The 55,749-nt window shown below is 70.5% G+C and carries 55 protein-coding genes and 1 riboswitch (1 of these 56 only partly in view); of the genes, 38 read left to right on the top strand and 17 right to left on the bottom strand.

All coding sequences use genetic code 11. The features are described from left to right. The 3 genes from AC5020_RS01320 to AC5020_RS01310 form a co-directional block, all read right to left on the bottom strand. Positions 1–2,461, bottom strand: partial view of an alpha-mannosidase gene (locus tag AC5020_RS01320; RefSeq protein ID WP_464986911.1) — the 5' portion only. 776 nt of this gene lie to the left of the window's left edge; the window shows 2,461 of its 3,237 coding nt (coding positions 1–2,461); its start codon is at positions 2,459–2,461; the stop codon falls past the left edge of the window. 303 nt (positions 2,462–2,764) lie between these two features. Beyond that, positions 2,765–3,790 carry a LacI family DNA-binding transcriptional regulator gene (locus AC5020_RS01315; protein ID WP_464986910.1) on the bottom strand — a complete coding sequence of 342 codons (1,026 nt, stop codon included), beginning with the start codon at positions 3,788–3,790 and terminating at the stop codon, positions 2,765–2,767. Positions 3,791–3,920: 130 nt separating this feature from the next. Then, positions 3,921–5,177: an ROK family transcriptional regulator gene (locus tag AC5020_RS01310; RefSeq protein WP_464986909.1), complete on the bottom strand. Its 1,257-nt coding sequence runs from the start codon at positions 5,175–5,177 to the stop codon at positions 3,921–3,923. Between the two features lie 149 nt (positions 5,178–5,326). Between AC5020_RS01310 and AC5020_RS01305 the strand changes: the two genes are divergently transcribed. The 7 genes from AC5020_RS01305 (at position 5,327) to AC5020_RS01275 (ending at position 13,222) form a co-directional block, all read left to right on the top strand. After that, positions 5,327–6,577, top strand: a complete 1,251-nt coding sequence (locus AC5020_RS01305) for an ABC transporter substrate-binding protein (RefSeq protein ID WP_464986908.1) — start codon at positions 5,327–5,329, stop codon at positions 6,575–6,577. Positions 6,578–6,580: 3 nt separating this feature from the next. Beyond that, positions 6,581–7,528, top strand: a complete 948-nt coding sequence (locus tag AC5020_RS01300; protein WP_464986907.1) for a carbohydrate ABC transporter permease — start codon at positions 6,581–6,583, stop codon at positions 7,526–7,528. Between the two features lie 92 nt (positions 7,529–7,620). Next, entirely contained in the window at positions 7,621–8,418 is a 798-nt protein-coding gene (locus tag AC5020_RS01295; RefSeq protein WP_464986906.1) for a carbohydrate ABC transporter permease, read from the top strand. Positions 8,419–8,420: 2 nt separating this feature from the next. Beyond that, positions 8,421–9,866, top strand: a complete 1,446-nt coding sequence (locus AC5020_RS01290) for a sulfatase-like hydrolase/transferase (RefSeq protein WP_464986905.1) — start codon at positions 8,421–8,423, stop codon at positions 9,864–9,866. Between the two features lie 106 nt (positions 9,867–9,972). Next, the gene (locus AC5020_RS01285; RefSeq protein ID WP_464986904.1) at positions 9,973–11,172 is read left to right on the top strand and encodes a type III polyketide synthase; all 1,200 of its coding nucleotides are present in this window, start codon (positions 9,973–9,975) and stop codon (positions 11,170–11,172) included. Between the two features lie 83 nt (positions 11,173–11,255). Further along, positions 11,256–11,954, top strand: a complete 699-nt coding sequence (locus AC5020_RS01280) for a class I SAM-dependent methyltransferase (protein WP_464986903.1) — start codon at positions 11,256–11,258, stop codon at positions 11,952–11,954. Then, the gene (locus tag AC5020_RS01275) at positions 11,951–13,222 is read left to right on the top strand and encodes an FAD-dependent oxidoreductase (RefSeq protein WP_464986902.1); all 1,272 of its coding nucleotides are present in this window, start codon (positions 11,951–11,953) and stop codon (positions 13,220–13,222) included. Before AC5020_RS01280 ends, AC5020_RS01275 begins: the two co-directional genes overlap by 4 nt. 323 nt (positions 13,223–13,545) lie before the next feature. Here the strand turns inward: AC5020_RS01275 and AC5020_RS01270 are convergent, their stop codons facing one another. After that, positions 13,546–14,469, bottom strand: coding sequence for an AraC family transcriptional regulator (locus AC5020_RS01270; protein ID WP_464986901.1), 924 nt, complete (start codon positions 14,467–14,469; stop codon positions 13,546–13,548). 73 nt (positions 14,470–14,542) lie between these two features. On the opposite strand from AC5020_RS01270, the gene AC5020_RS01265 reads away from it, so the two are divergent. Continuing rightward, positions 14,543–15,610 (top strand): SDR family NAD(P)-dependent oxidoreductase, encoded by a 1,068-nt coding sequence (locus AC5020_RS01265; RefSeq protein WP_464986900.1) that lies wholly within the window; start codon positions 14,543–14,545, stop codon positions 15,608–15,610. On the opposite strand, the gene AC5020_RS01260 is transcribed toward AC5020_RS01265, so the two are convergent. Together AC5020_RS01260 and AC5020_RS01255 are read right to left on the bottom strand one after the other, a co-directional pair. Continuing rightward, positions 15,597–16,166 (bottom strand): YdeI/OmpD-associated family protein, encoded by a 570-nt coding sequence (locus tag AC5020_RS01260; RefSeq protein ID WP_464986899.1) that lies wholly within the window; start codon positions 16,164–16,166, stop codon positions 15,597–15,599. The two genes, AC5020_RS01265 and AC5020_RS01260, sit on opposite strands and share 14 nt — an antisense overlap. Before the next feature lie 136 nt (positions 16,167–16,302). Next, on the bottom strand, positions 16,303–17,460 hold the full coding sequence (locus AC5020_RS01255; protein ID WP_377018936.1) for an FUSC family protein: 1,158 nt from the start codon (positions 17,458–17,460) through the stop codon (positions 16,303–16,305). A 396-nt stretch (positions 17,461–17,856) separates the two neighbouring features. Between AC5020_RS01255 and AC5020_RS01250 the strand changes: the two genes are divergently transcribed. From AC5020_RS01250 to AC5020_RS01200, 11 genes are all read left to right on the top strand, one after another. Continuing rightward, positions 17,857–18,450 carry a glycerol-3-phosphate responsive antiterminator gene (locus tag AC5020_RS01250; protein ID WP_464986898.1) on the top strand — a complete coding sequence of 198 codons (594 nt, stop codon included), beginning with the start codon at positions 17,857–17,859 and terminating at the stop codon, positions 18,448–18,450. A 375-nt stretch (positions 18,451–18,825) separates the two neighbouring features. Further along, positions 18,826–20,115, top strand: coding sequence for an MFS transporter (locus AC5020_RS01245; RefSeq protein WP_464986897.1), 1,290 nt, complete (start codon positions 18,826–18,828; stop codon positions 20,113–20,115). A gap of 44 nt (positions 20,116–20,159) precedes the next feature. Further along, positions 20,160–20,936, top strand: coding sequence for an SDR family oxidoreductase (locus AC5020_RS01240; protein ID WP_464986896.1), 777 nt, complete (start codon positions 20,160–20,162; stop codon positions 20,934–20,936). A 210-nt stretch (positions 20,937–21,146) separates the two neighbouring features. Next, positions 21,147–22,736, top strand: coding sequence for an FAD-binding oxidoreductase (locus AC5020_RS01235; RefSeq protein ID WP_464986895.1), 1,590 nt, complete (start codon positions 21,147–21,149; stop codon positions 22,734–22,736). Next, a complete protein-coding gene (locus AC5020_RS01230; RefSeq protein WP_464986894.1) occupies positions 22,736–24,163 on the top strand; it encodes an FGGY-family carbohydrate kinase in 1,428 nt (475 codons plus the stop codon). Before AC5020_RS01235 ends, AC5020_RS01230 begins: the two co-directional genes overlap by 1 nt. 403 nt (positions 24,164–24,566) lie before the next feature. Beyond that, on the top strand, positions 24,567–25,604 hold the full coding sequence (locus AC5020_RS01225) for a LacI family DNA-binding transcriptional regulator (protein WP_464986893.1): 1,038 nt from the start codon (positions 24,567–24,569) through the stop codon (positions 25,602–25,604). A 187-nt stretch (positions 25,605–25,791) separates the two neighbouring features. Continuing rightward, entirely contained in the window at positions 25,792–27,102 is a 1,311-nt protein-coding gene (locus tag AC5020_RS01220; RefSeq protein WP_377018929.1) for an ABC transporter substrate-binding protein, read from the top strand. A gap of 76 nt (positions 27,103–27,178) precedes the next feature. After that, the gene (locus tag AC5020_RS01215; protein ID WP_377792804.1) at positions 27,179–28,156 is read left to right on the top strand and encodes a carbohydrate ABC transporter permease; all 978 of its coding nucleotides are present in this window, start codon (positions 27,179–27,181) and stop codon (positions 28,154–28,156) included. Then, positions 28,149–28,988 carry a carbohydrate ABC transporter permease gene (locus AC5020_RS01210; protein WP_377792805.1) on the top strand — a complete coding sequence of 280 codons (840 nt, stop codon included), beginning with the start codon at positions 28,149–28,151 and terminating at the stop codon, positions 28,986–28,988. The genes AC5020_RS01215 and AC5020_RS01210 overlap by 8 nt, the downstream gene beginning before the upstream one ends. Positions 28,989–29,058: 70 nt before the next feature. Beyond that, complete coding sequence (locus AC5020_RS01205; RefSeq protein WP_464986892.1) at positions 29,059–29,790, top strand: sugar phosphate isomerase/epimerase family protein; 732 nt, start codon at positions 29,059–29,061, stop codon at positions 29,788–29,790. A gap of 46 nt (positions 29,791–29,836) precedes the next feature. Beyond that, positions 29,837–30,967, top strand: a complete 1,131-nt coding sequence (locus tag AC5020_RS01200) for a Gfo/Idh/MocA family protein (protein ID WP_377804091.1) — start codon at positions 29,837–29,839, stop codon at positions 30,965–30,967. A 160-nt stretch (positions 30,968–31,127) separates the two neighbouring features. Here the strand turns inward: AC5020_RS01200 and AC5020_RS01195 are convergent, their stop codons facing one another. Beyond that, positions 31,128–31,415 (bottom strand): glycosyltransferase, encoded by a 288-nt coding sequence (locus AC5020_RS01195; protein ID WP_494564376.1) that lies wholly within the window; start codon positions 31,413–31,415, stop codon positions 31,128–31,130. A 232-nt stretch (positions 31,416–31,647) separates the two neighbouring features. Here AC5020_RS01195 and AC5020_RS01190 point away from each other — a divergent pair, with 232 nt between their 5' ends. From AC5020_RS01190 to AC5020_RS01175, 4 genes are all read left to right on the top strand, one after another. Beyond that, on the top strand, positions 31,648–32,694 hold the full coding sequence (locus tag AC5020_RS01190) for a homocysteine S-methyltransferase family protein (protein WP_377792808.1): 1,047 nt from the start codon (positions 31,648–31,650) through the stop codon (positions 32,692–32,694). A gap of 207 nt (positions 32,695–32,901) precedes the next feature. Next, positions 32,902–33,174: an Rv3202a family protein gene (locus AC5020_RS01185; protein WP_377018921.1), complete on the top strand. Its 273-nt coding sequence runs from the start codon at positions 32,902–32,904 to the stop codon at positions 33,172–33,174. Positions 33,175–33,443: 269 nt separating this feature from the next. Next, positions 33,444–33,537: riboswitch (TPP riboswitch) on the top strand. Positions 33,538–33,633: 96 nt separating this feature from the next. Continuing rightward, positions 33,634–34,296: a TenA family protein gene (locus AC5020_RS01180; protein WP_464986889.1), complete on the top strand. Its 663-nt coding sequence runs from the start codon at positions 33,634–33,636 to the stop codon at positions 34,294–34,296. Beyond that, positions 34,293–34,955 carry a TenA family protein gene (locus AC5020_RS01175; protein ID WP_464986888.1) on the top strand — a complete coding sequence of 221 codons (663 nt, stop codon included), beginning with the start codon at positions 34,293–34,295 and terminating at the stop codon, positions 34,953–34,955. Before AC5020_RS01180 ends, AC5020_RS01175 begins: the two co-directional genes overlap by 4 nt. 79 nt (positions 34,956–35,034) lie before the next feature. Here the strand turns inward: AC5020_RS01175 and AC5020_RS01170 are convergent, their stop codons facing one another. Together AC5020_RS01170 and AC5020_RS01165 are read right to left on the bottom strand one after the other, a co-directional pair. Next, complete coding sequence (locus AC5020_RS01170; protein WP_464986887.1) at positions 35,035–36,435, bottom strand: NupC/NupG family nucleoside CNT transporter; 1,401 nt, start codon at positions 36,433–36,435, stop codon at positions 35,035–35,037. A gap of 153 nt (positions 36,436–36,588) precedes the next feature. After that, a complete protein-coding gene (locus tag AC5020_RS01165) occupies positions 36,589–37,311 on the bottom strand; it encodes a TSUP family transporter (RefSeq protein ID WP_464986886.1) in 723 nt (240 codons plus the stop codon). Between the two features lie 113 nt (positions 37,312–37,424). Between AC5020_RS01165 and AC5020_RS01160 the strand changes: the two genes are divergently transcribed. Continuing rightward, positions 37,425–37,772 carry a PadR family transcriptional regulator gene (locus tag AC5020_RS01160; protein WP_377803964.1) on the top strand — a complete coding sequence of 116 codons (348 nt, stop codon included), beginning with the start codon at positions 37,425–37,427 and terminating at the stop codon, positions 37,770–37,772. 1 nt (position 37,773) lies between these two features. Next, positions 37,774–38,736, top strand: coding sequence for a permease prefix domain 1-containing protein (locus AC5020_RS01155; protein WP_464986885.1), 963 nt, complete (start codon positions 37,774–37,776; stop codon positions 38,734–38,736). A 289-nt stretch (positions 38,737–39,025) separates the two neighbouring features. Here the strand turns inward: AC5020_RS01155 and AC5020_RS01150 are convergent, their stop codons facing one another. Continuing rightward, positions 39,026–39,973 carry an AraC family transcriptional regulator gene (locus tag AC5020_RS01150; protein ID WP_377803966.1) on the bottom strand — a complete coding sequence of 316 codons (948 nt, stop codon included), beginning with the start codon at positions 39,971–39,973 and terminating at the stop codon, positions 39,026–39,028. Positions 39,974–40,192: 219 nt separating this feature from the next. Here AC5020_RS01150 and AC5020_RS01145 point away from each other — a divergent pair, with 219 nt between their 5' ends. Both AC5020_RS01145 and AC5020_RS01140 read left to right on the top strand, forming a co-directional pair. Then, positions 40,193–41,020, top strand: a complete 828-nt coding sequence (locus tag AC5020_RS01145) for an NAD(P)H-dependent oxidoreductase (RefSeq protein ID WP_464986884.1) — start codon at positions 40,193–40,195, stop codon at positions 41,018–41,020. Between the two features lie 2 nt (positions 41,021–41,022). Further along, positions 41,023–42,003, top strand: a complete 981-nt coding sequence (locus tag AC5020_RS01140; protein ID WP_464986883.1) for a zinc-binding dehydrogenase — start codon at positions 41,023–41,025, stop codon at positions 42,001–42,003. A gap of 153 nt (positions 42,004–42,156) precedes the next feature. Here the strand turns inward: AC5020_RS01140 and AC5020_RS01135 are convergent, their stop codons facing one another. The 3 genes from AC5020_RS01135 to AC5020_RS01125 all read right to left on the bottom strand — a co-directional run bounded on the left by AC5020_RS01135 (position 42,157) and on the right by AC5020_RS01125 (position 45,147). Further along, positions 42,157–43,071, bottom strand: a complete 915-nt coding sequence (locus AC5020_RS01135) for a TolB family protein (protein WP_464986882.1) — start codon at positions 43,069–43,071, stop codon at positions 42,157–42,159. Positions 43,072–43,123: 52 nt separating this feature from the next. Beyond that, positions 43,124–43,609: a pyridoxamine 5'-phosphate oxidase family protein gene (locus AC5020_RS01130; protein WP_377018906.1), complete on the bottom strand. Its 486-nt coding sequence runs from the start codon at positions 43,607–43,609 to the stop codon at positions 43,124–43,126. A 161-nt stretch (positions 43,610–43,770) separates the two neighbouring features. Continuing rightward, positions 43,771–45,147: a cytochrome P450 gene (locus AC5020_RS01125; RefSeq protein WP_464986881.1), complete on the bottom strand. Its 1,377-nt coding sequence runs from the start codon at positions 45,145–45,147 to the stop codon at positions 43,771–43,773. 89 nt (positions 45,148–45,236) lie between these two features. Here AC5020_RS01125 and AC5020_RS01120 point away from each other — a divergent pair, with 89 nt between their 5' ends. The 4 genes from AC5020_RS01120 to AC5020_RS01105 all read left to right on the top strand — a co-directional run bounded on the left by AC5020_RS01120 (position 45,237) and on the right by AC5020_RS01105 (position 48,499). After that, positions 45,237–45,485 carry a DUF6480 family protein gene (locus AC5020_RS01120; protein WP_377018904.1) on the top strand — a complete coding sequence of 83 codons (249 nt, stop codon included), beginning with the start codon at positions 45,237–45,239 and terminating at the stop codon, positions 45,483–45,485. Positions 45,486–45,563: 78 nt separating this feature from the next. After that, entirely contained in the window at positions 45,564–45,710 is a 147-nt protein-coding gene (locus AC5020_RS01115; protein WP_377018903.1) for a hypothetical protein, read from the top strand. Positions 45,711–45,794: 84 nt separating this feature from the next. Then, a complete protein-coding gene (locus AC5020_RS01110) occupies positions 45,795–47,084 on the top strand; it encodes a prolyl oligopeptidase family serine peptidase (protein ID WP_464986880.1) in 1,290 nt (429 codons plus the stop codon). Between the two features lie 140 nt (positions 47,085–47,224). Then, on the top strand, positions 47,225–48,499 hold the full coding sequence (locus AC5020_RS01105) for an ATP-binding protein (RefSeq protein ID WP_464986879.1): 1,275 nt from the start codon (positions 47,225–47,227) through the stop codon (positions 48,497–48,499). Between the two features lie 10 nt (positions 48,500–48,509). Here AC5020_RS01105 and AC5020_RS01100 read toward each other — a convergent pair whose 3' ends face one another. Next, positions 48,510–49,403, bottom strand: coding sequence for a helix-turn-helix domain-containing protein (locus AC5020_RS01100; RefSeq protein ID WP_464986878.1), 894 nt, complete (start codon positions 49,401–49,403; stop codon positions 48,510–48,512). A gap of 151 nt (positions 49,404–49,554) precedes the next feature. Here AC5020_RS01100 and AC5020_RS01095 point away from each other — a divergent pair, with 151 nt between their 5' ends. Beyond that, a complete protein-coding gene (locus AC5020_RS01095; RefSeq protein WP_464986877.1) occupies positions 49,555–50,577 on the top strand; it encodes a zinc-dependent alcohol dehydrogenase family protein in 1,023 nt (340 codons plus the stop codon). Between the two features lie 4 nt (positions 50,578–50,581). Here AC5020_RS01095 and AC5020_RS01090 read toward each other — a convergent pair whose 3' ends face one another. Continuing rightward, positions 50,582–51,592, bottom strand: a complete 1,011-nt coding sequence (locus tag AC5020_RS01090) for an NAD(P)/FAD-dependent oxidoreductase (protein WP_464986876.1) — start codon at positions 51,590–51,592, stop codon at positions 50,582–50,584. Between the two features lie 89 nt (positions 51,593–51,681). On the opposite strand from AC5020_RS01090, the gene AC5020_RS01085 reads away from it, so the two are divergent. Next, a complete protein-coding gene (locus AC5020_RS01085) occupies positions 51,682–52,242 on the top strand; it encodes a helix-turn-helix domain-containing protein (protein WP_464986875.1) in 561 nt (186 codons plus the stop codon). A gap of 18 nt (positions 52,243–52,260) precedes the next feature. Here the strand turns inward: AC5020_RS01085 and AC5020_RS01080 are convergent, their stop codons facing one another. After that, positions 52,261–53,292: an aldo/keto reductase gene (locus AC5020_RS01080; RefSeq protein WP_464986874.1), complete on the bottom strand. Its 1,032-nt coding sequence runs from the start codon at positions 53,290–53,292 to the stop codon at positions 52,261–52,263. A gap of 129 nt (positions 53,293–53,421) precedes the next feature. Next, positions 53,422–54,579 (bottom strand): GTP-binding protein, encoded by a 1,158-nt coding sequence (locus AC5020_RS01075; RefSeq protein ID WP_464986873.1) that lies wholly within the window; start codon positions 54,577–54,579, stop codon positions 53,422–53,424. Between the two features lie 58 nt (positions 54,580–54,637). On the opposite strand from AC5020_RS01075, the gene rpmB reads away from it, so the two are divergent. Genes rpmB through ykgO form a run of 5 tightly spaced genes read left to right on the top strand, consistent with a single transcriptional unit; the run spans position 54,638 to position 55,736 of the window. Continuing rightward, positions 54,638–54,874 (top strand): 50S ribosomal protein L28, encoded by a 237-nt coding sequence (gene rpmB / locus AC5020_RS01070; protein WP_464986872.1) that lies wholly within the window; start codon positions 54,638–54,640, stop codon positions 54,872–54,874. 11 nt (positions 54,875–54,885) lie between these two features. Then, entirely contained in the window at positions 54,886–55,053 is a 168-nt protein-coding gene (gene rpmG / locus AC5020_RS01065; protein WP_377792285.1) for a 50S ribosomal protein L33, read from the top strand. After that, positions 55,053–55,358: a 30S ribosomal protein S14 gene (gene rpsN, locus AC5020_RS01060; RefSeq protein ID WP_464986871.1), complete on the top strand. Its 306-nt coding sequence runs from the start codon at positions 55,053–55,055 to the stop codon at positions 55,356–55,358. Before rpmG ends, rpsN begins: the two co-directional genes overlap by 1 nt. Positions 55,359–55,368: 10 nt before the next feature. Further along, a complete protein-coding gene (locus AC5020_RS01055) occupies positions 55,369–55,614 on the top strand; it encodes a type B 50S ribosomal protein L31 (RefSeq protein ID WP_464986870.1) in 246 nt (81 codons plus the stop codon). After that, positions 55,611–55,736, top strand: coding sequence for a type B 50S ribosomal protein L36 (ykgO, locus tag AC5020_RS01050; protein ID WP_377803988.1), 126 nt, complete (start codon positions 55,611–55,613; stop codon positions 55,734–55,736). The genes AC5020_RS01055 and ykgO overlap by 4 nt, the downstream gene beginning before the upstream one ends. Positions 55,737–55,749: the final 13 nt, after the last annotated feature.

The raw sequence follows: 55,749 nt of genomic DNA, 5'->3' as shown, positions 1-55,749 counted from the left end.
CGATGGTGGAGGCGCCACGGGTGCGACGCACGGAGACGGCCTGACCGGCCGCATCCGGCCCGTCGGCCGCGCCGGCCCCGTCGGCCAAGTCGGCTCCGCCGGTTCCGTCGGTTCCGTCGGCTGCGCAGGCGGAGTGAACCAGCACGAGGACCTCGGGATCGAAGTCGGCAGCCAGTTCGAGCACGTGGCGGTCCACGTCCCAGGCGTCCCAGCGCACCGGCTGGTCGCGCATGAGCTCCAAGACCCCTAGCGCGTGCCCGGCCGGCACCAATTCGCGGTCGGCCCGCAGGTCGCGCAGGGAGGTGATCGCTCCGCGGTGGTCGATGTCGGCGGCGAGGTACCCGTTCTCGAGACGGTGGGTCTGCCCCGCGGCCAGGGCCGTGCCGGCGACGGGCGCGACACCCTCGGCGGCGCCGCCCTCACCGTCTCCGCAGCCGTCAGCGCCGTTCGCCACGGCACCAGCGGGCGGAGTCGACGGTGCCGGAGTGCGCCTCCAGCTGCCGTCGGCGGCCGGTGCCAGCAGCGCGGGACCGGCGGCCCCGGACGCGGTTCCCCTCCCGGTCAGCTCGGCCGCGGCGCGACCGGCGAGGTCTCGCAAGCGCTGCTGGAGGTCGGCGTAGGTGGCACGCGCCTCCCGGTGGACCCAGGCGATCGAGGTGCCGGGCAGGATGTCGTGGAACTGGTGCAGCAGCACCGTCTCCCAGATCTCGGCGAGCTCGCGCTGCGGCACCTCGGCGCCGGTGCGCACAGCTGCAGCGGCCCACAGGTGCTCGACGGTGCGCAGCAACGCTTCGGTCCGACGGTTCCCCTGCTTCATGGCCAGCTGCGAGGTGAAGGTGCCCCGGTGCAGCTCGAGGTAGAGCTCTCCCGCCCACACGGCGGGGCCGCCGGCCTCTTGCAGCTCCTCGTCGGCGAGCTCGAAGAATCGCGACGGGTCCCGCAGCTCCACCCGCGGGGAGCCTTCGAGGTCGGCGGCGCGGTGGGCGCGGCCGAGCATCTCGCGGGTGGGACCGCCGCCCCCGTCGCCGTAGCCGAACAGCAGCAGCGAGTGGGAGGAGCGCATCTTGTCGCGGAAGGTGCGCTCGGCATGGTGCAGCTCGGCCTGGCTGACCTCGGCCGCGTACGTCTCCACCGGCGGGAAGTGCGTGAAGATCCGGGAGCCGTCGATCCCCTCCCAGTCGAAGCTGTGGTGAGGGAACGTGTTGGTGTCGTTCCAGGAGATCTTCTGGGTCAGGAACCAGTCGAACCCGGCGCGACGGGCCAGCTGGGGCAGCGCGCCGGAGTACCCGAAGCTGTCCGGCAGCCAGACGCCGTCGGGCTCGATCCCGAAGCGTTCGCACAGGTAGTTCGTGCCGTGGAGGAACTGGCGCACCAGCGACTCCCCCGTGGGCATCACCGCGTCGGATTCGACCCACATGCCGCCGACGGGCAGGAAGCGCCCCTCGGCGACGCGCTCACGGACCCGCTCGAACAGCTCGGGCTGGTCCTGCTCGAGCCAGGCGAACTGCTGGGCGGAGGACATCGCGTAGACGAATTCCGGGTCCTCTTCCATGAGAGCGAGGACGTTGGAGACGGTGCGGGCGACCTTGCGGCGGGTCTCCCGCAGCGGCCACAGCCAGGCGGAGTCGATGTGGGCGTGTCCCACGGCGCTGATCCGGTGGGCGGAGGCATGCGCCGGGGCGGCGAGCACCGGCGCCAGCTCCTCACGGGCGGCGAGCGCCGTGCGCGGATCGGCGTCGTCGAAGGCGTCCAGCGCCCTACTCACGGCGTCCAGCAGCCGCCAGTAGCGGGTGCCGTGGTCGGAGAGCTCGGTGAGCAGGCCGCGCGTGATCTCGAGATCGCGCAGCAGATCCCAGATCACCGGGTCGAAGGCGGAGACCGCCGCGGAGCGCAGCACGTAGGGGCGGAAACTGTCCGCGGTGTCCTTCTCGCCGACGTCCGTGACCACGAAGGGCGGCAAGCCCAGGACCAGCGGGTTCGCGGCGGCCTCGAGGTAGAGCGTGAACGAGCCGTCCTCGGCCAGCAGGTCGCGGGGCGCACCGGGCCCGCGCAGGCGCAGCCAGCCGTGCTGGGGGTGGAGGGCCTTGACGACGCTTCCGTCGGCCCGATGGACCAGTGCTTCGCCATGGCCGCCGACGGAGTGCGGCTCCCACCCCAGGTCGATGGTCAGCTCGACGATCTCCGGGGCATCGGCCGGGACCCTGCCCTGGACCCGGAACCACGTCGTGGACCAGGCCGGGCCCCAGGTGGACCCGATCTCGAACGTCTCGTAGCGCGGGCTTTCCCGGCCGGGCAGCGGCGCCACGCCGAGGGCGTGCTCCGCGGGGACCGGCTCGCCGTCGCCGTCGACCTGCCACGCCGAGAGCGTCACAGGGGCGATCGCCGTGTGCAGGGCAGGGGCGATCCGGTCGCGCATCACGCGCTCGATCCGCTCGAGGGTGAACTGCGGGTGGGTGTGCATGATCCTCCGTCGGATCGAGGCGATCGGGACCGGGCGACTCCCCGGGCACGGGCTGTGGGCCGGGCTCGCGGGCCTCCGCTGATCCATGTGTGGCCTGGGGAGACAGGGAACTAAATCCCTTTAGTTCGAGGAACATACAATGTCTGCCGGGGCGCGGTCAAACGGACCGATCTCAGGACACTGCGCTCGGACGTCTCATCACGGCTCGGTGACACCTGCCGCCTGCCCCTCGACGACGAGGTGCCCGGCGGGTCGCAGTTCGAGCCCGGGAGAGCCGGCGCAGCCTCCCCGGGCGACCAGGACTCAGTCGGCAGGCGCTGCCGTGCTGCCCCGCACGATGAGCTCCGGCACCCGCTGCTCGGCGCTGCGCGGCTCCTGGCCGCCGATGATGCTGAGCAGTCCACGCGCCACCTCCGCGCCGAACCTGGCCGTGTCACGGTGCAGAGCTGTCAGCGGCGGGCGCATCGCCTCGCACACCGGCCCGTCCTCACAGGAGACGATCGCGACATCGCCCGGGACATGGTGGCCCCGCGACCGCAGCGCGAGCTCGACGGAGACGGCGACCACCTCGTTCTCGCAGATGATCGCGGCGGGTCGCTCCGGGCCCTCCAGCAGCCGGACCGTCGCCCTCTCCGCCGCGGAGGCCGTGAGGTCGGTGGCCACGACCTCCCCGGTGAACCGACCGCCGCGTCGCGCGGCCGTGAAGGCCTCGATGCGTCGAGCGACATGCACCAACTCCGGCGGGCCGCAGAGGTAGGCCACCCGATGCAGGCCCTGCTGCTGCAGGTGGTCCAGGACCGCGGCCATCGCAGCACCGTCGTCGATGGAGACGGAGGGGATCCGCGCTTCGGGGTCCGGCCCGCCCGCCAGGATCGCCGGCATGCCCAGCTCGTCCAGGAGCACGGGACGGGCGTCCTCGGCGCGCAGATCCACCAGGACGACACCGTCGACCCGTCGCTCCCCGTCCCACTGGCGGTAGACCTCGAGCTCGTCGTCGGGGGTCTCGACCATGCGCATCAGCAGGCTGAGCTGCGCAGGGCCCAGCACCGACTGCAGCCCGACCATCAGCCGCATGAAGAAGACCTCGGAGTCGTCGGCCGGGGTCTCGCCGGAGTCGCCGTGGGACGCCGTGCGCAGGGGCAGCACGAGGCCGACGGTCCCGGACTTCGCACCGGACAGGGTCCGGGCGGCATGCGACGGGCGCCACCCCATCTCTTCGACCCTGTCGAGAATCTTCTTGCGGGTCGCTTCCGAGATGCCGGGCCTGCCGTTCAGGGCGAAAGACGCCGCGGTCTCCGAGACACCGACGGACTCAGCGATGTCACGCAATGTCGGCCGTCTGCCCGGCTTCCGCATTCTCCACACCCTGTCCTCGAGAGCCCCTGCCGACGGGTGCCGCTCGTCGGCCAGGTCACTGTACCGGGAAGGATCGCCGTCTCGATGTCAGCCGGCTTCCCGCTCACTGCAGGTGCAGCTGTCCCGTCGCGTCGAACATCGTCTCCTGCAGCACCAGCGCTGCGGCGCCGATCGCCCCGACCGGCCCGCCGACGGAGGTGCCTCGCACCTCGACGGAGCGGAACGAGCGAGCGATGAACGCTCGATTGACGAGCTCGGGCACGACCCGCAGGAAGGTCTCTTCCAACGCCGGCCATTGCGACCCTCCGAAAACGATCGCATCGAGGTCCAGCAGGTTCGCCAGCTGCACGGCGACCCGGGCGAAGCTGCCCGCCGCGCGCTCGAGGACCTGGGCTGCGGACGAATCCGGCACGTCCCGGCTCGCGCGCGCCAGCTCGGCCAGCGCCAGCTCGACAGCGTGCGGATCGCCGGTGTCCACGGGCTCCAGAGCACCCGCGGCCATGCCGTCGGCCACGATCGCGCCCGGCCAGGCCGAGACGTTGACGCACCCCCGCCCGCCGCAGGAGCAGTGCGGCCCGTCGGGGTCAGCAGCCATATGCGCGATATTCCCGAAGCTTGCCCCGGAGCCGCGCAGCACCTCGCCGTCCCGCACGATCCCGGCGGCCGCACCGGTTCCCAGATACAGGAAGGCGAAGCTCTCGCCGTCCCGGGGGGCTTTCCACACCTCGCCCATGGCGGCCGCGGTGTTGTCCTTCTCGAGCACCACGGGCATCTCCAACCGCGCCTGGAGATCGTCTCGCAGGGGGACGAGATCCCAGCCGGGCAGCTGGGGCGGGGCGACGACCACCCCGCGCGGAGCGTCGATCGGGCCGGGCGTGGCGACCCCTAGCCCGGCAACTCGATCCATCGGGATCTCGAGCTCTCTCAGTACAGCGCGTACGCCGCCGTCGATGGCGTCGAGAACGTGCGGCGGGTCCGAAGGATCCGGCACCGGCGATGTCCGCTCGGCGACCACCTTCCCGGCGAGGTCGAGCACGGCGAAGGTCAGCCGGGCAGGATCGATGTGCAGGCCGACGGCGTACCGCCCCTCGGGCTCGACCTCATAGACGATCCGCGGTGCCCCCATGCCCGAACGCACTCGGCCGGCTTCGCGGATCAGCCCGGCCTCCACCAGGCGACGGCAGATGTTCGAGAGTGTCTGCATCGTCAACCCTGTGCGCCGCACCAGGTCGCTGCGGCTGAGCCCGGGCGCGCGCCGGATCAGGTCGAGCACCAGGACCTGGTTGTATCCCGCGACTCGAGGAAGGTTCGTCCCGCGACGCACCGCGCCTGTCATAGCCGTCTCGCTCGCCCCGCTCATCTGCCCGATGCTACGGGCCGCCGTGCCGCGAAGCCCTCGCGGGCACCTATTGACTATGTCAAATTGATCATGTCTACTGGCGCGCACCGGATCCCAGGACATCCGGTGCGCGCCGGGTTCGCCCCGGCAGTACTCGACGGGGAGGCGCCATGAGGAGACGTACCGTGCTCGCTGCCGGATTGCTGGCGGCGCCGCTATCGGCATGCAGCGGCGGGGACACCGACGGGGACCGGGTCTTCCGCCAATTCGATCCCGCGGACCAAGCCGCTGGACTGGTCGAGGCGATCGACGCCTGGAACGCGGAGCATCCCGACTACCGCGTCACCATGGAGACCCTCTCCCCCAACAATCCCCAGCAGTTCGCCCGCGAGGCCAACGCCGGCTCCGGACCGGACATCGCCCAGCTCGCGTTCACCGACGTCTCCTTCATGGCCGAGCCCAGGATCCTCACACCGCTGGACGATCTGCTGACCGGCTCCCCGCCCCAGGGCGCCGACGAGCTGTTGGCCACGGATATGACCACCTATGACGGGTCGATGTGGGCCATCCCGTGGACGGCGGACACCATGGCTCTGGTCTACCGCCCCGATCTGCTCGAGCGCGCCGGGATCGACCGCACGCCCCAGGACTGGGAGGAACTCGCCGAGACTGCCGCACGGATCACCGAGGATTCCGACGGGGAGATCCACGGATTCGTCTTCCCCGCCGGGGCACAGTTCTCCAGCGCCCAGTGGTTCCCGATCAACTACCACCTATGGGCCCACGGCGCCCAGCTCATCGAGGCCGACGGTGACCTCTGGCGTGTGGGCGTCGACCCGGAGCAGCTGACCGCGACAATCGACTACTTCGCCGCCTTCTTCACCGAAGGCATCACTCCCACCGCGATGCAGGCCGTCACCGACTACGGCGATCCGAGCATCATCGGCGCGCTCGATGACGGCTCCTGCGCGATGACCTTCATGCCCCCGGCGGCCTTCCGCACGGCCCGGGACAGCGTCGAGGCGGAGCTGCTCACCGCGCCGATGCCCGCGGGCCTGAAGGACGGCGCGACCCATCTGGGAGGCCGGGCCCTGGGCATCAACGCGAACTGCCAGGAGCCGGAGGCGGCCTGGGAGTTCGTCACCCATCTGCTCAGCCCGGAGACTTTCCGGACCTACCCGCAGTACCCCGCGTCGGCCGGGACCCTCACCCAGGTCGACGTCGACCCCTCCGAGCAGGGATTCATCGACCAGCTTCCCCACGCACGATCCTTCGCGCGATACGCGGACGCTCCGATCACCATCGCCGCTCTGCAGGAACTCGTGAACCAGCAGTTCTCCGCCATCTACTCGGGCCAAGCGGAACCCGCCCAGGCGGCCGACCGGATCATCACCAGACTCGCCGACGAGCTGGAGGAGTAACGCATGGCACCGCCGTCCGCACCCCCGCAGAAGGACTCGCGCCCTCCCACGCGACGAGCTGCCCGACCGCTGCAGCCGTACCTGCTCAGCACGCCGGCGCTGGCCGTCATCGCCCTTCTGTTCCTCGTTCCCTCGGTCTACAACGTGGTCCTGGCCTTCCAGAGCCTCTCGCCGTACCAATCCCCCCGCGACGGCGAATGGGTGGGTGCGGAGAACTTCTCGGAGCTGTGGAGCAATGGCGACTTCGGCGGAGCCGCGGTCAACACCGTGGTCTGGCTGACGGCCATGACAGTGGTGCTGCGACTGCTGATAGGGCTCGCCCTGGCGCTCGCGCTGCAGTCCCCCGTCCTGCGGCGCTGGAAGCTGCGTGGGGTGTCCCGCACGATCATCCTCATCCCGTGGATGGTGCCGCAGGTGGTCGCCATCGCCGCCTGGCGATGGATCCTCGATGGCAGCTCGGGAGTTCTGAACCAGGCGCTGACCGGACTGGGCCTGGTCGAGAACGGGATCCCGTTCCTCGCACAGACCAGCACCGTGTGGTGGTCGATCGTGGCGATCATCGTCTGGCGTGAGCTGCCGTTCGTGGTGATGGTCCTGATGGCCGGACTGCAGTCGATTCCGTCCGAGCAGTACGAGGCTGCCTCGGTGGACGGTGCCGGTCGCTGGACCTCCTTCCGCAGCGTCACCCTGCCCGGCCTGCGACCGGTGATCACCATCGTGGTGCTGGTGACCGTGATCCAGACGTTCAACAACTTCGTCTACGTATGGCTGACCACCGGCGGCGGCCCCGGCCGATACACGGCGGTGCTGGCCACCGAGCTGTACAACGCCGCGTTCTTCGACAACGAGCTCGGCGCAGGCGCCGCGATCGGCCTGGTCATGACCGCGATCATGGCGGTCTTCGCTGTCGCCTACATGCGCCTGACCTCGGACCGGGAGGAGACGCGATGACACGGACGGCATCTACCAGAGCTTCCGCTGCTCGGCCGGTGCGACCGCGCCGCTCGAGTGACGCGCGCAGGCCTCGTGATCTGCTGTTCCTGGTGCCCTTCGCCGTGGTGCTGGCGGTGATCCTCTTCCCTGTGGCGTGGATGCTGTACAGCTCGCTGCGACCGGTCCAGGAGATCTCGCAGGGCGTAAACTGGTCGAACGCACTGTCCGACCTGAGCCTGGATTCCTACGCACGACTGTTCGAGGCCACGAACTTCGGCAGGTACCTGCCCAACAGCCTGCTGGTGTGCAGCGTCGGCACCGTGATCACGGTGGCCATCGCGACGCTGGCCGGCTTCGCGCTGTCACGATTCGCGTTCCGCGGCAGGCCAGCTGTGATGCTGGTGCTGGTGGCCACGCAATTGCTGCCGTTCGTCGTGCTCATCACGCCGGTGTACCTGGTCTTCGCGGAGCTGCGCCTGCTGAACTCGTACGGGGGGCTGATCATCGTCTACGTCGCGATGACCACGCCCCTGGCGGCGCTGCTCATGACCGGGTTCCTCAACTCCGTGCCACGCACCCTGGACGAGGCCGCACGGATCGACGGCGCCTCGACCCTCACCGTCATCACTCGGGTGATCGCGCCGCTGGTGTGGCCCGGCGTGGTCACCGTGGCCGTCACCGCGTTCATCGCCATGTGGGATGAGTTCCTCTTCGCCCAGGTGTTCCTCACCAGCGAATCCGTCAAGACCGTGCAGGTAGGCATCGCCGGCCTGTTCGGGGAGTACGGCACCGACTGGGGCGTGGTGATGGCTGCCTCCGTGGTCGCCGCACTTCCCACCATCGTGTTGTTCTCGCTGTTGCAGCGCCGACTCGTCGCCGGTATGACCGCCGGCGCTCTCAAGGAGTGATCATGACCGCCGACCGCCCTCAGGACGGCCAGCGCCCCGTCAACCCTCGTCCCGTCGATCCCCGCCCGAACGTCATCGTCCTCTACGCGGACGACCTGGGCTGGGGAGACCTCGGCTGCTTCGGCTCCGAGGACATCCCGAGCCCGCATCTGGATTCCCTGTGCGCCGACGGGGTGAAGCTGTCCCAGTGGTACGCGAATTCTCCCGTCTGCTCGCCTTCGCGGGCCTCGCTGCTGACCGGTAAGTACCCGGCGCACGCCGGGGTCGAGGAGATCCTGGGAGGCCGCCGGGACACCCCCGGCCTTCCTCCGCAGGAGACCATGGCCTCGCTCCTGCGTGATCGCGGCTACGCCACAGGCCTGTTCGGCAAGTGGCACCTGGGGGTCGACGCCGAGTATGCGCCGGGAAACTACGGTTTCGACGAGGTCTTCGGCATCAGGGCCGGCTGCGTGGACTACTACTCGCACATCTTCTACTGGGGCGATCACGATCCCGTCCACGATCTGTGGGACGGCGAGGACGAGGTCTGGCTCAACGGCGAGTACCTCACCACCGTCCTCGGTCGCCGCGCGGCGGAGTTCATCGCCCGCCAGGCGCCCCGGAATCCCTTCTTCTGCTACGTGCCCTTCAACGCTCCGCACTATCCGATGCACGCCCCGGCCGAGCACATGGCCCGCGTCGCCCACCTTCCTGAGGGCCGGCGCGAGATGGCCGCCATGATCGCGGCCCTCGACGATGCCGTGGGCGAGATCCTGGCAGCACTGGAGTCCGCCGGCGCCCGGGAGAACACGCTGGTGGTCTTCTCCTCCGACAACGGACCCTCGCGCGAGAGCCGAAACTGGCTGGGCGGTGAGGAGATCTCCTACACAGGAGGCTCCACGGGCGGGCTGCGCGGCTCCAAGGGCTCCGTGTTCGAGGGCGGCACCCGGGTCCCGAGCATCGCGGCCTGGCCCGCCCGATTGCCGGCCGGCACCGAGGTCAACCGCCCGGGCCTCATGATGGACCTGCTGCCGACGATCCTGCATGCGGTCGACGGTGCCGAGCCCGAGTTGGCGGACGTCGACGGGGTCTCCCAGCTGGAGACACTGCGCGGTGCGGACCGGGTGCACGACGCAGAAGGCCCGGGCCATGGCCGAGCGGAACCTGCCGCGACCGAGCCCGGCCCCGCGGAGACGACCGGGCCCGGCGACGAGGCATCCCAGGAGCGCACGGTGATGTGGACGTACGAGGACCAGTGGGCGGTGCGCCGCGGTCGATACAAGCTGGTCATCGATGCGCGGGAGGGTATGGATCCTCCGATCACGGTCTCCCGGGCGGTGTTCGACCTCGACCTCGATCCGGCAGAGACACGGGATATCTCCGCAGACGCGCCCACCCTCACCGCCGAGCTCGAGCACGCCCTATCGGGGTGGCAGCGGACTCATCATGCATGGGTGGCCGCCACCTGACCCGTGCCGGGCCGTTGTTCCGGCCAAGGCCTCTCACGAACCAGGGCCGGAGCGACCATCCGTTCAGACCATTGCCCCTCCCCCGCTCCCGGCCCGACAATGAACCATGACGGTCACTCTCCGGTCCCTGGAAGTCGCAGTCCCCTCCACCGAACTCGCCCAGGACGACGTCCGCGACGTCTTCGCCGCCCAGCCCGACCTGAGCCGCCTCGGCCAGCGCCTGGTGGCCACCTCGTTCAACTCCTCCGGGATCGAGCGCCGCTACAGCGCCATCTCCGAATGGGACGGCCCGTCGGCCGATGAGGAGCCCGTGTTCTTCGAGACCGGCACCGGCCGGTTCCTGAACCCCACCACCGGTACCCGCAACGAGATCTTCGCCCGCGAGGCCACCGAGCTGTACACCGGCGTCGCGGCCGCCGCCCTCGAGGCCGCCGAAGGCATCGAGCGGGCCGACGTCACCCACGTCATCACCGTCTCCTGCACCGGGTTCTTCGCGCCGGGGCCGGATTACCGCATCGTGCGCGCGCTCGGCCTGGAACCCTCCGTCCAGCGCTACCACCTGGGATTCATGGGCTGCTACGCCGCCCTGCCCGCGCTGCGCCAGGCCCAGACCATCTGCCGGGCCGATCCCGACGCCGTGGTCCTGGTCGCCACCGTCGAACTGTGCACGCTGCACGTGCGCACCTCGAACGATCCCGACACCATCGTCGGCTCCTCACTGTTCGGCGACGGCGCCGCCGCCGCGATCGTCACCGGCAAGGACCTCCCCCACAGCTCGCCGCTGCTGCAGCTGGACCACTTCGAGACCGTGCTGACGCCCGTCGGCGAAGAGGCCATGGCCTGGAACATCGGCGACAACGGATTCGAGATGGTGCTGGGCACCTACGTTCCCCACATCATCGACGAGCACATCACCGGCGCCCTGACCCCGCTGCTCGCCCACGACCCGTCCGTGGCGCAGCGGCCCTACCGGGAGATCCAGCACTGGGCCATCCATCCGGGCGGCCGCAGCATCCTGGACAAGGTCGAGGCCAAGCTCGAGCTGGACGAGAGCCAGCTGGTCCCCGCCCGCGAGACGCTGCGGGACTTCGGCAACATGTCCAGCGCCACCGTGATGTTCGTGCTGCGCCGGATCCTGGATGAGGCCGTCCCCGGCGCCGAGGAGCGCGTGTGCTCGATGGCGTTCGGTCCCGGGCTGACGGTCGAGACGGCCCTGCTGACCACGATCGGCGCCCCCGTTGCCGCCTCCGCGCCCGAGCCCGGGACCGGCGCCCTGGCCGACGCCGCACTGAACACCCGCCCGTGACGGCGCCGCGCGTGCCTGGTCGACCCCACGTCTCCGGTCGTTCTCGCGCGGCGCAGCACCCTCGCATGCCGGAGCGGCTTCGCGTGCCAGACCTGACCGAGCGCGACCGCCACGCCGCCGAGCGCATGGACGACCCGGACTGCGATCTGCGCCGGCTCGAGCGCACCTACGCCCAGTTCCGCGTCATCAACTCCCTGGTCACGGGCTGGCGCACGACCTACCGCCGGCACCTGCGCCCGCGACTGCACCGCGATAGCCCCACCACACTGCTGGACATCGGCAGCGGCGGCGGGGACCTCGCCCGGGCCCTGGCCCGGTGGGCGCGCCGCGACGGCTTCGACCTGCGCGTGACCGGCATCGATCCCGACCCGCGGGCGCACGCCTGGGCGATGCGTCAGCGGCCCGTCGAGGGCGTGCGGTTCCGGCGGGCCCTCTCCTCCGACCTGGTCACCGAGGGCGCGGAGTTCGACCTGGTGGTCTCCAACCACGTGCTCCACCACCTCGAGGATGCCGGGTTGCGGGACCTGCTGGCCGATTCCCGGCGACTGGCCCGCACCGCCGTGGTCCACAGCGACATCCAGCGCGATCGCCTCGCCTACGCCCTGTTCTCCGTGGGCACCTGGCCCTTCTTCCCCGGCTCCTTCATCCGGGAGGACGGGCTGATCTCGATCCGCCGCAGCTTCACCGCCGCCGAACTCCGCGACCTCGCGCCCAAGGATTGGGGCGTGAGCGAGCTGGGCCCATGGCGCCTGCTGCTGACCTGCGACATCCCGCAGCGATGACGGCGCCAGACAGTGCGGACAGCGCGGCGTCCGAGAGTGTCGATCCGGCCGGTCCGCAACCGCCGCTGAACTGCGACGTGCTGATCGTCGGCGGCGGGCCGACGGGCCTGTTCCTCGCCTGCCTCCTTGCGGCCCGCGACGTCAACGTGCTCGTGTTGGAGCGCCGAGCCGCCCTCAGCGCGCACTCCCGCGGCATCGGCCTGCATCCTCCGTCGCTGGCGGCGCTAGAGATGGTGGGTCTGGAGAGTGTCGCGATTGCCTCCGGTTCACGCATCAGGCGCGGCGTTGCGCGCAGCCGTGGCCTCGACCTCGGCCAGCTGCACTTCGCGCAGGCCTGGCCGAACCGGCCGTTCGTGCTCAGCGTGCCGCAGAGCCGCACCGAGAAGCTCCTGGAGAGCCGTCTGGCCGAACTCGCCCCCGAGGCGATGCGGCGCGGCTGGGAGGTGACGTCACTGCAGGAGACGACCAGCGGAGTCGAGGTGACCGCGCAGCCCCGCGACCAGTCAGTGCCCGTCGTGCTCCGTACCCGCGTCATCGTGGGGGCCGACGGAGCCCACGGCCGAGTACGGGATCTCCTCGGCATCGGCGCCACCGGCTCGCAGTACCCCGACGCCTATCTCATGGGCGACCTCGCTGATCCGGCCGGCGAGCGCGTCTGCCGCAATGCCTTCATCCACCTCGAACCGGGCGGCGTCGTCGAATCCTTCCCGCTGCCCGACGGACGTCGCCGCTGGGTCGTGCACATGGGGCCCGCTCCCCCATCGGCGGCCACAGCCGCCGCCCTGGTCGAGAAGGTCCGCGAACGCACCGGGGTGCAGCTGGACCCGGAGTCGGCGACGATGATCAGCGCATTCACGGTGCGCCGACGCACTGCGAGACGCCTGGTCAGCTGCAGCGGGGTGCTGATCGGGGACGCCGCCCACGAGATCAGCCCGATCGGCGGACAGGGCATCACACTCGGTTGGCTCGACGCCCTCGATGTCGCGCCGGTCCTGCTGCGAGCAACGACCGCGACAGACGGGCCGCTCCACAGCAGCGCCGCCGGGCAGGCGTTCGCGAGGCGCTGCCGGCGTCGTGCCCGCACCGCCGGGCTCCTCGCGTATGCCAATACGGCACTGGGGCGCCCGCTGCCCGTGCCGCTCGCGAGGACCCGGGACATCGCCGTACGGGCCGCTCTAGGCACTCCGCTGCGGCACATCCTCGCCTGGGCGTACTCGATGGGGTGGGCGTGGAGTTCACGGCAGCCCCCTCGGCGGATGGACGCTTGACGATCCGAGGCGACCGCGACGCTGAGCGTGGTCGGTGCATCCCATTGCTCTCGCCACGACTGACACGTCCTCTTCTTTGGGTAGCTTTATCTGTCATCCATAAACTCGACTAAGCTCCCAAAGGACCGGCGCACGGTTACGCCGCGTGCACGGTGCCGCACTTCGACAAGTTCATGCGCCGAGCATTACCCGAGCTCGCGATCCCTCCGGTGCGTCGTCGTCGACCTCGCCGCGACACGTAGCGCGCACGCTCCGCTCGTCCCGTCGCCGAAAGGCGCGCAGGGCCCCATCCCCGACCCGGGAGAGGAGCGGGGTCCCGATACTCATGCCACTCGTGGCGGAGTGAGCCCCTGCCGGAACGTCCGCGGCGCCATCCCCACCTCACGCTTGAAGGCGGCGCTGAAGGCGCTCTCGGAGGAGTAGCCGAGTTCGCGCGCGAGCTCGGAGATGCGGGTCCCGGTGTCGCGCAGTGCGTGCTGGGCCAGCAGCATGCGCCAGCGGCTGAGGTAGGCCAGCGGCGGCATGCCGGCGACCGCCCGGAACTGTTCGGCGAAGGTGGTGCGGGACATCGCCGCGGCGCGGGCGAGCTCGGCCAGGCCCCATGTCCGGCCGGGCTCGTCGTGCAGGAGGCTCACCGCCGGGCGCAGGCGTTCGTCGGTCAGCAGCCGCAGCCAGCCGGGCAGCAGTTCGTCCTGCTCGACATAGGCGCGCAGCATCTCGAGCAGCAGCAACTGGCCGTGCTGGCGCATCGCGAAGGCGGAGCCGATCCGGTCGCTCGCGGCCTCGAGGAACATCCGGTGCACGCTGCCGCGGAGGTTCGTGGCCGACGGGCCGGATCCGTGCACATGCGCCACCCGTGGGAGTGCGCTCGTCAGCAGCGTCCCGCCAGCCGGGCTCAGTTCGACGTGCCCGCCGACCAGCACGTCGTGGCGACCGCCGGCCGGGGTGAAGCGAGCCGTGGAGAAGCCCTCCTCCGGCACCATCTCGCGTCGGGGCCCGGTGTCCTCCCCGCCCCATGCCTCGAACCAGCGGCTCTCATTGAGCAGGAGGACATCCCCCGCGCCCACCTCGAGCGGCTCGGTCAGCCCGTCGGCCAGGACGTGAGCTCGTCCGCTGACGAGCGCGAAGAACTTCAGGCCCTCGATCGGCGCCCTGGAGACCCACGGTCCCTGCACCGCGAAGCCGCCCGAGAGGACGCCGCGCACGTCGACGACATCGAAGACCTGGGACAGATGATCAGGGCGCATGCCCGTACTCTCGCGCAAGAAATCCGGACTGACAAGTATTCAGAGTTCGCCGCCGTCGCCTCACAGTGGAGACATGACCACACAGATACCCGCCGCACAGACCACCGACATCCAGGTCCCCCAGTCCGTCCTCGATAAGCAGCGCCCCCTCGACAGCGGCTTCACCGCTGCGAACACGGCCGACGACATCCTCGCCGGCCGGGACCTCACCGGCACCCACGTCGTCGTCACCGGCGGCCATCACGGCATCGGCCGCGAGACCACCCGCGCCCTGAGCGCGGCCGGTGCCTTCGTCACCGTCGGCTCCCGCGATCCAGACGCGGCCGCAGCGAAGCTCGCGGGCATCGACCGGGTCGAGACCAGCCGGCTCGACCTCATGGATCCGGACTCGATCGACGCCTTCGCCGAGCGTTACCTCGCCACCGGCCGCCCCCTGCACGTCCTGCTGAACAACGCCGGGCTCATGGCCGGGCCTCTGGTGCGGGACGCGCGCGGCTACGAGTCCCAGTTCTCCACCAACCACCTCGGTCACTTCCAGCTCACCCTCGCCCTGCTGCCGGCACTGCGCGCGACCGGGGGTGCCCGCGTGGTCAACGTGACCTCCGGCGGGCACCGGCTCTCCGGCATCCGCTGGGAGGACCCCCACTTCGAGTCGGGCTACGACGATATGGGTCTGCTCGGTTACGGGCAGTCCAAGACCGCGAACGTGCTCTTCGCCGTCGAGCTGGACCGTCGCTGGGCGGCCGACGGGATCCGCGGCTATGCCGTCCACCCCGGCATCATCGTCACCACGAGCCTGGGCCCGGCCCGGGCTCCGGGGGCGACCGCCAGCGGCGGGATGGACTCCGAGGCGCTGCGCGCGCAGGGACTGATCGACGAGCACGGCCAGCAGATCATCGACCCCGAGCACGAGAAGAAGACGCTCCAACAGGGCGCCAGCACCAGCGTGTTCGCGGCGACCAGCCCGTTGCTCGCGGAGGTCGGGGGCGTCTACCTCAAGGACAACGACATCTCCGAGCTGGACCTGGATCCTCAGCCGATCGACATGACCGCCCCCGAGACCACCGTCGTGCCGCACGCGGTCGACCCGGCCTCGGCTCGCCGGCTCTGGGAGCTGAGCGAGACGCTCATCCGGAGGTGAGAGAGGCGATCAGCGCGGCGATCCTGCGCTCGCGGGTGCGCTCCGTGGGCGCGGTGAGGATCGGGCTCAGCGCGGAGAACCGGGCCGAGCGCGTGAGCTGCTCGAACGCTGCCTGAGCCTCGGGCGCCGCGGCCAGCGCGGCGAGGAGATCCGGCGGAGGTTCGGCCGTGGCGGGGCCGGCGTAGGCGCGTTCCCAGCGCCCGTCGGCCTTCGCCCGGTCGATCTCCGCCTGGCCGCGCTCGCGCATCCGGCCCTCGTCGGCCAGTCGCGCGACGATCGCGACGTTGCGCTGGGACCAGATCGACCGGGCCCGTCGCGGCGTGAATCGCTGCCGGAAGCTGCGCTCGTCGTAAGTGGTGCGCTGGCCATCGATCCAGCCGCTGCACAGTGCTTCGTCGAGGGCCTCCTGGTAGGTCAGCGTCGTCGGCGAGTCCCGCTCCTTCTTCGCCAGCAGCAGCCAGACGCCGTCACAGGTGTGCTCGTGGTGGTCCAGCCATCCGCGCCAGGCCGCGCGGTCGGCGATGACCAGCGGGTCCGGTGACCTGTTCTCATCCATGTCGTGCAGTATCCCCGACGGTGCGGACCGAAGCCGTCCGCCCGTCATGCCGCCGGCGCGATGTACTCCCGTCGGAGGTCGGTGACCGCGGCGAGGTGGTCGAAACCGTGATCAGCGGGCGGGGTGGCCGGGCGTCTCAGCCCGTCGGGGTCGTCCCCCGTTGTTCGCGCGCCGCACGCGCCGAGGCGACGTCGTCGACGATCAGGGCCAGGTGGCGCATGCCCGCCAGCAGCGACCCGTACAGCGGCCACGAGCGTCGCGGGAGCTCCGTGTGGTCGGCCAGGTCCGTGGTCAGCTCCTCGAGGCGGTCGGCGATCGGTTCCACCTCGATGTCGGGATCAGCGATGGCGCGGCCGGCGTCGCGGACGATCGCGACCCACCGCTCGCGGAAGTCGGCATCCCAGTCGCCGTCGGCGTAGTCGGCTTCACGCAGTGTCCGGGCCAGGTGGCGAAGGTGTGAAATCCCCTCGTCCACGCGGGTGAGGATCTCCTCGTAAGAGGCCTTCTCGGCCTCGCTCTGCGCAGAGGCGCCGGTCTTCCGTCCACTCTTCCGTGCACGTGCCCGCCGCAGCCCCCGGCGTGGGTTGGCCCGTTCGCTCTCGCGGGCGAAGCGGACCGCCTGCCAGGCCGTGGTGAGCTCGTCGCTCATCGCGTGCGTCTCGGCCACCCAGTTGTCGGCGTGAGCCGTCTGCCAGTCCTCCGAGAGCTCCTCGGCCATCTGACCGAGCAGCTCGCCCATCCGGCGATTGATGCTGTCGACGTAGCGGGCGGCCTGGCTCTCCCGCAGCGGCGGGATGAGCATGAGATTGACCAGCACCCCCACGGCCACACCGAGCCCCACCTCCAGGATCCGGTCGTTCAGCAACGGCTGCTGGGCTCCGAACCCGCTGCCGAGCACGAAGATCGCCGTGGTCGCGATCGCGATGCCCTCGTCGCGGATCCAGGTGGCACGAGCCCCGACCAGCCCGACCAGCAGGGCCAGGGCGAAGGTCCACACGCTCACGCCGAGCACAGCACCGATCGCGAAGGAGAGGCCGACGCCGATGGCAGAGGCGACGGTGGTCTGGGCTCCGCGAGACAGCGAGCGGTACACGGTGGCGTGCACTGTCAGCAGGGCGGTCCACGGGGCGAGGAAGGGGAGCTCGGAGCCCAGGACATTGGCGGAGATCCACCACGCGGCGGTGCCCGCGACCACTGCCTTGAGGATCTGCAGGCCGCTGGTGACCGACTCCGGTTCAGCCAGGTGAGCGAGGAACGCTCTTCCTCTCCGTCGCAGGGGCGCGAACAAGGTCATTAGTCAGTCCGTTCGGTGATCGCGCGGCGTGGGCCGCTGGGGCGGCCTCGACTCCGAGGTGCTCCGCCATCGCACTCCGGACATCGGCGAGGGCCGGTCGGGAATCCTACAGAGGCAAGCTAACCACCCACGTCTGCGGTTCGGAACCCGTGCCCGTGCACATCACAGGCGCCGCGAGAACCCCGCTCCCACTCGGCCCACGGCATGCCCTGCCGTGCGCGTCCGCGCGCGGTCGGCACGCGTTCCGGGTCCGGTAGCGTGGAAGCTCCCGGCCCGCCTCGACGCCGCGGCCCCGACCCGATCGGGCACGTGCCTCCCGCCGGCACCACCCGCCCTGCTCTCCGGGGACGCGGCAGGCCATGGCCGCGAGGCAGTTCATCTCGAGAGGAACCAGATATGTGTGTGGACCGTGCCGCGCTGTCCCGAGAGGAGGCCGTCCGGGAGTCGCTGCAGTCCGATCCGGTCATCACCAGCATCAAGGACGACCGGGCGCTGGAGGCGGCTCTCGAGACGGACCACGAGGTCCTGTTCCTGCTCTACGGCAGCCTGATCGATATCGAGGAGACCGTGGCCCGGTGCATCGCGGCCGGCAAGATCGTCCTGGTCAACGTCGACTTCATCGAGGGTCTGTCCTCCCAGGACGTCGCCGTCCAGTGGCTGGCCACCCACACCGAGGCCGATGGCATCCTCGCCTCCAAGCCGGCCGTGGTGCGGGCCGCCCGACGGGCAGGCCTCACCGCCGTCCAGCGATACTTCCTGGTCGACTCGATCTCGTATCACCAGCTGGCGCGGGTGCTCCGCCAAGGCGAGCCCCACTTCGTCGAGATCCTGCCGGGATGCATCCCGCGCGTCATCGAGTGGCTGCGCGCGGACTTCTCGACCCCGGTCATCGCCGGCGGACTGGTCTGCGAGCGCGGCGACGTCATCGCTGCGCTCGGTGCCGGCGCCCTGGCCGTGGCCACCTCCGATCGGGCCGTGTGGGCGATGTGAGCCGACGACGAACGCTGCCGTGAGGGCCGCGAGCCCGCGACGGACGGGCTCGCTCGGGCCGCCCCCGCGCGGCGTCGATGACCGGCTGGACACCCGGCCGGGCACGCTGGTAGCTTCCGTCAAAACTTCATAGCTCCGGGGTCATCCCGGACGTCACGACAGAGACCAAGAGATCAGTGGCGTCGCTCCCTTCGGGGGGCGACTGCATGCTGGTCTCTTTTTTTGTGCCCTCACAGCGGCGCCCCCCGTCCTGGTGGCGGTGCGCCCGCCCTGGTGGCGGTCCCGCCCGTCATCGCGGGCGGCTTTCCGCCTCCCTCACCCGTTCCCCGATCAGCCCACGAACAGCCCACGAACAGCCCACGAAGGAGTGGCCTCATGACCCGAATGCGAAGATCGATCAGCTTCCTGATCCTGGCGATGACCGGAGGTGTCGTCTTCCAGGTCGCCTACCTGCGGTTCCTCTTCCTCCACGACGGCGCGGAGGCACTGGGGCTCTCCCTGCAGCAGTACGGCACCGTCACGTCGGTGTTCGGCGCGGTCGCAGTCGTCATGTACTTCGTCGGCGGCTGGTTCGCCGATAGGTTCTCGCCGAAGCTGCTGATCGTCATCGCCATGGCGGGCACCGGCGTGCTGGACCTGTATGTCTCCACAGCGCCGGGATACCTGGCCGTGCTGATCGTGCACGTGCTCTTCGCCGTGCTCGGCATGGGGCTGTACTGGTCGGCGCTGGTGAAGTCGATCGGTCTGCTCGGCAGCGAGGGCGAGCAGGGCCGCCTGTTCGGCTTCCTCGAGGGGATCCGCGGCCTGACGACCACCATCATCGGTCTCGTCGGATCCGTGATCGTCGCGCGCGCCGTCGTGGCCAGCACCGGCGTGACGACGCTGATCCAGATCTACGGGATCCTGGCGATCGCGCTCGCGGCCCTCGTCCTGTTCGTCGTCCACCAGGGCAAGGACCAGCTGGACAAGGCGGAGCGCCAGGCCGTCGGCCCCCGGCAGCTGCTGCGGGCGGCGGCCAACAAGTACACGTGGCTGATCGGCGGCTCCGTGATGATGATGTACTGCTTCTACACCCTGATGGGCTACCTCTCGCCGCTGCTGCAGGACGGTTTCGGCGTCGCCGCGGGCATGATCGGTGTCATCGGCGTGATCCGCACCTACGTGTTCCAGTTCCTCGCCGGCCCCGTCGGCGGCGTCCTGGTCGACAAGTACTTCGGCTCCACCCCGCGGTTCCTGCGGGTCAGCTTCGTCATCGTCGGACTCACCGCCGTCGGCTACCTCGTCCTGCCTCGGCAGGCGGGGATGCTGTGGATCGCCGTCGCCCTGATGATCATCATGAGCCTCACCGTCTTCGCGGCGCGCGGGGTGTTCTGGTCATCGGTCGGCGAGCTGGGCATCCCGGTCGCCCAGCGCGGCGGCGTGATCGGCCTCGCCTCCGGACTGGCCTACCTGCCCGACGCGTTCCTGCCGGCCGTCGCCTCGTGGTGGATCGGCGACCCCGCCAACGGCGTCCCGGCCCAGGGCGGCGGATTTTCGGCGATGTTCACCGTGCTGATCCTGGCGGCCGTGATCGGCATGGTCCTGTGCACCGTGACGATGCGGGTCCACGCCCGCGAGAGCCGGGACGCAGCCCGTGAGCCCGAGCCCGAGCTCTCCTCGACGTGACCGCCGCTCCCCCACCTCGACCCCTCACCCTGAAGGACATGACCATGGACATCACGGATTTCTCGCTCGACGTCTTCTCTCTGGAGGGGAAGGTCGCGATCGTCACCGGCGGCAACTCCGGCCTCGGCCAGGCGTTCGCCCTCGCACTCGCCAAGGCCGGCGCCGACATCTTCGTGCCGAGCATCGTCGACGACGACGGCACCACCCGCTCCCTCATCGAGGCCACCGGGCGCCGCTACGAGTTCCTCGAGATCGACATCACCGGCCCCGAGGCACCGGCCCGCATCATCCAGGACACGCTCGAGCGCCTGGGAGGCCTGGACGTGATCGTGAACTCTGCCGGCATCTCGAAGCTCGCCGGCGTCCAGGAGTTCGACCGGGACAAGTGGGACCCCATGGTCGACCTCAACCTCACGGCACCGTTCGCCCTCTCCCAGGCAGCGGTCGAGCACTTCATCGCGCAGGGCTCCGGCAAGATCATCAACATCGCCTCGCTCTTCGCCTTCCTCGGGGGCCAGTCCTCCCCCGCCTATGCTGCGACCAAGCACGGCATCGTCGGCTTCACCAAGGCCTACAGCGACGAGCTGGCCGGGCACGGGATCCAGGTCAACGCCATCGCGCCCGGGTACTTCGCGACGGCGCTGACGGCGACGACCCGCGCGGATCCGGACGCCTCCCGCCAGATCCTCGAGCACATCCCCGCCGGCCGCTGGGGCGAGGTCTCCGACCTGATGGGCGCAGCCGTCTTCCTCGCCTCGAAGGCCTCCGACTACGTCAACGGCCACGTCCTCACCGTCGACGGCGGATACCTCGTCCGCTGAGACACCTCCCCGTCGGCCCGCCCTCCGGAGCCCATAGTCCCGCCGGAGCCCGCAGCACTGCCGCTCCCGTCGGCCCGCAGAGGCCCCACGGCAAGCGGCCGGCATCGCCCACCTGCCCATCCCCGACCACACAGACCGCCTACGACCATCACCCCCACCCGACCCGTCGGCCCGAGCGCCGTCACCCATCGTGAGAGGACCCTCCACCCCATGATCGAATCCCGCTCGCCCCTGTCCCGTGACCAGATCCTCGACCGGCTGACCACGATCCTCGGCCCGGACCAGATCGAGACCGACGAGCACGCGCTGCAGGAATCCAGCGTCGACCGGTTCAAGAAGTACCAGTCCGTGCACGGCATCTACAGCGCACCGCTGCCCGTCGCGATCGCCTACGCGACCTCCACCGAGGACGTCGCCGCCGTGCTCGCCTTCGCCGACGAGAACCTCATCAACATCGTCGCCCGCAGCGGACGCACCGGGACCGAGGGCGGGCTCGAGACCAGCGTGGCGGACACGATCGTCCTGGACCTCTCCCGCATGAACCAGGTCCTCTCGGTCGATCCCGAGAACATGCAGGTCACCGTGCAGGCAGGGGTCACGCTGCAGACGCTGGAGGATCAGCTGCGCGCCCAGGGTCTGACCACGGGTCACTCCCCGCAGTCCAAGCCGCTGGCCCAGTACGGCGGGCTGGTCTCCACCCGCAGCATCGGGCAGTTCTCCACGCTGTACGGGGCGATCGAGGACATGGTCGTCGGCCTGGAGGCCGTCTTCCCCGGCGGCCGGGTCACCCGCATCAAGGCCGTGCCCCGCCGCGCCGCCGGCCCCGATATCCGCCACATCGTGATCGGCAACGAGGGCGCCCTGTCGGTCGTCACCGAGGTCACGCTGAAGGTGTTCCGCTATTACCCGGAGAACAACCAGTTCCACGGCGCCCTGGTGGAGGACATGGCCACCGGCATCGCCATGCTGCGCGAGATCATCACGAACGGTTTCCGCCCCTCGGTCGCCCGCCTGTACTCCCCCGAGGACGCGAACCAGCACTTCTCCCACTTCAGCCAGGGCAAGTGCGTCGTCGTGCTGGTCGCGGAGGGGCCCGAGGGCATCGTGCGCGCCACCAGCGAGGAGATCACGCGCGTCCTCGACCAGCACGAGCACGTGAAGGTCGACCCGTCGCTGATCGAGGCCTGGTTCGACAATCTCAACTGGGGGCCCGACAAGATCGAGGCCGAGAAGGCGGCCATGCTCGAGTCCCACCACCTGGGATACACCACGGAGGTCTCGGCCGACTGGTCCCAGGTCGTGGACCTCTACGAGTCCGTCATCCGCCGCATCCGCGAGGAGTACCCGCACGCGGGCGACCTGACGATGCTGGGCGGCCACTCCTCGCACAGCTACCAGACCGGCACGAACATGTACTTCGTCTACGACTACCGGATCGAGGCCTCCCCCGAGGAGGAGATCGAGAAGTACCACCTGCCGCTCAATGCGATCATCGTCGAGGAGGCGCTGCGTCACGGCGGCTCGATGGTCCACCACCACGGGATCGGCAAGTACCGCACCCCGTGGACGGAGCAGGAGCACGGCAGCGCCTACCCGATCCTGGCCGCTCTCAAGCAGAGCCTCGATCCCCACGGGATCATGAATATGGGCACGATCTTCCCGGCCGACGGTGCGATCCAGCCGGCCGCCGCGCATCCGCAGGACCAGCTGGCGCAGTGGCGCCGGGGACCTGAGGGAACCGGCGGCGCGCAGGCCGCCGGGGACACCGCCGACGCGGAGAGCACCGAGGGCATGGACTGATGACGAAGTACGTGGTGGGGATCGACAACGGGTCCCAGTCCTCCAAGGTCACGATCTTCGACGAGAGCGGCCGCACCTGCGCGGTGGGCCGCGTGCCGCTGCCGGCGAACCACACGCCCCGCCCCGGCGTCGTCGAGTATCCCGACGACGTCCTGTGGGAGTCGATCGCCGCGGCGAGCCGGCAGGCCATGGCCGAGTTCGAGGGGGACCCGACGGAGATCGTCGGCGTCGGCCTGTGCACCATCCGGTTCTGCCGGGCCGTGCTGCGGGCCGACGGCAGTCTCGCCCAGCCGGTCCAGAGCTGGATGGATGAGCGGGTGGGCCGCCCCTACCGCGAGGAGACGGCCGAGGCCGCCTACGTCACAACCTCCTCCGGGTACATCACCCACCGGATGACCGGGAACTTCACCGACACCGTCGCGAACTACCAGGGCATGTGGCCGATCGACACCGCGGCCTGGGCCTGGTCCCAGGACGAGGCCGACTACGAACGCACCGGCTTGCCGCGCAGGATGCTGTTCGACCTGGTCATGCCGGGAGAGGTGCTGGGGATGCTGACGCCCCGGGCCGCCGCGGCGACCGGGCTGCCGGACGGCGTGCCGGTGATCGCCACGGCGAACGACAAGGCGGTCGAGGCCCTCGGTGCGGGCCTGCAGGATCCCCGGTCCCTGCTGCTGTCACTGGGCACCTACATCGCGGGGATGTCCGTCGGCGAGGCCGGCGCGACCGGGTCGGAGGCGTTCTGGACGAACTTCGGCTCGCAGCCCGGCACCTACCTCTACGAGAGCGGCGGCATCCGCCGCGGCATGTGGACGGTCAGCTGGTTCCGCGATCTCCTCGGCGAGGGCACCGCCCGGGAGGCCGCCGAGCGCGGCGAATCGGTCGAGGAGATGCTGAGCCGGGAGGCGCTCGAGGTGCCGGCCGGCTCGGACGGGCTGCTGACGGTGCCCGACTGGCTGGCCCCGGCCGAGGTGCCCTCCCGCAAGGGCAGCGTGCTGGGGTTCGACGGGCGGCAGGGCCGCGCGCACATGTTCCGCTCGATCCTCGAGGGCATCGCCCTGACCATGAAGGAGCGGGCCGACGAGATGGCGACCGAGCTCGGCACGCGCTTCGATCAGCTGGTCATCACCGGCGGCGGGGCCTCCTCGGACCTCATGACCCAGATCCTCGCGGACGTCTTCGAACTGGAGACCGTGCGCTTGGCCGGCGGCAGCTCCGCCGGTCGCGGTGCGGCGATCTGCGCGGCCGTCGCCACCGGGATCGTCCCCTCGTTCCGCGAGGGCGCGGAGCGCTTCGCCGTCGTGGCCGACCGCACCGCCCCTCTCGCCGAGAACGCGGACGTGTACCGGCAGCTCGACGCGGTCTACCGAGACGTAAGGGGCCTGACGGACCGGATCTACCGACGCACGTGGGAGGTCGTCGGCTAGGGCTGCCGGGCGTCGGCGCCCGCCACCACACATCGAACGGCGGTGATCCTCAGCTGCCCCGTCCCCGCCAGATCCGCGACCTAGTGGTTATGGCCGCCGAGTACCAACACACTCACGGATCCGGCGGGGCGGACCGGCCTTCCCGCGGGGTCGGCGTGCCTCCGCGCGAGGTCGGCGTGCCTCCGCGCGAGGTCGGCCTGCCTCCCGGCAGGGCTGGCCGGCCTCCCAGCGGGGTCGGCGTGCCTCCGCGCGGGGCGGACCAGCACAGGATCGGCCCCGGTGCTTGCCTCAACAGGCTCGGGACCTATCATGTGCCCCATCCAGTGGCCCTGCCGAACAGCGGCGTTCTCCGCGCTGGAGACCTCGTCATCGGCCTCGCGGCCGTCAGACCGGAAGCACCCTCATGCCGCCGAAGACCCAACGCCCCACTGTCGCCACCATCGCCCGCGACCTCGGCATCTCCGCCGCCACCGTGAGCTACGCCCTCAATGACAAGCCGGGGGTCAGCGCCGCGCTGCGCACCCGCGTGGTCGAGCACGCCGAGAAGGTGGGCTGGACCCCGCACTCCGGCGCCCAGGCACTGCGCCGCGGCCGCAGCGGGAACATCGGCCTCGTGCTGGTCAGGGACCCGCAAGAGGTCTCCCGGGAGCCGTTCTACTCCTCGGTGACCGCGGGCATCGAGTCGGCCAGCTCCTCCCACGGCTACGAGCTGCTGATCCGCTTCGTGCGCGGCGGCCGCGACGAGGAGATCGACGTCTTCCGCGGCTGGGCGCACCAGCGCCGCGTGGACGGAGTGGTGCTGCTGGACCTGGCGGAGGACGACCATCGCCCGGCCGTCCTGGAGTCGCTGAACCTCGACTTCGCCGTGCTCGGCCACTACACCGGTCCCGAGGACTTCGTGAAGGTCACCACCGCCGAGGCCGAGGACGCGCGCACCGTGGTCGAGCACATCGTCGCCCGCGGGTACGACGGCTGCATCCAGCTGACCGGACCGGCCGGCTACGCGCACGAGCGCCGGCGTCTGGAACTGCTGCGGCAGCTGTGCTGCGAGCAGGGCATCGCCCACACCCACGCCTCCGGCTCGTACACCATCGACGCCGGCATCGCAGCGTTCGAGCGCTCCGCCCTGGCCATCAGCGAGCGGCCCGCCGTGATCGCCTCGAGCGACCTGCTCGCGATCGGGGCGCTGCGCGCGGCGCTGGCGAGGGGACTCGACGTGCCGGCCTCGCTCGGCATCGTCAGCTGGGACGACTCGCTGATCGCGGAAGTGGCCTCCCCCGGGATCACCGCCCTCTCCCGCCAGCCGTTCGACATGGGCCACCACGCCGGTGACCTGCTGGTACGGCGGATCGAAGGCGAGGCGCTCGGCGGCGCGGAGCTGCAGAACGCCCCGGCCGGCCTGGTCCCCCGGGAGTCCACCGGCGCCCCGCCGCGCACCTGACCGCGCGGACCGTGACCACGTCGTGACGTGACGCAGTTGACACCGGCACCTGCGCCACGCAATACTCGCCGAATCGATTAAGTCCGAATCGATTAAGCAGGTCCGGCCCGAAGCCCTCGGAGGGGTGAGGTGCCACCGACCCGTTCCGAGTCCCACCACCAATGACGGTGTATCTAGGAGTCCCCCGATGCGACGACGCACACTTCTGACCGCAGCCCCTCTCGCCGCCGCCGGCGTGACCGGACTCGCCGCCTGTGGCGGAGGGTCCGGAAGCGGCGGTTCCAACGAGAGCCCTGATTCCCTCACCTACTGGGCGTCCAACCAGGGCACCAGCCTCGAGCACGACAAAGAGGTGCTCACCCCGGTCCTCGAGAGGTTCGAGGAGGAGACCGGCATCTCCGTCAGCCTCGAGGTCATCGGCTGGAACGACCTCCAGACCCGTATCCAGACGGCGATCACCTCCGGGCAGGGCCCCGACGTGGTCAACATCGGCAACACCTGGGGCGTGAGCCTGCAGTCCACCGGCGGTCTGCTCGACCTCGGCGACGAGGAGTTCGAGGCGCTCGGCGGCCGCGACAAGTACGTGGAGGCGGCGCTGGCCACCGGCGGCGCCCCGGACACCGACCCCACCTCCGTGCCCCTGTACGGCCTGGCCTACGGCATGTTCTACAACGTGCGGATGTTCGAGGAAGCCGGGCTCGAGCCGCCCACCACGTGGGAGGAGATGGTCGAGGCCGCCAAGGAGCTCACCGACCCCGACAACGGCGTGTACGGCATGTCCCTGGCCGCGGGCTCCTACACGGAGAACAACCACTTCGCCTTCATCAACGCCGTCCAGAACGGCGCGGCGCTGAACACGCCCGACGGCGAGCCCTCCTTCACCGAGGACGGCGTGGTCGACGGCATCCTGCGCTACCTGGATCTGATGCAGAAGCACAAGGTCGTCAATCCCTCCAACGCCCAGTTCGACAACGGCACGATGTCGGTCACTTCGTTCGCCAACGAGGAGTCCGCGCTGATCATCAACCAGAACAACGCCCACTCCACCATCGAGTCCAACGGGATGACCCCGGACCAGTTCGCGGCGGTCCCGTTCCCCGCCCCGGAGGGCGCCGCCAGCGACTGCGCCTCGCACCTGGCCGGCATCAATCTGGCGATCATGAAGGACACCCAGAACCGCGACGGCGCACTGGAGTTCATGAAGTTCATGACCTCCCCCGAGACGCAGAAGGAGCTGGGCAAGCCCTTCGCCGCGCTGCCGGTGCTCAAGGACGGCGAGCCGACCTTCACCGAGGACACCGAGCAGGCCGACATGTTCATGGAGATCTACGCCGAGCGTGCCGAGCCGCTGCCGCTGGTGCCGTGGGAGGACCAGTTCGAGACCTCCGTCGGCCAGGCGATGAACGACATGTTCGCCACCATCGCCACCGGGGGCACCGTCACCCGTGACGACGTCATGACGGCCATGCAGACGGCGCAGGACTCCATCCGCGCCTGAGCCCCACAGCGGCCGACGGGACACGCCCTCCCGTCGGCCGCTGCGTGCCCGCCGTCGCCAGGAAGAGAAGAGCTTCATGACCACCCTCACCGCCCCGGAGGGCTCGAAGACGCCCGCTTCGAGTCCGGAGCACCCCGCACCGCGCCGCCCGCGCCGCAATTGGTTCCCGTACCTGATCATCCTGCCCGCGGTGCTGCTCGAGCTGCTGATCCACATCGTCCCGATGGTCACCGGCTTCTGGATGAGCTTCATCGAGCTGACCAAGTTCTTCATCCGCCGCTGGGGCGAGGCCCCGTTCGTCGGCCTGGAGAACTACCAGATCTCGGTCGATCTCAGCACCCCGATCGGCCAGGGCCTGCTGAACTCCTTCGTGGTCACCGTGGGCTACACGATCCTCGTGGTGGGCATCAGCTGGGGCCTGGGCATGGCCGCGGCCGTCGCCCTGCAGCGGCCCTTCCGCGGCCGCGGGGTGTTCCGCACCCTGTTCCTGATCCCCTACGCCCTGCCGCTGTACGCGGCGGTGATCACCTGGAACTTCATGCTCCAGCGCGACACCGGCGTGGTCAACCACGTCCTGGTCGACCAGCTGGGCATCCTCGACGGCGCCCCGTTCTGGCTGATCGGCGACAACGCGTTCCTCTCCGTGGTGATCGTGGCGATCTGGCGCATGTGGCCCTTCGCGTTCCTCATGTTCATGGCGGGCCTGCAGTCCATCCCCGGGGAGCTGTACGAGGCCTCCTCGATGGACGGCGCCACCCCCTTCCGGCAGTGGCGCTCGGTGACCCTGCCGATGCTGGCACCGGTGAACCAGACCATGGTGCTGGTGATGTTCCTGTGGGTGTTCAACGACTTCAACACCCCCTACGTGCTGTTCGGGACGGCCCAGCCCCCGGCCGGCGACCTCATCAGCTTCCACATCTACAACGCCTCGTTCCTGTCCTGGGACTTCGGCGTCGGCAGCGCCATGAGCGTGCTCCTGCTGCTGTTCCTGCTGGTGGTGTCGCTGACATACCTCTACTTCACTCAGTGGAGGAAGGAGAAGAACAATGCGTGAGACCGTCGGAGAGAAGATCTTCCGCGTCATCGTGCTGGTGGGTTTGACCGTGTTCGTCGCGGTGCCGCTGTACGTCATGATCACCACCTCCATGAAGCCCCTGGGGGACGTGCAGGCCGGGTTCTCGTGGATCCCCGAGCGGATCACGTTCGAGCCCTTCGTCCAGATGTGGTCGACGGTGCCGCTGGCCCGCTACTTCATGAACTCCCTGGTGGTCACCGGGGTCGCGACCCTGTTCAGCGTGGGCGTGGCGACGTTCGCCGCCTACGCCGTCTCCCGCTGGCGGTTCCGCGGGCGCAACCCGTTCATGACCACCGTGCTGTCCACGCAGATGTTCCCCGGCGTGCTGTTCCTGCTGCCGCTGTACCTCATCTTCGTCAATATCGACGCCACCTTCGGGGTTCCGCTGGTGGGCACGCGGATCGGCCTGATCATCACGTATCTGACGTTCTCGCTGCCGTTCTCCATCTGGATGCTCGCCGGGTACTTCGACGGCATCCCCCAGGAGCTCGACCAGGCGGGCAAGGTCGACGGCGCCAGCAACATCACCATCCTGCTGCGCATCATCCTGCCGGCCGCCCGGCCCGGCATCGTGGCGGTGGCGATCTACGCGTTCATGACGGCCTGGGGCGAGGTGCTGTTCGCCTCCGTGCTGACCACGGAGGACACCCGCACCCTCGCCGTCGGCCTGCGGCAGTACGCCACCCAGACCAACGTGTACTGGAACCAGGTCCTCGCCGCCTCGCTCGCGGTGTCCATCCCCGTCGTCGCCGGCTTCCTGATGATGCAGAAGAACTTCGTCGCAGGCCTGACCGCCGGCGCCGTGAAGTGACGCGCGGGCCGGGAGCCACCCGCTCCCGGCCCCGCTCGCCCGACCACCACGACTTCCCCGAAGGAGCACCATGGAAATCTCCGTCCAGATGTACAGCGTCCGCGAGGCGCTGGCCGCCGACTACCAGGGCACCGTGGCCCGCCTAGCCGAGCTCGGCCTCCGCTGCGCCGAGCCGTTCCACCTCGTCGAGCACAAGGACGACCTGGTCGCCGCCCGCGAGCAGTTCGACATCACCTTCCCCAGCGCCCACCAGGGCTTCCTCGGCGATGTCGACTTCGACGAGGTGCTGGCAGCGGCCGGCGCCGTCGGCGTCGAGTACCTCATCGACCCGTTCTGGAATCCCGAGGACTGGAAGGACGCGGACAAGGTCCGCTCCCTCGCCCTCCGGCTGAACGAACGGGCGACCCAGGCCGAGGGCACCGGCATCCGCGTCGGTTACCACAACCACCACTTTGAACTGGCCTCCACCCTCGAGGGCCGCAGCGCCCTGGAGCTGTTCGCCGCCGAGCTGGACCCGCGGGTCATCCTCGAGGTCGACACCTACTGGGCCGCCGTCGGCGGGGCCGACGTCCCCGCACTGCTGGGCAACCTCGGCGACCGCGTCCAGCTGGTCCACCTCAAGGACGGCGACCTGGCGGAGGACCCCTCCGGCCAGCAGCCGCTCGGCGGCGGGAAGATGCCGCTGGCCGAGACCCTGAAGGCCTCCGCCGGCGTCGCCTACGGCGTCATCGAGTTCGACCAGTACGCCGGCGACATCTTCGAGGGCATCGCCACCTCGCTCGAGTACCTCCGCAGCGCCTGAGGCCGAGACGACCCCCACCCCCCACTCACGAAGGAATCCCGTGAACCTGCAGAACCCCACCGGACCCGTCGGCATCGGCATCATCGGCGCCGGCACCATCTCGGCCGAGTACCTCAAGAACCTCACGTCCTTCCCGGACGTGGCCGTGCACATCATCGGTGACCTCTACCCCGAGGCCGCCGCGACCCGCGCCGCGGAGTTCGGCGTCCCCGCCTCCGGCACCGCCCAGGACGTGCTGGACCACCCCGAGGTGGAGATCGTCATCAACCTGACGATCCCCACCGCGCACGCCGAGGTGTCCCAGTCGATCGTGGCCGCCGGCAAGCACGTGTGGACCGAGAAGCCCATCACCACGATCCCGGCCGACGCCACCGCCCTGCTCGAGGCGGCCGCGAAGCACGGCGTGCGCATCGGCGGCGCCCCGGACACCGTGCTCGGCGCCGGCATCCAGACCGCGCTGCGCACCCTGCGCGACGGGTCGATCGGCGACCCGGCCAGCGCGCTGACGATCTTCCAGTCCCCCGGCCCGGAGGACTGGCACCCCAACCCCGCCTTCCTGTTCCAGGAGGGTGCCGGGCCGCTGTACGACATCGCGCCGTACTACGTCACCACCCTGGCCCTGGCCCTCGGCCCAGTCACCAGCGTCTCCGCGGTCGGCTCCAAGGCCCGCGACCAGCGCACCATCGGCTCCGGCCCCAAGGCCGGCGAGGTCTTCGACGTCACCGTGCCCACCCAGGTCTCGGCACTGCTGCGCTTCGAGTCCGGCCAGAACGCGACCGTGCTGCTGAGCTTCGACTCCCCGCACAAGCGCGCCGGCTTCGTCGAGGTCTACGGCACCGAGGCGACCCTGGCCTTCCCCGATCCCAACGTGTTCGACGGCGACTCCGCGCTGACGGTCTACCGCGGCGAGGAGCCGGCTCCGGTGCCCGCCACGGGCGCCACCACGGGTCGCGGTCTGGGCGTGCTGGAGATGGCCCGCGCGATCCGCGCCGGCGTCCCCCACCGCGCTCAGGGTGAGATCGCCGCCCACGTGCTGGACATCATGGTCGCCATCGAGACCGCCATCAGCCGCGGCGAGACGGTCACCGTGAACTCCTCGTTCACCGAGGTCGAGCCCATGCCGGCCGACTTCGACCCGTTCGCCTCGACCCTGAGCACCGCCGCGGCGACCGTCTGAGCTCCGCGCGGCTGGACGGTACTCACACGCACAGGCGCGGCTATATACATCGCGCCTGGCCGCTGGAGTACCGCTGAGCAGGATCGCCCTGGCTCGCACGGCGCACCCGCCGAGGGCCCCTGCTCCCATCCCGGGAGCAGGGGCCCTCGGCGCGCCGCGGTCAGCGGGCGATCGCCCGGGTGACCTCCTCGATGCTGGTGCCGCCCTCGACCAGCATCCCGTAGATCTGCTCGTACCTCGCGGCCATCACGGGCAGGTCGAACTGCTCGAGCGCATCGCGCCGGCATTCCTGGGCACTGATCTCCCCGGAGCGCTCGATCGCGGCCGCCAGGGCCTCCACCCCGGTGGCCAGGAACCCGTTGTGCCCGTCGCGGACGATCTCCGGGACGCTGCCGCGCGGGGTCGCGATGACGGGGGTGCCGCAGGCCAGGGCCTCGGCCATGACCATCCCGAAGGGCTCCTCCCAGCGGATAAGGAAGACCAGGCACGAGGCGCGGGCGACGAGGGAACACGGGGGGACCAGCCGCGGCCATGACCCGGCACCGCCGAGGAGGCCACCCCTGCCCTGACTCCCCGGCATCGTGCGCGTTCACAGATCGCCACAACCCATACGGCCCACCACGAGGCACGGATACAGTCACCAGCGGCCACCACTGGAACCGCGACGACGAGGGCACGCCATGACCCGCAACCACCTGACCGAACGCCTCGATACCGGCACCGTCATCTGTGCCGAGGGCTTCCTCTTCGAGCTCGAACGGCGCGGCTACCTGACCGCCGGCGAGTTCGTGCCCGAGGTCGCCCTCGAGCACCCCGAGGCGCTGCGCACCCTGCACGTGGACTTCCAGCGCGCCGGCTCCGACATCGTCGAGGCCTTCACCTACAACGGTCACCGCGAGAAGATGCGGGTCATCGGCAAGGAGGACCTCCTCGAGCCCCTGAACCGGTCCGCCCTGCAGATCGCCCGCGAGGTCGCCGACGCCGTCCCGGGCAATCTCGTCGCCGGCAACATCTCCAACTCCAACATCTGGGACCCGGCGGACACCACGACGCAGCGCGAGGTCCGAGGCATGTTCGAGGAGATGGTCGGCTGGGCCGTCGAGGAAGGGGCCGACCTGATCGTCGGGGAGACCTTCTACTACGCCGAGGAGGCGCTGACCGCGCTCGAGGTCGCCAAGGCCTCCGGCCTGCCCGTGGTGATCACTCTCGCCCCGATGGCGTTCCAGGAGATGGCCGAGGGCGCCGGGATCGTCGAGACCGCACAGCGCCTCGAGCAGGCCGGGGCCGACGTGGTGGGTCTGAACTGCTTCCGCGGGCCGGCGACGATGCTGCCGTGGCTGCGCGAGATCCGCGAGGCCGTGGACTGCCACGTCGGCGCCCTGCCGATCCCGTACCGCACCACGGAGGAGGAGCCGACGTTCTTCAACCTCTCCGACCCCGCCGCGGCCGTCCCCTCCCCGCACGGGCGCACCTTCCCCACCGCCCTGGATCCGCTGCTGACCAACCGCTACGAGATCAGCGCCTTCGCCCGTGAGGCGCTGGAGCTGGGCGTGAACTACCTCGGGGTGTGCTGCGGCGCAGCCCCGATCCACATCCGCGAGGTCGCCGAGGCCGTCGGCCGCACCACCGAGGCGAGCCGCTACTCCGAGCGCATGGAGAACCACTTCATGTACGGCAGCAACGAGCGTCTCCCGGAGCACATCGTCGGCCTGGGCTCGCGCGCCTGAGCGTCGGCCCCGGGCAGGTTCGGGTCCAGCCCGACGAGGCTCCAGGCTTCGCCCGAAGAGCTCTTGACTCGGCCCGACGTCGCTCGGGGCTCCGCCCGGCGCGAGGGCTTGAGCTTCCAACGATCGCGGGCCGGAGCAGTCGATCATCGGCGCGGAATATCGGATACTGCCAGTGACCGGACACCACCGGAGGAAAGGAGCAGGACGATGACCAGCACGCCGCACGAGCACTCCCCCGAGGCCCCGCTCGAGGACGCCCTGGACCAGGAGGTCGATGCCCTGCCGGACGACGGGACCACGGACGCCCTCGGCTCCGAGGAGCTCGGCTCCGTCACCTCCGCGTACGCCGATCCAGCGGATGTCCTCGACCAGCGCCGCGAGGTCCCGCTCGACGAGGACTACGCCCCCGAGGCGACCGGTGAGGACGGCTCCGAGGACAGTGCCTTCGGGGCCGACGACGGCGCCTTCGACTCCGAGTGAACGGCGCCCCGCCAAAGCAGCGTGACGCCGCTCGCTGACCGGCGGGACCGTCGGCCCACCTGATCGGCGCGACCGTCGGCCCACCTGATCGGCGAGACCGTCGGTCCACCTGATCGCTTGATCTCCGACCCATCGGTCATGCGGAGTCTCGTCGCGTGATCGGTGACCCTCCGGGGATCGACGTGGGCGATCACGGCCCCGCTCAGCCGCCCCGGGACCCGGCCCCAGCGCCGGGCCCGGGGCGGCTCCTGCTGTGTCGGGGTAAGGTCGTCGTCGACACGGGGTGCCCCGCCAGGGGCTGAGATCACACCCGACGAACCTGATCGAGTTAGCGCTCGCGGAGGGATGTCTGCGTCACTGCGCCGCTCGCCGCGTGGCGAGCGCGCCTCGAGGTCGGGCCCCGGGTCACCGGATCGGGAGCTCCCATCCGGACGGATCGACCGACGAGGAGAAGTCCCGATGTCCACCTCTTTCACCGACGACCTCCGTGGGGCCAGCGAACCCACCTGGTCCCGGGCCGTCCAGCACCGCTTCGTGGCGGAGCTCCACGGCGGGTCGATCCCCGACGAGGTGATGGCCGGATACCTGATCCAGGACCATCGCTTCCTCGACAGCTTCCTGGTGCTCCTGGGCGCCGGCATCGCCGAGGCCCCCACGTTCGAGGCCCGGCTGCGGCTGTCGCAGTTCGTCGGCGAGGTCGCCGGGGACGAGAACACCTACTTCCTGCGCGCGTTCGAGTCTCTGGGCGTGAGCGAGCATGACCGCGCAACCGTCCCGGACACGCTGGCGACCACCGGCTTCACCACCATCTTCCGCGAAGCCGCCGAGACCCGGGACTATGCCGCGATCCTCGCCGTGCTGGTGGTCACCGAATGGCTCTACCACGACTGGGCCGCCGCCGCTCCGGGCCCGCGGCCGAGCAGCTTCGTCCACTCCGAATGGATCGACCTCCACGACAACCCGGACTTCGCCGGTTTCGTCAGCTTCCTGCGCGCCGAGCTCGACGCAGCAGGTCCCGGCAGCCCCGAGCGGGCCCGGGAGTTCTTCGAGCGCACCGTCGCCCTCGAGCTCGACTTCTTCGAGCAGTCCTACCTCCACCCGTTCACTGGGGAGGCACGATGAGTCTGTTCGAGGATCTCAGGTCCGCCGCCCTGCCCGATTGGGACGATTACACCCGCCACCCGTTCGTCGAGCAGCTCGGCGCGGGCATCCTGCCGCTCGCCGCATTCCAGGACTACCTGGTCCAGGACTACCTGTTCCTCGTCCAGTTCGCCCGGGCCAACGCGCTGGCCGCTTTCAAGAGCCGACGGCTCGAGGACATCCAGCACTCCGCCGATGCCCTCGCGACGACCCTGGCCGAGACCGAGCTGCATGTGCGGCTCACCGCGAGCTGGGGCATCGATCGCGCGCAGCTGGACGCCGCACCCGAGAAGCAGGCCACCGTCGCCTACACCCGGTACGTGCTCGACTGCGGGCAGGTCGGGGACCAGCTCGACCTGAATGTGGCCCTGGCGCCCTGCGCGATCGGGTACGCCGAGATCGGCGCTCGCCTGGCTCCCCGGCTCGAGGAGCGGCCCGACCACCCCTACCGGGACTGGATCGCCGAGTACGCGAGCGAGGAGTTCCAGCAGGCCGCGCGCGACGCCATCGCCCACCTCGACGTCCTGGCGGCGCGGTCCCTCACCGAGCAGCGATTCGAGGAGGTGGCCACGGTGTTCCGCACCGCGACCCGGCTCGAATCCGCCTTCTGGCAGCAGGCGCTGGACGGCGCCGCCGCCTGAGCAGGCCCGGTGGGCCGTGCCTCGGCGCGGCCCACCGTCGCCCGCCGGGTTCGCCGACGCAATCCGTCGGGCGTCCGGCTCAGCCGATCAGGATCCCGGCGATCGCCGCGCTCATGAGGTTGGCCAGCGTGCCGCCGAGGATCGCCTTCATCCCCAGCTCGGCGATCTCGGAGCGCCGGTTGGGAGCGAGCCCGCCCAATCCGCCGAGGAGGATGCCCAGAGAGCTGAAGTTGGCGAAGCCGGTCAGGGCGAAGGTGGTGACCGCGGCGGTCTTGTCGCTGAAGGTTCCGGCCTCGGGGCCGAAACTGGAGAAGGCGACGAACTCGTTGAGCACGACCTTCTGGCCGACGTAGCTGCCGGAGCGGACGGCTTCGTCCCACGGCACGCCCACCATGGCCATCACGGGAGCGAACACCCAGCCCAGGATCTGCTCGAACGTGAGGTCCCCGGCGCCGAACCAGCCGCCGACCGTGCCGATCAGTAGGTTCACCAGCGCGATCAGGGAGATGAAGGCCAACAGCATGGCGCCGACGGTCGCGGCCAGCCGCAGGCCGTCAGCGGCGCCGCCCGCCGCGGCGTCGATGACGTTGCCGTACTTCAGCTCACCGAGGTCCTCCTCCTCGTCCACGTCGGCGGAGGGGTCCTCGGTCTCAGCGGTGGTGCCGTCGGCGGCCGTCGCCGTCGTCCCGTCGGCGCCCGCCGTGACGGTGCGATCGGTGGTCCCGCCGGCGGTTGCACCGACCGCTGCGGCCGCTCCCCCAGCCCGGCGGGTCTTCGCGCTGCTGCTGGCCTGGACCAGCGCAGCCTCACGGGCGACGGCCTCGGGGTCGTCCTCGGGCACCAGGATCTTGGCCATCAGCAGTGCGCCCGGGGCGGCCATGAAGCTGGCCGCGATGAGGTACTCCAGTGGCGCGCCGAGCAGCGAGTAGCCGACGAGCACGGAGCCCGCGACGGTCGAGAGGCCGCCGACCATCACCGCGAACAGGCCCGAGCGGGAGAGTCGCTTGATGTAGGGGCGGATGACCAGCGGCGCCTCGGTCTGGCCCACGAAGATGTTCGCGGCCGCGTTGACGGATTCGGCGTGGCTCGTACCCAGCAGCTTGCCCAGGCCCCCGCCCATCCAGGCCACGACCTTGGGCAGGATCTTCCAGTGGTAGAGCACAGCGGTCAGCGAGGCGAAGAAGACGATCACCGGCAGCACCTGGAGGGCGAAGACGCTCCCCTCCTCAGGCAGGAGAGGCCCGAAGAGGAAGGAGATCCCCTCGCCGGAGGTGTCGATGATGGCCTGGAAGCCGGTCGAGACCTGTTGCAGGGCCCACTGGCCCGGTCCCCAGTACAGGACCAGCACGCCGAATCCGACCTGGAGGCCGAGTGCCCCCAGGACGGTGCGCAGGCGGATCGCCCGGCGGTTGCTGGAGAAGGCGAGAGCGATCAGCAGCAGGCCTGCCATCCCTCCGATGCCCCAGAGCAGGTCGACCATCGCTCTCACCTCACAGAAGCAGATCAGGAATATATGCCGCGGTCGCAGGCGCCAGTGTAGGGGTCGCCGGGACGTGCGCCTGCCGTGGCTGGGCCCGTACGTGGCGGGGTCCTCGTCCGGCTGAGGCAGACGCGCCGCCGGGCGGCCGCCGGCTCAAGCGAGCGCCCGGACGATCGTCACCAGCGCACCGGCGACGGCCAGGACCACCACGACCCTCATCATCGTCGGCCCGGAGAAGCGCCCGGCAAGCCGCTGGCCGACGACGGTGCCACCCAGGATGGCTGCGATGGTCACGAGCCAGCCGCCGATGCCGAACGACGGCAGGGCCCACTTCGCGGCGAGGGACACGATGCAGATCACGGCGAAGTGCGCCTGGATCGAGGCCGCGAACCCACGGTGCTCCCATCCCGTGGCGATCGCGTAGACCGCCACGGCCGGGCCGCCGACGCCCGCGGTGACGTTCATGAAGCCCGACGCCGTGCCGAATGCCGAGCTGACCGTCATCGAGTCCTCGAGCCGTCCCGAGCGGAAGAACACGGTGACAGCGATCGCCACGAGGACCGATACCCCCACCAGCACGGCGAGCGGATCCGCCGGCAGCACCAGCAGCACGAGCGCTCCGATGCCGATGCCCACCAGGGAGAACGGCGTGAAGCGCAGCAGACGCCGCCACTGGACGTCGCGGCGCAGGAGCCAGAGGTTCACGGACGAGGACACCAGTCCGCAGAGGTTCGTGACCAGGACGCCCTCGAACGCCCCGAGCGTCAGCACCAGGAAGGGAGCGACGACCAGGGCGAACCCCATGCCGGTCAGCCGCTGCAGTCCCGCCCCGACGCCGACGATCACGGCGAGCAGGGTCAGGGCGGTGAGCGTCACCCGAGCCAGCCTACGGCGGCACGGTCGCCGGGACGACGACTGTCCACCCCTCCATCGGTCACACGACACCGTGCTATTGACTATGGTGTGTGGCGCACACTATCGTGTGGGTTATGAGCGATGCCTTCGAGACTCACCTGCAGGAGCTGCGGCGCGGCACGATCGTGCTCGCCTGCCTCCAGCTGCTGCGCACACCCGGATACGGCTACGGACTGCTGCTGGATCTGGAACGCCACGGCTTCGCCACGGACGCCAACACCCTCTACCCGCTGCTGCGCCGCCTCGAGAAGCAGGGCCACCTCGCCAGCGAGTGGAACACCGACGAGGCGCGCCCGCGCAAGTTCTACCGCACCTCGGCCGAGGGCATCCGCCTGGCCGAGACCCTCACCACGGAGTGGCTCGCGCTGACCGACGCGATCACCTCCCTCACCGACGACGACCGCCCGGACCAGGAGCACTGAGATGACCACCCCAGCCACCCCGTCACTGACCCAGCGGTACATCGCCGCGACGACCAGGTCCCTCCCTCCCGAGGCGCAGGACGACGTGCGGGCCGAACTCGAGGCATCGATCGCCGACGCGGTCGAGACTCGCACCGAGCAGGGCGAGGACCCCGCCGAGGCGGAGCGCGCCGTGCTCACCGAGCTGGGCGACCCCGCGGCCCTCGCCGCCGGCTACACGGACCAGCCCTTGCAGCTCATCGGCCCGCGCCACTTCCTGGCCTGGTGGAGACTGCTGAAGCTGCTGCTGATGATCGTCCCGGCCTGCGTCGTCGGCGGCGTCGCCCTGGGGCAGGCTCTGGCCGGCGCATCGTTCGGCGACATCATCGGCGAGGCGATTCCCCTGGGGATCTCGGTGATCCTGCACCTGTGCTTCTGGGTGACCTTCGTGTTCGCCGTGCTCGAGCGCACCGGCGCGGAGGCCACCAGCACATGGGACGTCGACCAGCTGCCCGAGGCCCCCTCGGACGGCACCTCCCGCAGCGAGCTCGTCGCCTCGCTGGTGTTCCTCGCCCTGAGCGCGGCCTTGCTCTTCTGGGACCGTTTCCGCGGGTTCGTGTGGACCGACGGGGAGAAGCTCGCCGTGCTGCACCCGGACCTGTGGCCCTGGGGCGTCGCTGCCCTGCTGGGGCTGATCGCACTGGAGACCGCACTGGCCCTCGCGGTGTACGTGCGGGGGCGCTGGACGGCGGCCCTGGCCACCCTCAACTCCGCGCTGGCACTGCTGTTCGTGGGGTGGGCGCTGTCGCTGCTGGTACGCCAGGAGCTGGTGAACCCGGCTCTGGTGGACGTGATCACCCGGGAGAGCGATCTGGCACCGGGCGCGCTGCGCACCCTGGCCATCGTGACCGCGTTCGCGATCGTGGCGGTCTCGATCTGGGACATCGTCGACGGCTGGCGGAAGACCCGGCGGGACGCCCGCTGACCAGGCCCGCCACCGGGCGAAACACACACCGGCGAGACACGCACCCGGCACAGCCCGCCACCCGGCGGAACCCGCACCCGGCACAGCCCGTCGCCACTCCTGCGCCGGTTGCCGGGCTCCTGATCGGGCCGTGGCAGAACTCCAGACCGGGCCGTGGCAAAAAGGTGTAGCTGAGCGGCACGCGCCCTCCTCCTGAGGGGGTCGCGTGCCGCTCAGCTACATGTTCGTGCCAGTCACCTATGGGACCGCCGCCTGCCGCCCGCCCTCGGGGCCGCCTTGCACCAGTCAGCTACGCGGCAGCGCGCCGCGACTGCGCCCGGTACTGACTGGGGCGGATCCCGTACTCCCTGGTGAACGCGGCGCTGAGCGCATAGGGGCTGGAGTAGCCGACGCGCCGGGCGACGGTCTCGATGGTGTCCTCGGTGTCCTGGAGCAGGTCGGCCGCCAGGCACAGCCGCCAGCCGGCCAGGTAGGAGATCGGCGGTTCGCCCATCACGTCGGCGAAGCGGCGGGCGAGCGTCGCGCGGGAGACCCTGGCCGCCCGGGCGAGCGACTCCACGGTCCACGGTCGTGCCGGGTCCGTGTGGAGGGCGGCGAGCGCGGGGCCGACGACTGGGTCTCCGGCGGCGCCGTACCAGGCCGGCGCGCTCGCCTCGGGCAGGGCGAACCAGTCGCGCAGGGCGCCGATCAGCACCAGGTCGAGCAGGCGATCCAGGACCGCCTGCTGACCGGGCTCCCGGCTGCCCAGCTCGGCCTCCAGCATGTCCAGCGCCCGCGAGCGCTGGTGACGGCGGGGCAGGACGACCGCCGGCGGCAAGGCGCCGAGGAGGCGCTCGGAAATACGGCCCGAGGTCGGGAAGGTTCCCGTCAGCAGCACGTGCTCCCTCGCGGGTGCGGCACGCCGGCGGTCGAGCCCCTTTATCCCATCGAGTCTGCCTGCCGGCTCCAGACACCTGCCGTCCGCGCGCACGATGCAGCTGGGTGCCGCAGCCCTGTCGAGGGGATCGCTGGTGATGAGGACCGGGTCTGGGCCGGTGAGGATCAGGAGGTCGCGCGCAGCGAGGCCGACGGGTTCGACGCCGTCCTCGATGAGCCATGTCTGTCCCTGCAGCGGCGTGGCGACGGTGATCGAGGAGCCGGCCTCGAAGCGGATTGACCACGGCGCCTCGAGCAGATTCTGATCGATCAGCGCCCCCGAGGAGCGGATGTTGTCGAGCACTTCGGAGAGGGTGTCCACGACGCCACCCTAGTCGGCACCGGGGCCCACCCTGAGACGGTGGCGCATCTGTTTCAGCGTCAGGGACATTCTCCCGTCTCACCCGGAGGCGATGGAATGGGGCATATCCACAGACCGAGCCACGACCGAACCTGTCGCCCCCAGCCCTTGGCTCACCCCACGGCGTCAGCCCACCGGTACCTCTCATGGTCCCGCCGATCCTCACCCTTGGAGGCCCTCATGTCCGTCGACCATCCGCCCACTCCCGGCTGCGCACTCTGGGTGCTCGCGCATCCTCGGCGCGAATCGCTGAACGGCCACCTCTTCCGCACCGGCGTCGAGGTGCTCTCCCGCGATCACGACGTGGCGACCTCGGACCTGTACGCCATGGGATTCAACCCGGCGTTCGGTGAGCAGGACCTCGGTGATCAGGCCGCCGCCCCGGGCAACCTCGCCGTCCACGCCGGGGAGGCCTACACGCGGGGCCAGGTCGCCGCCGACGTCCGCGCAGAGCACGCGAAGCTGGCCGCGGCGGAGCTACTGGTCATCCAGTTCCCCCTGTGGTGGTACGGCCCGCCGGCGATCCTCAAGGGATGGCTGGACCGAGTGCTGACGGACAGCTTCGCCTACGACGCAGAGCTCGATCCCGAGGTCGGCATGCCGCGCCGCTACGGCGACGGCGGCCTCACCCGGAGAAAGGCTCTGGTCATCGTCTCCGCCGGCGACGACGAGCGCACTCTGGGCCCGCGCGGCGTCAGCGGCGACCTCGACTCCCTGCTGTTCCCGCTGACCCATGGGGCGCTGTGGTACGTCGGCATCGACGTGCTGGACCTGCACGTCATCCACGACGCCGACTCGCTCACCGCCGACGACGTCGAGCGGGAGACCCAGCGCCTGACGTCGCGGCTCGAGGGCCTCGATGCCGAGAGCAACCGCCCCTACCGGCGGCTGCGCGACGGCGACTACCCCTCCCACCTGCGCTCGCTGGATCCCGGCCTGCTGCCGGGGCGCCTGGACCTCGGCATCCATCGCCGTGAGACCCCCGCGGGCGCCGACGGGAGCTCGTGACCATGGCCAACGCACGAGATGGCGTGGACGCGGTGACCAGCACGGCGCCGACGGTGCCCTCCATGGAGGCCTGGACGACCTCCCCCACGGCTCCCGGCCGGCTGGAACTGGCCCAGGTCCGCACGCCGGATCCGGGACCGCAGGATGTCCTGGTCGAGGTCGCCGCGTTCGCCCCGAATCCGGGCGAACTGGTGGCGCTGGCGTCGGCGCCGGCCGGGTGGATACCCGGGTGGGACGGGGCCGGTCATGTGGTGCGCGCGGCGGCCGATGGCAGCGGTCCCCCACCCGGCGCCCGGGTCGTGTTCCTCGGGGCCGACGCGGGGTGGGCGCGACGGCGCGTCGTGCCGTCGGACTCCGTCGCCGAGGTGCCGGAGACCGCCGACCTCACCGCGGTCGCGGCGATCCCGGTGCCGATGGCCAGTGCATTGCGGGCTCTGCGCCGCCTCGGGTCGCTGTTGGGGCGCCGTCTGCTCATCGTCGGGGCGAACAGCGCCGTCGGCAGCGCGGCCGTCCAGCTCGGGGCGCGCTCCGGTGCCGACGTCATCGCCGTCGCCCGGAACCGGGAGAGTCACCCCTGGCTGCGCCGGCTCGGTGCACGCGAGGTCCTCGCCGACGTGCGGGAGGTGACCACGCGCGTCCACGCCGCTCTCGACATGGTCGGCGGGCCACATCTCGTCGCGGCGTATGCAGCCCTCGAGGCCGGTGGGACCGTGGTTGCCCTGGGACACTCTGCTGATCAGGAGGAGCACTTCCCTCTCGGGGCGTTCGAGGCCTCCAGCGGCCGGCACAATCGGGCGATCACGAGCTTCTTCCTGGGCGCTGAGGCCGAGCTCTCCACGGAGATGGTCTGGCTGGCCGGTGAGGTCCATGCCGGTCGGCTCGACCCGGGGCCGCTCGATGTGCGTTCCTGGCACGAGCTTCCCCACTGGGTGGCCGGCGGTGCTGCGCGCAGTCACGGCAGGGTCGTCTTCCGAGTCGAGTGACCGGCTGGAACAAGCCACGCTCCCGGATTGCCGCCGGTCTCGAACCAGAGGGCGGCGGCGAGGACGGCGAGGATTGGCCGAGAACGTCGCAGGATCTGCGGACAATGCGACGCCACGTGCCAATGTCGAAGAGTCGAGTGCGCCCGGCGACTCTCAGCTCTCGGCTCGCGCAGCATCGCTCTCGGTGCGCCCATCGTCCATCGGGTACTCGACGTAGGCGATGCTGCGACTGTCCGGGGACCAGCTGTTCACGTTCATCGTGCCCTGGCCTCCCAGCACCCGCGCGAGGTCCCGCCTCCCGGACCCGTCGGCTTCGCAGAGCCGCACGATGACGTCCCGGTCCGCCGGGTGGCCTTCGGTACCGGGCGGGAAGCTGACATAGGCCAGTCGCGTGCCGTCCGGGCTGACGTGCGGGAACCAGTTCACGCGCTCGTCGGACGTGAGCTGCTCGGCGCCGGTGCCGTCGGGACGCATGCGGAACAGCTGGGCGTGGCCGGGCCGGGTGCGGGCCCGTTCCGAGTTGAGGTAGATCCAGGTGCCGTCCGGCGCGTACTCGGCGCCGTCGTCGGGGAACTCGTCGTCGGTGAGCTGGGTATCCGGACCGCCCGCGGCAGGGATGGTGAAGACGTTCGGGGCGCGCCAGGCGCCGTCGGCCGACGTCTCCACGCCGATGTAGGCGAGGGTCGCCCCGTCAGGACTGACGCCGTGGAGGAAGTGCAGGCGACCATCGTCATTCGTGACCCGGGTGGCCTGCCCGCCGGCGAGCGGAGCGCGGTAGATGTGCCCGTCGTTCGCCGAGACGAAGATGTGCTCACTGTCAGGATCGAGCACGTGGTCGTTGTTCAGCTCCGGCACGTCGCCGAGGTCGATCCGCTGCGGCGCGCCGCCGTTCAGCTCGAGCCGGAACAGGTGGCCGTCGCCGTTGACGTAGAGCGCGGTGCCATCCAGCGCCCAGTTCGGAGCCTCATAGATCACGTCGGCCGATTCGTGGAGGACCGCGGTCTCACCGGTGTCGACGTCGAGGATGCGGATGATCGCGTGCTGGCCGTCGGCAAGGGTGCGTGCCATGAAGTGCTCCTTTGTCGGGGAACGCGGAGCGGTGCGCCCCGTTGCGTGGGGATCAGAGTTCGGTGGTGCCCGTGCCGCCGGCGGTCCGCTCCCCGGAGACCTTGGCCTTGAGGATCTGGGCGATCCCGGCGACCTTCCCACCGGGCAGTCCCCAGAACTGCGCCGAATCACCGACCACTTTGAGCAGGCCGAGGTCCGGGTCATCCTTGCCATCCGGGAAGTAGGCGGCGGCTCGGTCACTCCACAGCTCGTCGATCTTGGCGTGGTCGTCGACGAACTCGGCGCGCCCCGCGACGGACAGCCACGAGCCGGCGTCGGCCACGGCGAGGTTCACATGCGGCTCTTGTCGCAGCGCATCGGCCTGACCACCCGTGAGGCCGATGAAGAACCACACGTCTGCATCGTCGGTGACCTCCTGGATCGCCATCGGATGGGACAACAGCTTGCCGTCCGGCAACGCCGTGGTCAGCATGACCAGGTCGGAGGCGCGGAGCTTGTCCACGACGTCCTGCTGCGACAGGTTCTCGATGTCTACCATGGTGACTCCTCCATCAATCGTCTCGGATCCGTGCAACCGTGGCCGACGTTACTCTGCCTTGCTGCGTGCGCGACGACGGCCGAGTCCCCCTGCCGAAGCCGCGTTCGGTCCCGATATGTTCCCTGGCTCGGAACATATCGGAACGGAACTCGTCACGGTGCTCAGCGCAGCGGCGCCACCGTGAACCGCGAGGAGAACGGGCTCAGGCTCCCCGGGAGCGTGCTGGTATCCAGCGGCTGCTGCGCCGACAGCGAGCGCTGCCGGACCAGCTCGCCGAGCACCATGGAGCAGGTCAGCAGCACCACGTTGCGCCCGGGGCAGATGCCGGGCCCGTCGCTGAAAGGAACCAGCGGCCAGGCGCGGTCGTCCCGCTCGCCCGGCTCGTGCCCCTCCAGCCACAGCTGCGGGGCGAAGCGATGCGCCTCGGCGAGGTGGCGCTCATCGCGGTGGAAGTACGGGGCGAAGATGATCACCGCGGTCCCCGCGGGCAGGGAACCTGTGCGCCAGGTCGTCTCCTCGGTGGTGTCGCGCAGCAGCAGCGGGGTGGTGGGCCACAGCCGCAGCGACTCCAGCACCGTGGCGCGGAGGTAGGGCAGCTCCGGGGCGCGGGTCATCTCCTCCCGGGCGGTCTCGACCGCGCCGGGATGGGAGGTCAGCAGCGACAGGGCGCGGAAGGTGGCCCAGGCGGCGGCGTCGAAGGCGAACAGCCACTGCGGGATCTGCTGGATCGGTTCGGCGTCCCGGGAGGCAGGGGTGCGGGCCACCATCTCGGCGAGGCTGCCGGGTTCGGCCGCCTCGACGTAGCGGCGCAGCTGCGCCAGGAAGCTCTCGCGCAGCCGACGGTTCTGCGGCATCGCGTAGGCGAGGTTCGCCCGTCGGCGCAGGCGCCGGATGTCGTCGGTGATCTGGTGGTCCTCGCGGGCGGCGGAGCCCAGGACGATCTGGCGCACGATGCGCCACCAGGCGGTGGCGAAGCCGTCCCAGTCCAGGGTGCCGGTGAAATCGGCGTGCCCCAGCAGGGAGGTCACCTCGCGTTCGATCGCGGCGGTCATGACCTCCGCATGGCTGTGCACGGGCCGGGAGGATTCCAGGACCTCCTCGTTCAGGGGCCGACGGGCCCGGCGCTCCTGCGCGGAGGAGACCAGGGAGGATTCGGGCTCGAAGTGGTTCAGCGCCCCACGCTTCTCGAGCGTCGCGGGCGTGAACGGCTCCGGCGTGCCGTCGAGCACGCGGTGGACGTCCGCGGGTGCCAGCACAAGTGCGAGTCGGCGGCCGGGGATCCGCAGCTGGACGGGCCCGTCGCCGTAGCGCTCGTGCAATCGCTGCATCTCGCGGACGCCGGCACTGTCGAGGTCGAAGCGCTCGACGAGGTTCACCGGTCCGGGCCGGCGCACGATCGGCCCTTTGACCACGGGTGAGAGCAGGATTCTCGTGAGCACCCGGGCGTGGTCGGAGGCGCTCAGCAGTGGAACCTGACCGGCCCCGTCGCGGTCGGGGCTGGGCTGTCCGGAGCCGGCGTGCGTCATGTCGCGAGGCATGGCCCCAGATTGGCACGAGAAGACCTTGCGCGACCTTCCGAATGGTCCGATGGATATCGCGCGGTGGCGAACGCTGGCACGCTGTGGCCATGTCAGAGAAGACTTCCGGCCCCGGCCCCGCTGATCCGAAGCGTCAGGATCCCGACACCGACCCGTCGGCCGATCCGTGGCCGCTGCATGAGGACACCCCGGACTCCCACGAGGACCGCGGAGCCAACGCGAACCCTGATCCCGAGGAGCAGAACCTCACCGGGCTCGAGGAGGGCGGCGGTGTGCCCCCGGGCGAGACGCCGCCGGCCGAGGACCAGATGAGCTCCGACCAGGGGCACGACGAATGAGTTGAACACGTGGAGACCCGGCTGCCCCGTCGCCTCGCGCGCCGGGACGGCCGGACCGACGGATAAGGAGCACACACGATGACTGACCTGGCGGCACGGCCCGCCTTCACCGATTACCAGCGCGGGCGCGCAGCGTGGCGGCGTACCGGCATCCGGAACACCGAGTTCCGGCGCGTGATCCACCGCCTGGACGCCCTCATGGAAGAGGAGCTCACCGAGGGGTGATCACGGGAGGGCGGGCCCGGTACGGTGACTCAGGCCACCTCTGATGGCTCATCCCTGATGGTTCATCCGGACGAAGGAGTTCCCATGACCGCCCCTCTCCCCCGCCGCACCCTCCTGACCGCCGGCAGCGCGGGCACCGCCGCGGCCCTGGCCGCTCTCGCCCCGACCGCCTCCGCCCAGGGTCGCAGCGGCGAGGCCCCGGCCCGCCCCGGTGGCCCACCGGCCCGTACCGCGCGCTTCACCCTCCAGGCACAGGTGCTCGACGGCGGCCAGCAGGTCACCTCTGTGGTCATCGACGCCGGTCGCCGCGGTGGCCTGATCCCGGGCGAGTTCTCCCCGGAGTCCTTCAGCGTGCACGCCACCGGCACCAATCCCGTCACCGGCACGGTCGCCTTCGACGTGGACCGCACCGTCACCGCCGCGCGCGCCGACCACAGGGGCCGGATCACCCTGGATCTCGAGCACGGCCCGGACGTGGAGGGCGCCGGCACCCTGGAGTACCTCGACGAGGCGAGCCGCAACGTCGTGTTGGATCTGGAGTACACCCTCGCCCAGAACACTCCCCTGCCCGCCCACGGCAACGGGCACGGCACGATCGCGGAGTTCGTCCAGGACGGACTGGTCGACGCCGAGGTCGACGCGTTCAGCTCCCACGTCTCCGCCTCCGGCACCAACTACCGCCTGTTCACCCCGCACGGGCATGGCAGCGCACGCGAGCTGCCGCTGGTGGTGTGGCTGCACGGCGGCGGCGAGGGCGGCCTGTTCGATGGGGAGATCGAGTACTACGACAACGAGACCCAGCTGCGTGCCAATCGCGGCGCCCTGGCCTTCGCCACCGACCAGGCGCAGGAGATCTTCGGCGGCGCGATCGTGGTCGCTCCGCAGTGCACGTCCGCGTGGATGGACGACGGCCCCGCGTTCGAGCCGCTGATCGACGAGATCATCGAGGAGGTCGCCGCGGATCATCCCGTCGACCGCGAGCGCATCCACGTGATCGGCTGCAGCAACGGCGGCTACATGAGCCTGAAGATGGTGGTGGAGAACCCCGGCGCGTTCGCCTCCGCGGTGCCGATCTGCGGCGTGGTCCAGGCGCGTGGCGACTCCCCGGGCCGCCTCGTCACCGATGACGAGCTCACCGCCATCGACACGCCCACCTGGCTGATCGCCGCGGCCGACGACACGACCGTGGATCCGCAGGCGAACACGGTCCATGCCCACGGCCTGATCCCCGACTCGATCATGAGCCTGTACGACGACGTCACCTGGGAGGGCGAGAGCTACCCCGGGCACTTCTCCTGGATCTACGTCGCCCGCAACGATCCCTCGCACCAGGGCATGCATCTGTGGGAGTGGATGGCCGCCCAGCAGCGCTGAGCGCTGAGCGACGCTCCCTCAACAGGTGGCAGGACGACTAGTAACTCCTTGGCAGGATGACTAGTAGATCGGTGGCAAGACGACTAGTAGAACCTTGGCAGAACGACTAGTAGGGAGTATCGTCGCAGGCAGGAGGTCCCATGACTCAGCCTGCACAACGGCCGGCGGGCTCGTACCTGCAACGCTATATCGACGACGAACTCGACGCACTCCTCCCAGACCTTTCGGCCATCGCGATCGACGGCCCCAAAGGCGTCGGGAAGACAGCCACCGCGTCTCGGCGAACAGACGCCATTCTGGCTCTGGATGATCCCGCGATCCGGTCGCTCGTCGCCGCAGATCCGCAGTTCCACCTCTCCCGTGCCGATACCGTCCTCATCGACGAGTGGCAGCATCTCCCCGAGATCTGGGATGCGGTGCGCCGCGCCGTCGATGCCCGCAGCGAGCGCACGTATCTTCTGACCGGCAGCGCATCACCGCAGACGGGGGTCGACGCGCATTCGGGGGCAGGCAGGATCGTCTCGCTGAGGATGCGGCCTCTGAGCCTGGCCGAGCGCCCGACCACCGATCCCTCCGTCCGGATCACCGACCTCTTCGAGCCGGGTTCGACGATCGGGGGGCACACCGAGTTCACGCTGGCTGACTACGCCGCAGAGATCTGCGGGTCCGGGCTGCCCGATGTCCGTGCGCTTCCGCCTCGAGCGCGACGTGCAGCTCTCGCCGGTTACGTGGACCGGATCATCGACCGGGACATCCCTGCGGAGGGGATCTCCGTGCGCCGGCCCGCCTCCTTGCGCGCCTGGCTCTCGGCCTACGCCAGTGCCACGTCGACGACCACCGACTACACGAAGATCCTCGACGCGGCTACGCCGGGTGACTCGAGCAAGCCCTCCAAGGCCACCGCGCTCTCGTATCGGGACATCCTCACGAAGCTGTGGATTCTCGATCCTGTCCACGCATGGCTGCCGGGGTTCTCGCAGATGAGCCGGCTGACACAGGCATCGAAGCATCACCTTGCCGATCCTGCCCTGGTGACGACACTGCTCAACGTCTCGGAGAGCTCGCTGCTCTCCGGAGCCGACGGCGCTGCCGACCTGTTCGGGCGATTGTTCGAATCACTGGCAACGCTGACGATCCGTGCTGCGGGAGCAGCGGCAGAGGCACGAGTGTTCCACCTGCGCACTCGGGGCGGGACCCGCGAGGTGGATCTGGTCCTGGAGCGATATGACGGCAGTGTCGTCGCCTTCGAGGTGAAGCTCGCTCGCACGGTCGACGATGGCGACGTCCGCCATCTGCACTGGCTGGGCGAACAGATCGGCCCTCGACTCCGCAGCAAAGTCGTGCTGACGACAGGATCGGACGCGTACCGGCGCCCGGACGGGGTCTGCGTCGTCCCGCTGGCTCTGCTCGGGTGAGCCCTGCCGCTCAGCCCTCCTCGGCGAGCGCGGCCCGTCGTGCCTCCTCGCGGCGGGAGGCCTCCCAGCTGGCCAGCAGCTGCAGTCGCTCGGCGCTCTGGGACCCGGGCTCGGCCGTGTAGATCATCAGCACGCAGCCGGGCTCCGCCGTGATCGCGAGCTCCTCGTAGGCCAGGGACACCTCTCCCACGACGGGATGGTTGTACCGCTTGGTCCCCGCTCCGTGCTGGCGCACATCGTGGCGGCCCCACAACGTGCGGAAGAGGTCCGAGCGGGTGGACAGCTCGCCCACGAGGTCCTGCAGCTCCGTGTCGTGAGGGTCGCGGGAGGCCTCCATGCGCATGATCGCCACGCACATCTCGGCGAACAGCTCCCAGTCCGGGTAGAAGTCCTTCGAGGCCGGGTCCAGGAACTGGAAGCGCGCCAGGTTCGGGGTGCGCCCGCCGTCCCCGATCAGCGGCGAGAAGAAGGCCCGGCCCAGGTCGTTGGTGGCCAGCACGTCCTGGCGCGGGTCGCGGACGAAGGCGACCCCGTCGGTCAGCGAATCGAGGGCCCATTGCAGGCTGGGTCGCAGCGCCGTGCGGCTGCTCGAGGGCCGACGGGCCCTGCCCGAGGCGGGGATGCCGTCGGCCGCGCGCGCGAGATCGAGCAGGTGGGTCCGCTCGGTCTCGTTCAGCTGCAGCGCTCGGGCGAGCGCATCCAGCACGGCGGCGGAGGCGCCACCGATCCCGCCGCGCTCGAGCTTGGCGTAGTACTCGACGCTGACCCCGGCGAGAAGCGCCACCTCGCTGCGGCGCAGCCCCGGCACCCGCCGCGCGCCGACGGAGGGCAGGCCGGCCTGCTGCGGCGTGATCTTGGCGCGGCGGGAGGTGAGGAACTCGCGCACCTGAGACCTGTTGTCCATGGCGACACCTTAGGCCGCCCTCTCGGGGCACCGGGATGCTCTGGGGGCTCTGGGGTGCCCTGCGAGTACACCCCTCATCAGTCACTCCCCACCAGCCGCCCTCTCGGCGCACCATGGGAACGTCCATGCACAGACCCCTCAAGGAGACATCATGCGCGCCGTGATCATGCACGCCCCCGGCGACGTCCGCGTCGAGGACCGGGAGGACCCCACCATTCTCGAGCCGACCGACGCGGTCATCCGCCTGGCCGCGACCTGCATCTGCGGCTCGGACCTGTGGCCCTACCGCGGCGCCGACCAGCCCGACCACCAGCACATGGGCCACGAGTACGTCGGCGTGGTCGAGGAGATCGGTGACGCGGTCGAGACGCTCAAGGTCGGCGACTTCGTCGTCGGCTCCTTCGTGATCTCCTGCGGCCAGTGCGAGATCTGCCGCGAGGGCCACCCCTCGCGCTGCGTCAACGCGATCTTCGTCGACGGTGAGATCGGCACCCAGGCCGAGCGCGCCCGGATCCCCTTCGCCGACGGCACGCTCGTGAAGACCCCGGGCACGCCCGATCCCGACCTCATCCCCTCCCTGCTGGCCGCCTCCGACGTGCTGGGAACCGGCTGGTTCGCGGCCGATGCCGCCCAGGCCGGCCCCGGCAAGACGGTCGCCGTGGTGGGCGACGGGGCCGTCGGCCTGCTCGGCGTGCTCTCGGCGCAGCAGATGGGCGCCGAGCGGATCATCATCTTCAGCCGCCACGCCGACCGCCAGGCACTGGCCCGAGAGTTCGGCGCCACTGACGTCATCGAGGAGCGCGGCGACGCCGGGGTGGAGAGGCTGAAGGAGCTCACCGGCGGACTCGGCGCGCACAGCGTGATCGAGGCCGTGGGCACCCAGGAGTCGATGATGCAGGCGATCCGCGGCACCCGCCCCGGCGGCCGCATCGGTTTCGTCGGCGTATCGCACGACGTCGAGCTGCCCGGCCAGGAGCTGTTCTTCTCCGCCGTGCATCTGCACGGCGGCCCCGCCCCGGTGCGCCGCTACCTGCCCGAGCTGATCCAGCTGATCTGGGATCGGAAGATCGACCCGGGCAAGGTCTTCGACCTCACCCTGCCCCTCGAGCAGGCTCCCGAGGGCTACCGGGCCATGGACGAGCGCCGCGCCACCAAGGTGCTGCTGAGCGTCTGAGCTCTCACGCCGCCGTGTCCACCTTCCGCGCGGCCACGGCGGCGTCGGCGTCGGCCGCGGCGAGCTGGGCGTTGATGTGCGCCCCGGCGAGCGCTCCGGCCGCGGCCGATGCCCCCACCTGCGCGCTCAGCTCCGCGACATTGCCGGCGGCCCAGACACCGGGCACCTCGGTGGTACCGGCCATGCCGGTGACGATGTGGCGACCCATCCCGTGGGGCAGTTCCTCCATCGGCAGGCCGAGGGGCTCGAGGCCCTCGGTGCGCGCGTGCATGGTGGTGCCGACGGCCAGGACGCGGCGCTCCACGACCTCTCCGCCGGCCAGACGGACCCCGGCGATGGTCCCGTCCTCATCCGGGACGACCTCGGCGAGCTCGCCCTCGACGATCTTGATGCCGAGGGCGTCGAACCGCTCGCGGGTCTCGTCGTCGAGCTCGGTGCCGCGCCGGAAGTAGACGAGGTCGTCGGTGAGCTGGCGGAACAGCAGCGCCTGGTGGGCGGAGATGGGCCCGCGGGCGAGAAGCCCGATGGGCTCGTCGCGCACCTCCCAACCGTGGCAGTACGGGCAGTGGACCACGCCGTGGCCCCAGTGCTCGGCCAGGCCCGGGACGTCGGGCAGCTCGTCGCGCAGCCCGGTGGCGATGAGCAGCCGGCGAGCGGTGAGGCGGCGACCGTCGGTCAGCTCGACGGTGAAGCGCAGATCGCCGTCGGCCGACGGATCGGCGGGGCGCGCCGCGGCGACCGTGCCGGTCACGATGCGGCCGCCGTAGCTGCGCACCTCGCTGCGGCCGCGCTCGAGGTAGTCGGCGGGCGGGGCGCCCTCATGGCCGAGCAGGCCGTGGATCCCGTCGGCCGGGGCGTTGCGCGGCGTACCGGCGTCGATGACGACGACGGAGCGCCGGGAGCGGGCAAGCATCAGTGCGCCGCTCAGGCCGGCGGCGCCGCCGCCGAGCACGGCGACATCCACCGTGCCCTCCGGCAGGGCCTCGAAGTCAGGGGTGGAGCGTGTGTCAGTCATGGAGAGTCCTTCTCGTCGTCGGGAGCCTCCCGCGGAGGCGTCACCCTGAGACTAGGCAGGTGTTGCCTCGCAGGCATATACTCTTGCTCATGACGCAAGAAGATGGCGCCGTCGACGGCCTCGTGCGCAAACGGATCCGTGGCCTGCGCCTCGCGCAGGGCTGGTCGCTGGCCGACCTCGCCGAACGCGCCCACCTCAGCCAGTCCACCCTCTCGCGGATCGAGAACGGCCAGCGGCGGCTATCCCTGGATCAGCTGGTCACCCTCGCCCGCACGCTGGATACGAGCCTGGACCAGCTGGTGGAATCCGCGACCGACGACGTCGTCTCCAACCCCGTCATGGACCGCCACCTGGACGCGCTGCGGTGGAGTCTGCAGAGCAGCCCGGACACCGTCGTGCTGCGCCGGCGCCTGACCGAGCCGCCGCCCGCCCCCACCAAGATGCGATCCCACCCGGGGCAGGAGTGGATGGTCGTCCTCTCCGGCACCGCGGTTGTGCTGCTGGGCGAGCGCCGCTACCGCGTCGAGACCAATCAGAGCGCCGAGTTCCCGACCATGCTCCCCCACGCCTTCGGCTGCGAGGGCGGCCCGGCCGACGTACTCATTGTGCTCGACCGCGAGGCGCGGCGGGGGCACCGATCGGAGAACTGACCGTCGGGTCGCTCCGGTTCAGCTCTCCTTCGTCAGCGGCCGGCGCCGCTGTTTGATCCCGGCCGGACCGTAGGGATAGTCGTCCATCTGCGGGGCGCTGACCTCGTCGAGGCGGCGCAGCTCGTCGTCGCTGAGCTGCAGGTCGGCGGCTGCCATGTTGTCGCGCAGCTGCTCCACGGTGCGCACGCCGAGGATCACGGAGGTGACGGCGGGCTGGGCGGCGGCCCAGGCCAGGGCGACCTGGGAGAGGGAGGCGCCGTGGGTGTCGGCGATCGCGCGCACCTCGTCGATCGTGCGCCAGGTGCGCTCGTCGTCGTTGCGCTTCTGCCACGCTTCCATCCCGCGCTGCGGGTTCTCCCCCAGGCGCGTGGCGCCGGTGGGCTCCTGATCGCGCTGGTACTTCCCGGTCAGCCAGCCGCCGGCCAGCGGCGACCAGGGCAGCAGGCCCATGCCCGCGTCCTGGACGGCGGGGACGATCTCGTGCTCGATGTCCCGCACCAGCAGGTTGTACTGGGGCTGCAGGGTGACGGGGCGGGCCCAGCCGTGGGCGTCGGCGATGTGGACGGCCTTGGTCAGCTGCCAGCCCAGGTAGTTCGAGAAGCCGTAGTAGGAGATCTTGCCGGCGGAGATCGCGTTGTCCAGGAAGCGCAGAGTCTCCTCGACCGGGGTCAGGGCGTCCCAGGCGTGCATCTGGTACAGGTCCACGTGCTCCACGCCGAGGCGGCGCAGGGATTTCTCCAGCGCGGTGCGCAGGTGGCGGTGGGAGATGCCGATGTCGTTGGGGCCGTCGCCGGTGCGGGCGCGGCCCTTGGTCGCCAGGACGACCTGCTCGGCCTCGGTGGGGTGCTCGGCCAGCCAGCGGCCGATGATCTCCTCGGAGGTGCCGCCGGTGTAGACGTCGGCGGTGTCGAAGAAATTGCCACCGCCCTCGACGAAGGCGGTCATGATGTCGGAGGAGGTCGCCTCGTCGGCCTCCTTGCCGAAGGTCATCGTGCCCAGCGTCTGCGCCGAGACGACGGTTCCGCTGCAGCCGAGAAGTCGGTAATCCATGGTCACTCCCGTGGTCGGATCCAAGCCCTGCCGAGGCGCCGCCGATGGCGCCGAGGGCTGAGACGAGTCTGTCAGCGCCCGCCGGCTGCGTCGAGGGCGGGTCGGGTGGCGGACCGGGTGATCGGGTCCTCACCGCAGCACGCCGCGCTCCCCGAGCCACGGCGCCAGCGGGTCCTCCGCCCCCATCCACGGCTCGAGGCCTGCGGCCCACTCGTGTTCGGTGAGCAGGCTGCGGCTGAACGCCGCGCGCACCCGCTCGACATCTGCCGCGTCGACCCCGGTGACCACGAGCCGCGTGGTCGGCAGCTCGCGGCCCGTCTTCCAGGTGGCGCCGATGGAGACCTGCCCGCCGGCGCCGTCCCACTGGCAGATGGTGTCGGGGCGGTCCGGCACCCAGAAGCGTCCGCGGCTGCGCAGGCGCCCGCCGCCGAGGGCCTCGATGTTCTCGAGCAGGCGATCGGGATGGAAAGGCCGCTCGGAGTGCAGGTCGAGAGTCCAGGTGCCGTGCGCCGATGGCCCGCCGTAGGGCTCGACCACGCGGGCGTCGCGGCGCAACAGGGCCGCCTGGTGGTCGAGCGCCCCGCTATGCATCGAGCCGCTCTCGAGGTCATGGAGTCCGACGGCCAGCAGCTGGTCAGGTGCACGCAGATGCTCGAGCAGCTCCCGGCCGGCCGCGATCCGCTGCGTGGCAGCCTCGCCGTCGGCGTCGGAAGGCCCGTCGGCGTCGAGCACGAGCAGCCCGGAGTACTCGATCTGGGCGGCGAGCGCCTCGCCCACGCTGCGCTCGTCGCCCTCGGCCCATTGCAGCTGCCGCTCGGCCAGAGTGGCATCGCCGAGGAGGTCCTCGTGGAGGCTCTCGGCCGAGAGCACGGTCGAGGCGCTCGCCAGGTGCCATGCGCGCTGGTGCGGCGCCAGGGTGCCGGCGACGATCGAGGGGTCCGCCGAGATCGGTGGCGCGAGCAGGATCACGCTGATGCGAGGGTCGCTCGCGAGCCGGTTCAAGGCCGGCACGGCGTCCTCCCGCATCGCGCACGAGGCGCAGGGGTGCACGAGGACGACCTCCTCGTCCTCCGCGATGCCGTCGGCGGACAGGACGAGCCGCCGCAGGGTGACCGACTCGACGTCGACCTCGTAGCGCAGCACCACGGCGCCCGGGACGTCCAGCAGCAGGCTCGCGACCAGCGAATCCCTCAGCACCGCGTCGATCGCAGTGACGACGGCGACAGGCGTGGAAGATTCCGCCGCTCCCGGTCGTTGACGACGGTGGATCTCATGAGGCTCGGACATACCGGTACTGCTCCAGACGCTTGACGATAATGATTCTCAGTAGCTAGAATCTGCCGTCATGTCCCGACGCTGTCAAGTCACCGGAGCCGCACCGAGCTTCGGCAAGAACGTCTCCCACTCGCATCGGCGCACCTCGCGCCGGTTCGATCCCAACATCCAGTCCAAGCGGTTCTACGTCCCGTCCCTGGGCCGCACCGTCCGCCTGCAGGTCTCCACCACGGGCCTGCGCATCATCGACCGTCGCGGGATCGAGGCCGTCGTGGCCGAGATCCGCGCCCGCGGCGAGAAGCTCTGAGAGGAACACCCATGGCGAAGAAGACCGACGTGCGCGCCACCGTGAAGATGCGCTCCACGGCCGGCACCGGCTACACGTACATGACCACCAAGAACCGCCGGAACACCCCCGATCGCCTGGTCGCGCGGAAGTACGACCCGACGCTCCGCTCCGTCGTCGAGTTCCGCGAGGAGCGCTGATGGCGAAGACCTCGAAGATCGCGGCCAACGAGCGCCGCGCAGAGATCGTCGCCCGCTACGCCGTCGAGCGTCGCGCCCTCAAGCGCGCCATCAAGGACCCGAGCACACCGGTGGCCGAGAAGGTCCAGGCCCAGCGCGCCCTGCAGCGCCTGCCGCGGGACGCCAGCCCCACGCGGCTGCGGGGTCGCGACGCGATCGACGGCAGGCCCCGCGGGCACCTGCGGAAGTTCGGGCTCTCCCGGGTCCGCGTCCGCGCCGCCGCCCACCGTGGCGAGCTGCCCGGCATCACGAAATCCAGCTGGTGAGGAGAACACCATGAAGCAGAGCATCCATCCCGACTACCGGCCCGTCGTCTTCCGCGACGCCGCCGCCGGCTACTCGTTCCTGACCCGCTCCACCCGCGGCTCCGAGAAGACGGTGACCTGGGAGGACGGCACGGAGTATCCCGTGATCGACGTCGAGGTCTCCTCGGCCTCGCACCCCTTCTACACCGGCCAGGCCAAGGTGCTGGACACCGCTGGGCGCGTGGAGAAGTTCCGTCGGCGCTACGGGCAGCGATGAAGGTCCGCTCCTCCCTGCGCTCGCTGGTCCGCAAGCCCGGCGCGCAGGTCGTGCGCCGCCGCGGGCGGATCTACGTCATCAACAAGCAGGACCCGCGCTTCAAGGGCCGCCAGAAGGGCTGACCCGCGACCCCGG

This window comes from Brachybacterium sp. SYSU DS0246, assembly GCF_059391765.1.
This window is presented reverse-complemented; position numbering and strand designations above follow the sequence as displayed.

Coding starts and splice junctions, on each gene's coding strand:
- AC5020_RS01310 (WP_464986909.1), bottom strand. CDS start 5,177: ATGAGCGGGGCGAGCGAGACGGCTATGACAGGCGCGGTGCGTCGCGGG.
- AC5020_RS01305 (WP_464986908.1), top strand. CDS start 5,327: ATGAGGAGACGTACCGTGCTCGCTGCCGGATTGCTGGCGGCGCCGCTA.
- AC5020_RS01300 (WP_464986907.1), top strand. CDS start 6,581: ATGGCACCGCCGTCCGCACCCCCGCAGAAGGACTCGCGCCCTCCCACG.
- AC5020_RS01290 (WP_464986905.1), top strand. CDS start 8,421: ATGACCGCCGACCGCCCTCAGGACGGCCAGCGCCCCGTCAACCCTCGT.
- AC5020_RS01285 (WP_464986904.1), top strand. CDS start 9,973: ATGACGGTCACTCTCCGGTCCCTGGAAGTCGCAGTCCCCTCCACCGAA.
- AC5020_RS01275 (WP_464986902.1), top strand. CDS start 11,951: ATGACGGCGCCAGACAGTGCGGACAGCGCGGCGTCCGAGAGTGTCGAT.
- AC5020_RS01270 (WP_464986901.1), bottom strand. CDS start 14,469: ATGCGCCCTGATCATCTGTCCCAGGTCTTCGATGTCGTCGACGTGCGC.
- AC5020_RS01265 (WP_464986900.1), top strand. CDS start 14,543: ATGACCACACAGATACCCGCCGCACAGACCACCGACATCCAGGTCCCC.
- AC5020_RS01260 (WP_464986899.1), bottom strand. CDS start 16,166: ATGGATGAGAACAGGTCACCGGACCCGCTGGTCATCGCCGACCGCGCG.
- AC5020_RS01255 (WP_377018936.1), bottom strand. CDS start 17,460: ATGACCTTGTTCGCGCCCCTGCGACGGAGAGGAAGAGCGTTCCTCGCT.
- AC5020_RS01250 (WP_464986898.1), top strand. CDS start 17,857: ATGTGTGTGGACCGTGCCGCGCTGTCCCGAGAGGAGGCCGTCCGGGAG.
- AC5020_RS01245 (WP_464986897.1), top strand. CDS start 18,826: ATGACCCGAATGCGAAGATCGATCAGCTTCCTGATCCTGGCGATGACC.
- AC5020_RS01240 (WP_464986896.1), top strand. CDS start 20,160: ATGGACATCACGGATTTCTCGCTCGACGTCTTCTCTCTGGAGGGGAAG.
- AC5020_RS01235 (WP_464986895.1), top strand. CDS start 21,147: ATGATCGAATCCCGCTCGCCCCTGTCCCGTGACCAGATCCTCGACCGG.
- AC5020_RS01230 (WP_464986894.1), top strand. CDS start 22,736: ATGACGAAGTACGTGGTGGGGATCGACAACGGGTCCCAGTCCTCCAAG.
- AC5020_RS01225 (WP_464986893.1), top strand. CDS start 24,567: ATGCCGCCGAAGACCCAACGCCCCACTGTCGCCACCATCGCCCGCGAC.
- AC5020_RS01220 (WP_377018929.1), top strand. CDS start 25,792: ATGCGACGACGCACACTTCTGACCGCAGCCCCTCTCGCCGCCGCCGGC.
- AC5020_RS01215 (WP_377792804.1), top strand. CDS start 27,179: ATGACCACCCTCACCGCCCCGGAGGGCTCGAAGACGCCCGCTTCGAGT.
- AC5020_RS01210 (WP_377792805.1), top strand. CDS start 28,149: ATGCGTGAGACCGTCGGAGAGAAGATCTTCCGCGTCATCGTGCTGGTG.
- AC5020_RS01205 (WP_464986892.1), top strand. CDS start 29,059: ATGGAAATCTCCGTCCAGATGTACAGCGTCCGCGAGGCGCTGGCCGCC.
- AC5020_RS01195 (WP_494564376.1), bottom strand. CDS start 31,415: ATGGTCATGGCCGAGGCCCTGGCCTGCGGCACCCCCGTCATCGCGACC.
- AC5020_RS01190 (WP_377792808.1), top strand. CDS start 31,648: ATGACCCGCAACCACCTGACCGAACGCCTCGATACCGGCACCGTCATC.
- AC5020_RS01185 (WP_377018921.1), top strand. CDS start 32,902: ATGACCAGCACGCCGCACGAGCACTCCCCCGAGGCCCCGCTCGAGGAC.
- AC5020_RS01180 (WP_464986889.1), top strand. CDS start 33,634: ATGTCCACCTCTTTCACCGACGACCTCCGTGGGGCCAGCGAACCCACC.
- AC5020_RS01175 (WP_464986888.1), top strand. CDS start 34,293: ATGAGTCTGTTCGAGGATCTCAGGTCCGCCGCCCTGCCCGATTGGGAC.
- AC5020_RS01170 (WP_464986887.1), bottom strand. CDS start 36,435: ATGGTCGACCTGCTCTGGGGCATCGGAGGGATGGCAGGCCTGCTGCTG.
- AC5020_RS01160 (WP_377803964.1), top strand. CDS start 37,425: ATGAGCGATGCCTTCGAGACTCACCTGCAGGAGCTGCGGCGCGGCACG.
- AC5020_RS01155 (WP_464986885.1), top strand. CDS start 37,774: ATGACCACCCCAGCCACCCCGTCACTGACCCAGCGGTACATCGCCGCG.
- AC5020_RS01145 (WP_464986884.1), top strand. CDS start 40,193: ATGTCCGTCGACCATCCGCCCACTCCCGGCTGCGCACTCTGGGTGCTC.
- AC5020_RS01140 (WP_464986883.1), top strand. CDS start 41,023: ATGGCCAACGCACGAGATGGCGTGGACGCGGTGACCAGCACGGCGCCG.
- AC5020_RS01135 (WP_464986882.1), bottom strand. CDS start 43,071: ATGGCACGCACCCTTGCCGACGGCCAGCACGCGATCATCCGCATCCTC.
- AC5020_RS01130 (WP_377018906.1), bottom strand. CDS start 43,609: ATGGTAGACATCGAGAACCTGTCGCAGCAGGACGTCGTGGACAAGCTC.
- AC5020_RS01125 (WP_464986881.1), bottom strand. CDS start 45,147: ATGCCTCGCGACATGACGCACGCCGGCTCCGGACAGCCCAGCCCCGAC.
- AC5020_RS01120 (WP_377018904.1), top strand. CDS start 45,237: ATGTCAGAGAAGACTTCCGGCCCCGGCCCCGCTGATCCGAAGCGTCAG.
- AC5020_RS01115 (WP_377018903.1), top strand. CDS start 45,564: ATGACTGACCTGGCGGCACGGCCCGCCTTCACCGATTACCAGCGCGGG.
- AC5020_RS01110 (WP_464986880.1), top strand. CDS start 45,795: ATGACCGCCCCTCTCCCCCGCCGCACCCTCCTGACCGCCGGCAGCGCG.
- AC5020_RS01105 (WP_464986879.1), top strand. CDS start 47,225: ATGACTCAGCCTGCACAACGGCCGGCGGGCTCGTACCTGCAACGCTAT.
- AC5020_RS01100 (WP_464986878.1), bottom strand. CDS start 49,403: ATGGACAACAGGTCTCAGGTGCGCGAGTTCCTCACCTCCCGCCGCGCC.
- AC5020_RS01095 (WP_464986877.1), top strand. CDS start 49,555: ATGCGCGCCGTGATCATGCACGCCCCCGGCGACGTCCGCGTCGAGGAC.
- AC5020_RS01090 (WP_464986876.1), bottom strand. CDS start 51,592: ATGACTGACACACGCTCCACCCCTGACTTCGAGGCCCTGCCGGAGGGC.
- AC5020_RS01085 (WP_464986875.1), top strand. CDS start 51,682: ATGACGCAAGAAGATGGCGCCGTCGACGGCCTCGTGCGCAAACGGATC.
- AC5020_RS01080 (WP_464986874.1), bottom strand. CDS start 53,292: ATGGATTACCGACTTCTCGGCTGCAGCGGAACCGTCGTCTCGGCGCAG.
- AC5020_RS01075 (WP_464986873.1), bottom strand. CDS start 54,579: ATGTCCGAGCCTCATGAGATCCACCGTCGTCAACGACCGGGAGCGGCG.
- rpmB (WP_464986872.1), top strand. CDS start 54,638: ATGTCCCGACGCTGTCAAGTCACCGGAGCCGCACCGAGCTTCGGCAAG.
- rpmG (WP_377792285.1), top strand. CDS start 54,886: ATGGCGAAGAAGACCGACGTGCGCGCCACCGTGAAGATGCGCTCCACG.
- rpsN (WP_464986871.1), top strand. CDS start 55,053: ATGGCGAAGACCTCGAAGATCGCGGCCAACGAGCGCCGCGCAGAGATC.
- AC5020_RS01055 (WP_464986870.1), top strand. CDS start 55,369: ATGAAGCAGAGCATCCATCCCGACTACCGGCCCGTCGTCTTCCGCGAC.
- ykgO (WP_377803988.1), top strand. CDS start 55,611: ATGAAGGTCCGCTCCTCCCTGCGCTCGCTGGTCCGCAAGCCCGGCGCG.